The 57435-nt window shown below is 65.0% G+C and carries 48 protein-coding genes and 1 pseudogene; 24 read left to right on the top strand and 25 right to left on the bottom strand.

Annotated elements, in window-relative coordinates; all coding sequences use genetic code 11:
- The 7 genes and pseudogenes from ACTHN9_RS06715 to ACTHN9_RS06685 form a co-directional block, all read right to left on the bottom strand.
- Positions 1-260 (bottom strand): annotated as a pseudogene (locus ACTHN9_RS06715) (type VI secretion system tip protein VgrG); the annotation flags it as partial.
- Positions 261-576: 316 nt separating this feature from the next.
- Complete coding sequence (gene proC / locus ACTHN9_RS06710; RefSeq protein WP_440535973.1) at positions 577-1389, bottom strand: pyrroline-5-carboxylate reductase; 813 nt, start codon at positions 1387-1389, stop codon at positions 577-579.
- A gap of 165 nt (positions 1390-1554) precedes the next feature.
- Positions 1555-2253, bottom strand: coding sequence for a YggS family pyridoxal phosphate-dependent enzyme (locus ACTHN9_RS06705; RefSeq protein WP_440535972.1), 699 nt, complete (start codon positions 2251-2253; stop codon positions 1555-1557).
- 100 nt (positions 2254-2353) lie between these two features.
- Positions 2354-3619 (bottom strand): glycolate oxidase subunit GlcF, encoded by a 1266-nt coding sequence (gene glcF, locus ACTHN9_RS06700; protein ID WP_440535971.1) that lies wholly within the window; start codon positions 3617-3619, stop codon positions 2354-2356.
- Between the two features lie 82 nt (positions 3620-3701).
- Positions 3702-4790: a glycolate oxidase subunit GlcE gene (glcE, locus tag ACTHN9_RS06695; RefSeq protein ID WP_440535978.1), complete on the bottom strand. Its 1089-nt coding sequence runs from the start codon at positions 4788-4790 to the stop codon at positions 3702-3704.
- A gap of 180 nt (positions 4791-4970) precedes the next feature.
- Entirely contained in the window at positions 4971-6464 is a 1494-nt protein-coding gene (locus tag ACTHN9_RS06690) for an FAD-linked oxidase C-terminal domain-containing protein (protein ID WP_440535970.1), read from the bottom strand.
- Positions 6465-6485: 21 nt separating this feature from the next.
- Positions 6486-7907, bottom strand: coding sequence for an FAD-binding oxidoreductase (locus ACTHN9_RS06685; protein ID WP_440535969.1), 1422 nt, complete (start codon positions 7905-7907; stop codon positions 6486-6488).
- Between the two features lie 340 nt (positions 7908-8247).
- On the opposite strand from ACTHN9_RS06685, the gene ACTHN9_RS06680 reads away from it, so the two are divergent.
- Together ACTHN9_RS06680 and hmpA are read left to right on the top strand one after the other, a co-directional pair.
- On the top strand, positions 8248-8802 hold the full coding sequence (locus ACTHN9_RS06680) for a cob(I)yrinic acid a,c-diamide adenosyltransferase (RefSeq protein WP_440535968.1): 555 nt from the start codon (positions 8248-8250) through the stop codon (positions 8800-8802).
- A gap of 149 nt (positions 8803-8951) precedes the next feature.
- A complete protein-coding gene (gene hmpA, locus ACTHN9_RS06675; protein WP_440535967.1) occupies positions 8952-10160 on the top strand; it encodes an NO-inducible flavohemoprotein in 1209 nt (402 codons plus the stop codon).
- Positions 10161-10187: 27 nt separating this feature from the next.
- Here the strand turns inward: hmpA and aroG are convergent, their stop codons facing one another.
- From aroG to ACTHN9_RS06655, 4 genes are all read right to left on the bottom strand, one after another.
- On the bottom strand, positions 10188-11261 hold the full coding sequence (gene aroG / locus ACTHN9_RS06670) for a 3-deoxy-7-phosphoheptulonate synthase AroG (RefSeq protein WP_440535966.1): 1074 nt from the start codon (positions 11259-11261) through the stop codon (positions 10188-10190).
- Positions 11262-11591: 330 nt separating this feature from the next.
- The gene (gene tldD, locus ACTHN9_RS06665; protein WP_440535965.1) at positions 11592-13058 is read right to left on the bottom strand and encodes a metalloprotease TldD; all 1467 of its coding nucleotides are present in this window, start codon (positions 13056-13058) and stop codon (positions 11592-11594) included.
- A 31-nt stretch (positions 13059-13089) separates the two neighbouring features.
- Positions 13090-13926, bottom strand: coding sequence for a carbon-nitrogen hydrolase family protein (locus tag ACTHN9_RS06660; protein ID WP_440535964.1), 837 nt, complete (start codon positions 13924-13926; stop codon positions 13090-13092).
- Between the two features lie 73 nt (positions 13927-13999).
- The gene (locus ACTHN9_RS06655) at positions 14000-18250 is read right to left on the bottom strand and encodes a YhdP family protein (RefSeq protein WP_440535963.1); all 4251 of its coding nucleotides are present in this window, start codon (positions 18248-18250) and stop codon (positions 14000-14002) included.
- A gap of 215 nt (positions 18251-18465) precedes the next feature.
- Between ACTHN9_RS06655 and glnE the strand changes: the two genes are divergently transcribed.
- Positions 18466-21279: a bifunctional [glutamate--ammonia ligase]-adenylyl-L-tyrosine phosphorylase/[glutamate--ammonia-ligase] adenylyltransferase gene (gene glnE, locus ACTHN9_RS06650; protein ID WP_440535962.1), complete on the top strand. Its 2814-nt coding sequence runs from the start codon at positions 18466-18468 to the stop codon at positions 21277-21279.
- Between the two features lie 139 nt (positions 21280-21418).
- Here glnE and recN read toward each other — a convergent pair whose 3' ends face one another.
- Positions 21419-23089 (bottom strand): DNA repair protein RecN, encoded by a 1671-nt coding sequence (gene recN, locus ACTHN9_RS06645; RefSeq protein ID WP_440535961.1) that lies wholly within the window; start codon positions 23087-23089, stop codon positions 21419-21421.
- Between the two features lie 65 nt (positions 23090-23154).
- A complete protein-coding gene (locus ACTHN9_RS06640; protein ID WP_440535960.1) occupies positions 23155-24063 on the bottom strand; it encodes an NAD kinase in 909 nt (302 codons plus the stop codon).
- A gap of 260 nt (positions 24064-24323) precedes the next feature.
- Between ACTHN9_RS06640 and hrcA the strand changes: the two genes are divergently transcribed.
- The 7 genes from hrcA to pabB all read left to right on the top strand — a co-directional run bounded on the left by hrcA (position 24324) and on the right by pabB (position 33849).
- Entirely contained in the window at positions 24324-25343 is a 1020-nt protein-coding gene (hrcA, locus tag ACTHN9_RS06635) for a heat-inducible transcriptional repressor HrcA (protein WP_440535959.1), read from the top strand.
- A gap of 271 nt (positions 25344-25614) precedes the next feature.
- On the top strand, positions 25615-26682 hold the full coding sequence (gene hemH, locus ACTHN9_RS06630; protein ID WP_440535977.1) for a ferrochelatase: 1068 nt from the start codon (positions 25615-25617) through the stop codon (positions 26680-26682).
- Positions 26683-26785: 103 nt separating this feature from the next.
- Complete coding sequence (locus tag ACTHN9_RS06625) at positions 26786-27193, top strand: RNA-binding S4 domain-containing protein (protein ID WP_440535958.1); 408 nt, start codon at positions 26786-26788, stop codon at positions 27191-27193.
- 521 nt (positions 27194-27714) lie between these two features.
- Positions 27715-28299 (top strand): nucleotide exchange factor GrpE, encoded by a 585-nt coding sequence (gene grpE / locus ACTHN9_RS06620; protein WP_440535957.1) that lies wholly within the window; start codon positions 27715-27717, stop codon positions 28297-28299.
- 98 nt (positions 28300-28397) lie between these two features.
- Positions 28398-30380, top strand: a complete 1983-nt coding sequence (gene dnaK, locus ACTHN9_RS06615) for a molecular chaperone DnaK (protein WP_440535976.1) — start codon at positions 28398-28400, stop codon at positions 30378-30380.
- 236 nt (positions 30381-30616) lie between these two features.
- Positions 30617-31756: a molecular chaperone DnaJ gene (dnaJ, locus tag ACTHN9_RS06610; protein ID WP_440535956.1), complete on the top strand. Its 1140-nt coding sequence runs from the start codon at positions 30617-30619 to the stop codon at positions 31754-31756.
- A 71-nt stretch (positions 31757-31827) separates the two neighbouring features.
- A complete protein-coding gene (gene pabB, locus ACTHN9_RS06605) occupies positions 31828-33849 on the top strand; it encodes an aminodeoxychorismate synthase component I (RefSeq protein ID WP_440535955.1) in 2022 nt (673 codons plus the stop codon).
- Here pabB and panB read toward each other — a convergent pair.
- From panB to ACTHN9_RS06570, 7 genes are read right to left on the bottom strand one after another with little or no spacing between them, the layout of a single operon-like run.
- Positions 33846-34661: a 3-methyl-2-oxobutanoate hydroxymethyltransferase gene (gene panB, locus ACTHN9_RS06600; protein ID WP_440535954.1), complete on the bottom strand. Its 816-nt coding sequence runs from the start codon at positions 34659-34661 to the stop codon at positions 33846-33848. The genes pabB and panB overlap by 4 nt on opposite strands.
- A gap of 57 nt (positions 34662-34718) precedes the next feature.
- Positions 34719-35405, bottom strand: a complete 687-nt coding sequence (locus tag ACTHN9_RS06595; RefSeq protein WP_440535953.1) for a deoxynucleoside kinase — start codon at positions 35403-35405, stop codon at positions 34719-34721.
- Complete coding sequence (gene folK / locus ACTHN9_RS06590; RefSeq protein ID WP_440535952.1) at positions 35402-36019, bottom strand: 2-amino-4-hydroxy-6-hydroxymethyldihydropteridine diphosphokinase; 618 nt, start codon at positions 36017-36019, stop codon at positions 35402-35404. Before folK ends, ACTHN9_RS06595 begins: the two co-directional genes overlap by 4 nt.
- A 55-nt stretch (positions 36020-36074) precedes the next feature.
- Positions 36075-37634, bottom strand: coding sequence for a polynucleotide adenylyltransferase PcnB (pcnB, locus tag ACTHN9_RS06585; protein WP_440535951.1), 1560 nt, complete (start codon positions 37632-37634; stop codon positions 36075-36077).
- Positions 37631-38317 carry an HAD family hydrolase gene (locus tag ACTHN9_RS06580; protein WP_440535950.1) on the bottom strand — a complete coding sequence of 229 codons (687 nt, stop codon included), beginning with the start codon at positions 38315-38317 and terminating at the stop codon, positions 37631-37633. The genes pcnB and ACTHN9_RS06580 overlap by 4 nt, the downstream gene beginning before the upstream one ends.
- 11 nt (positions 38318-38328) lie before the next feature.
- Entirely contained in the window at positions 38329-39072 is a 744-nt protein-coding gene (gene hda / locus ACTHN9_RS06575) for a DnaA regulatory inactivator Hda (protein WP_440535949.1), read from the bottom strand.
- A 36-nt stretch (positions 39073-39108) separates the two neighbouring features.
- Positions 39109-40185 (bottom strand): AI-2E family transporter, encoded by a 1077-nt coding sequence (locus ACTHN9_RS06570; protein ID WP_440535948.1) that lies wholly within the window; start codon positions 40183-40185, stop codon positions 39109-39111.
- A gap of 60 nt (positions 40186-40245) precedes the next feature.
- Here ACTHN9_RS06570 and purM point away from each other — a divergent pair, with 60 nt between their 5' ends.
- From purM to ACTHN9_RS06555, 3 genes are all read left to right on the top strand, one after another.
- Entirely contained in the window at positions 40246-41313 is a 1068-nt protein-coding gene (gene purM / locus ACTHN9_RS06565) for a phosphoribosylformylglycinamidine cyclo-ligase (protein ID WP_440535947.1), read from the top strand.
- Between the two features lie 291 nt (positions 41314-41604).
- Positions 41605-41766: a hypothetical protein gene (locus tag ACTHN9_RS06560; protein ID WP_440535946.1), complete on the top strand. Its 162-nt coding sequence runs from the start codon at positions 41605-41607 to the stop codon at positions 41764-41766.
- Positions 41767-41826: 60 nt separating this feature from the next.
- Positions 41827-42081, top strand: a complete 255-nt coding sequence (locus ACTHN9_RS06555) for an AAA family ATPase (RefSeq protein WP_440535945.1) — start codon at positions 41827-41829, stop codon at positions 42079-42081.
- 68 nt (positions 42082-42149) lie between these two features.
- Here ACTHN9_RS06555 and miaA read toward each other — a convergent pair whose 3' ends face one another.
- Positions 42150-43130 carry a tRNA (adenosine(37)-N6)-dimethylallyltransferase MiaA gene (miaA, locus tag ACTHN9_RS06550; RefSeq protein ID WP_440535944.1) on the bottom strand — a complete coding sequence of 327 codons (981 nt, stop codon included), beginning with the start codon at positions 43128-43130 and terminating at the stop codon, positions 42150-42152.
- A 4-nt stretch (positions 43131-43134) separates the two neighbouring features.
- The gene (gene mutL / locus ACTHN9_RS06545; protein ID WP_440535943.1) at positions 43135-45177 is read right to left on the bottom strand and encodes a DNA mismatch repair endonuclease MutL; all 2043 of its coding nucleotides are present in this window, start codon (positions 45175-45177) and stop codon (positions 43135-43137) included.
- A 181-nt stretch (positions 45178-45358) separates the two neighbouring features.
- Between mutL and ACTHN9_RS06540 the strand changes: the two genes are divergently transcribed.
- The 5 genes from ACTHN9_RS06540 (at position 45359) to ACTHN9_RS06520 (ending at position 49990) form a co-directional block, all read left to right on the top strand.
- Positions 45359-46045 (top strand): DedA family protein, encoded by a 687-nt coding sequence (locus tag ACTHN9_RS06540; protein WP_440535942.1) that lies wholly within the window; start codon positions 45359-45361, stop codon positions 46043-46045.
- A gap of 48 nt (positions 46046-46093) precedes the next feature.
- On the top strand, positions 46094-46723 hold the full coding sequence (locus ACTHN9_RS06535) for a ParB-like protein (RefSeq protein WP_440535941.1): 630 nt from the start codon (positions 46094-46096) through the stop codon (positions 46721-46723).
- Between the two features lie 22 nt (positions 46724-46745).
- Positions 46746-48476 (top strand): SulP family inorganic anion transporter, encoded by a 1731-nt coding sequence (locus ACTHN9_RS06530; protein ID WP_440535940.1) that lies wholly within the window; start codon positions 46746-46748, stop codon positions 48474-48476.
- Positions 48477-48521: 45 nt separating this feature from the next.
- The gene (locus tag ACTHN9_RS06525; RefSeq protein WP_440535939.1) at positions 48522-48851 is read left to right on the top strand and encodes a DHCW motif cupin fold protein; all 330 of its coding nucleotides are present in this window, start codon (positions 48522-48524) and stop codon (positions 48849-48851) included.
- Between the two features lie 182 nt (positions 48852-49033).
- Complete coding sequence (locus ACTHN9_RS06520) at positions 49034-49990, top strand: c-type cytochrome (protein WP_440535938.1); 957 nt, start codon at positions 49034-49036, stop codon at positions 49988-49990.
- A 48-nt stretch (positions 49991-50038) separates the two neighbouring features.
- Here the strand turns inward: ACTHN9_RS06520 and icmH are convergent, their stop codons facing one another.
- The 3 genes from icmH to tssJ all read right to left on the bottom strand — a co-directional run bounded on the left by icmH (position 50039) and on the right by tssJ (position 52902).
- Positions 50039-50821 carry a type IVB secretion system protein IcmH/DotU gene (icmH, locus tag ACTHN9_RS06515; RefSeq protein WP_440535937.1) on the bottom strand — a complete coding sequence of 261 codons (783 nt, stop codon included), beginning with the start codon at positions 50819-50821 and terminating at the stop codon, positions 50039-50041.
- Positions 50818-52164, bottom strand: a complete 1347-nt coding sequence (gene tssK / locus ACTHN9_RS06510; protein WP_440535936.1) for a type VI secretion system baseplate subunit TssK — start codon at positions 52162-52164, stop codon at positions 50818-50820. Before tssK ends, icmH begins: the two co-directional genes overlap by 4 nt.
- Positions 52165-52242: 78 nt before the next feature.
- Positions 52243-52902 carry a type VI secretion system lipoprotein TssJ gene (gene tssJ, locus ACTHN9_RS06505; RefSeq protein ID WP_440535935.1) on the bottom strand — a complete coding sequence of 220 codons (660 nt, stop codon included), beginning with the start codon at positions 52900-52902 and terminating at the stop codon, positions 52243-52245.
- Positions 52903-53257: 355 nt separating this feature from the next.
- Here tssJ and ACTHN9_RS06500 point away from each other — a divergent pair, with 355 nt between their 5' ends.
- The 6 genes from ACTHN9_RS06500 to ACTHN9_RS06475 all read left to right on the top strand — a co-directional run.
- On the top strand, positions 53258-53947 hold the full coding sequence (locus ACTHN9_RS06500; RefSeq protein ID WP_440535975.1) for a tetratricopeptide repeat protein: 690 nt from the start codon (positions 53258-53260) through the stop codon (positions 53945-53947).
- Between the two features lie 37 nt (positions 53948-53984).
- Complete coding sequence (tssB, locus tag ACTHN9_RS06495; protein ID WP_440535934.1) at positions 53985-54515, top strand: type VI secretion system contractile sheath small subunit; 531 nt, start codon at positions 53985-53987, stop codon at positions 54513-54515.
- Positions 54516-54533: 18 nt separating this feature from the next.
- The gene (tssC, locus tag ACTHN9_RS06490) at positions 54534-56024 is read left to right on the top strand and encodes a type VI secretion system contractile sheath large subunit (protein WP_440535933.1); all 1491 of its coding nucleotides are present in this window, start codon (positions 54534-54536) and stop codon (positions 56022-56024) included.
- Between the two features lie 83 nt (positions 56025-56107).
- Complete coding sequence (locus ACTHN9_RS06485; protein WP_440535932.1) at positions 56108-56611, top strand: Hcp family type VI secretion system effector; 504 nt, start codon at positions 56108-56110, stop codon at positions 56609-56611.
- Between the two features lie 85 nt (positions 56612-56696).
- Positions 56697-57215 (top strand): type VI secretion system baseplate subunit TssE, encoded by a 519-nt coding sequence (tssE, locus tag ACTHN9_RS06480; RefSeq protein WP_440535931.1) that lies wholly within the window; start codon positions 56697-56699, stop codon positions 57213-57215.
- A gap of 66 nt (positions 57216-57281) precedes the next feature.
- Positions 57282-57435 (top strand): type VI secretion system baseplate subunit TssF (locus tag ACTHN9_RS06475; protein ID WP_440535974.1); only part of this gene is annotated, 154 nt, incomplete at its 3' end.

Genomic DNA, 57435 nt, shown 5'->3' with positions numbered 1-57435 from the left:
CCGTGATGCGGCAGATACGTGCCGTCCGCCTGGAGAATCCAAAGCGTCACGGCTTTGCCGATCAACGCCTTCAGCTTGATTTCCTTGCCGCGAGTGGATATCGCATCGATAACGAATTCGTAATCGCGGCCCAGACGCGCGCGGCCTTTCACGTACATCGGTAACAGCCAGTCCGAGCCCAGTGGCGTATCGAGCTTGACTATTCGTTTGCGCTGCGCGCCACCGTACGATATCGCGTCGTAAAGCGTCGTGGCCCTCATCTCGCTTTTTCCTTTTATTGGAAGCTTCTTCTTTTAATGCAAAGGCGAGATTCTAATCGATGGCGTGTCAAATGTAACGAGGCTGTCGGTCAGAGAATTTTCTGATAAGGCGGGATTGGCGCGAGGGCTGCATTCGGTAAAATGAACTAATGTGCGATCTCCAATCTACGATTGGGGAAATAGTTTCCGTCGCCATCGCACAATTCGCGACTTGTGGGTAGCGTAGATTGGCGTGCAGCGCGCACGCGACCGATGTTCGGCCCGACAGGCCAAGTTTGCTCGTGTCGGGCAACCCGCATAGAACGATGCCGACGCCTTATTGATTACCCAACTCGTCGCCCATTTCCTTGGCGCGCGCGTCCGCCGCGAGCACGCCTTTCACGATGGCTTCTTTCACATCCTGCGCATCGAACGCCGCGAGCGCGGCGGCCGTCGTACCGCCCTTCGACGTCACGCGCTCGCGCAGAACCGAAGCACTTTCATCCGATTGCACGGCCAATTGCGCCGCACCCGCGAACGTGCCGAGCGCGAGCGCACGGCCTTCCTCGTCGCCCAAGCCCAAGCGCCGCGCGGCCTCTTGCAAGGCCTCGATGAAATAGAACACGTACGCCGGGCCGCTTCCCGAGATCGCCGTGACGGCGTCGATCTTCGCTTCGTCGTCGAACCAAACCGTTGTGCCCACTGCACCTAATACGTCCGAGGCCAACCGGCGGCCCGCTTCGTCGACGCCCGCCAGCGCGGCGAGGCCCGTCACGCCTTGGCCGATCAAAGCCGGGGTATTCGGCATGGCGCGCACGACGCGCGTATAACCACCGAGCCAACGCGACAAATCGGCGCCGCGAATGCCGGCCGCGATGCTGACGACGAGCTGCGTCGACACATGCGGCGCAAGCGATGCCGATACGGCTTTCAGCACCTGCGGTTTGACGGCGAGGACAATGGCGTCGTAGCCGCGTAGCGATTCGTCGGGCGCTGCCGCCGTTGCGATGCCGAACTGCGCATGCGCGCGCGTACGCGCGTCCTCGTTGACGTCGATGGCGTAAAGGTCCGCGGGGGCAACGCCGCGCTTGATCAGGCCGCCGATCAATGCCGCGGCCATATTGCCGCCGCCGATGAATGCGATCTTCATAAGTAGTCGAAAGAGGTGGGAGCAGCGGTCGATTATAGACCGCTGGGTACGACGGGTCGGAGCGCTACGACCCGCACGGGTGCAACCGATCGACGGCGTTTAGCGAGCGGCCTGCCGGCGGGCGCCGCGCATATCGGGTCAATCAGATCAATCGGGTCAATCGACTCAATGCGAGTAATCGCGCTTGCCGAAGATGGCGGTGCCGATGCGCACGATCGTGGCACCTTCGAGCACGGCCGCCTCCAAATCGCCCGACATGCCCATCGACATCGTATCGAGCGCAATGCCATCCGCGCGTAGCGCGTCGAACAACGCCCGCAATAGGCGATGCGGCTCGCGCTGCGCTTGTAGATCGTCGGCGGGTTCCGGGATCGACATCAGCCCACGCAGGCGCAGCCGCGGCAATGCGGCGATGGCACGCGCAAGCGCCGGTGCTTCGGCAGGGGCCACGCCGCTTTTAGATGCTTCGCCGCTCACGTTCACCTGCAGACACACGTTCAAAGGCGGCAACGCATCGGGCCGCTGTTCGGACAAACGCTGGGCGATCTTGAGCCGATCGACGGAATGCACCCAATCGAAATGCTCGGCCACGGGGCGTGTCTTGTTCGATTGCAGCGGGCCGATAAAATGCCACTCGAGCTGCGTGCGCAGGTCGGCCAGCGCTTCGATCTTGGCCAGCGACTCTTGGACGTAGTTTTCACCGAAGGCACGTTGGCCCGCCGCGAAGGCCGCGCGGACATCTTCGGCCGGGAACGTCTTGGAGACGGCGAGCAAACGGATGGAATCGGGCGAACGCTGGGCCGCTTGGGCCGCGCGTTCGATGCGGGCGTGGACCGCCTGCAGGTTGTCGGCGATGTGGGACATAGGTTGATCGTGAGCGAGGGCCCGAAGTCAGTTGCGGATTATACGGGCCGGAGGCGAGGAGGGCGCCCCGAGCGCTTACCCGCCCGGGGCCGCGCCACGCTCACCCATAAATCAAATGCTCGACAAGCTCGACCCAATGCGCAACCGGCATCGACGTCCCGCTTTGCAGATGCGCGATACACCCGACATTGGCCGACACGACCATCTGCGGTTCCAGTGCTTCGAGATTCCGGACCTTCCTATCGCGCAGCGTATAGGACATCGCCGGCTGTGTGACCGAGTAAGTCCCGGCCGAGCCGCAACACAAATGACTATCGGCCGGCAGCCGCACTTCGACGCCGAGCATCGCCAGCAAATGCTCTACCGCACCGTGGATCTGCTGTCCATGCTGCAATGTACACGGCGGATGAAACGCGACCGTATGCACGCCGCGGCGGCGAGCGAGCGCTGCCAGCTCCGTCTCGAAGCCACCCAGCACCTCGACCACGTCGCGCGAAAGTTCGGCGATCTTCCGCGCCTTCTCGGCATAAGCCGGATCGTTGCGCAAAAGGTGGCCATATTCCTTGATCGTCGCGCCGCAACCCGACGCGTTGATGACAATCGCTTCGACGCCAGCCTCGACGTGCGGCCACCAGGCATCGATGTTTCGCCGAACGTCGTCGAGCGCCTCGTCGCGGTAGCCGAGATGCAACCGAATGGCGCCGCAGCAACCGGCCTCGGATGCGATCAGCGTCTCGATGCCGAGCGCATGCAGCACACGCGCCGTCGCGATGTTGATGTTCGGCAGCATCGCCGGTTGCACGCAGCCCGCGAGCATCAACATCCGGCGCGCACCGAGCGGGGGCGTGGCTTCAGTGGCGGCGTGAACGGGCTCGGATTGCGTCGGCCACTCGAGCAAGCGCTGGCGAGCCGGAATCTTGTCGCGCAGCCGGCGCGGCAGGAACGGCCGCACGAGCTGCCCGAGGCGCATCGCCGGCGCGAAGACGGCGCTGTTCGGCAGCACGCTGGCGAGCACCCGGCGCAGCACCTGCTGGCGCAGCGGCCGAGGCACCGTTTCTTCGACATGCTGACGTCCGATTTCGACGAGCCGCCCATATTGCACGCCCGACGGACAAGTCGTTTCGCAACTGCGGCAGGTGAGGCATCGATCGAGATGCAACTGCGTGCTGCGCGTGACGTGGCCGCCTTCGAGCATCTGCTTGATCAGATAGATGCGTCCGCGCGGACCGTCGAGTTCGTCGCCGAGCAGCTGGTAGGTCGGGCAGGTGGCCGTGCAAAAACCGCAATGCACGCATTTGCGCAAGATGGCATCGGCCTCTTCGCCGTCGGCCGTGTTGCGGATGAACTCTGCGAGTTGGGTTTGCATCGCGTCGCCTTTATCTCTTGCTCGACCGCGTGGTTCGTGAATGCACGGCGCTTCTTCGTCACGTTCGACGCAGCGTCAGCGATTAAAAATCCGGATACATGCGCGCGCGATTGAATATGCGCGCTGGATCGAAAGCCGTCTTTAAGCCGCGATGGATTTTCATCAACGGCATCGGCAACAGCGTGAACACGCCGACGCTGCGATCGAAAGAACGACCCGCGCGGAATACCGTCGCGTGTCCGCCGGCTTGCTTCGCACTGATCCGCACCGTTTGCGCATCGGTATCGGTGATCCACCAACGCTGGGCGCCGCCCCATTCCATTAGTTGGGCGCCGGGCAGTTGCAGCGGTTCGGTGATCGAGGGCAGGGCGAGGCGCCAGAGTGCCGCATCGGGCGGAATCGAGGCGAAGAACGGGTCGGTCTGCTCGCGTAGGCCCTCCCAAAAGCGCTCGGCCTCCACCGCATCGACGACTTCCCCGCCGATCGTGCTGCGCGCCGCCTTCACCGCGCTTTCGGCACCGGATAGACGAACGGCAAGCGTGCCGTTGCGCCACGCGCTGGCCGTGATCGGCAACGGGCGGCCGCCCCATTCGTTGAGCTTGCGCACGGCGTCGGTGCCGTTCGTATCGAACTTGAGCGTGGCTTCGACGGCAGGGCGGGGCATCACCTTGATCGAAAGATCGAGCATCAACCCGAGCGTGCCGAGCGAGCCCGCCATGAGCCGCGCGACGTCGTAGCCGGCGACGTTTTTGACGACCTGGCCGCCGAAACGCAGGATCTCGCCGGCACCGTTCATCAGCGTGACGCCCAAGACGAAATCGCGTGCCGCGCCCGCCTGCGCACGGCGAGGCCCTGAAATGCCGGCGGCGATGCAGCCGCCGAGCGTCGAGGCGCGGCCGAAGTGAGGGGGTTCGAACGCCAGCATTTGGCCGTGTTCGGCGAGCGCCGCTTCGATTTCCGCGAGCGGCGTTCCGCAGCGGGCGGTGATCACGAGTTCCGCCGGGTCGTAGGCGATGATGCCCCGATACGCACGCGTATCGAGTATTTCGCCTTGTAGCTGCTGGCCGTACCAATCTTTGGTGCCGGCGCCGCGCAAACGCAGCGGGCGCGCATCGGCCGAGGCCTGCCGGATCCGTTCGGACCAGTAGGCCACGATGTCCTCTTCCTGCATGGCTTCCCGCTTCGTGATGTCGTTCATCCGGTAAGAGCCGGTTTTAGCAAGTCATGCCTGGTGTGTATTCGCTACAGATTGTACTGGCCGAGCGCGGCGAGACAAGCGCGGCGAGCCGCGCCTAGGGGTAATTCCGCGTAACCCGCGGCAGGCGCGCGCATTGGCCGCCGGCGTTTTCGATCAAAAACGCGGCAACTCCGGGTGCGGCAGCAGACCGCCGCGCACGTGCATCCGCCCGTATTCGGCGCAGCGCGCTCGCGTAGGGATACCCTTCGTCGGGTTGAGCAGCTCGGCGGGATCGAACGCGCGCTTGACCGCGAAGAACGCCGCGCGCTCGGCCTCCGAAAACTGAACGCACATCGAATTGATCTTCTCGATGCCGACGCCATGTTCGCCCGTAATCGTCCCGCCGAATTCGACGCAGCTTTCGAGAATCTCGGCGCCGAATTCCTCGGCGCGGCGCAACTCGCCCGGTTCGTTGCAGTCGAATAGGATCAGCGGGTGCATATTGCCGTCGCCGGCATGGAAGACGTTGATGCAGCGCAGCCCGTACTTGCTTTCCATCGCTTCGATGCGCGCGAGCAGCGGACCGATGCTCCGGCGTGGGACGGTACCGTCCATGCAGTAGTAATCGGGCGAAATTCGGCCCGCGGCCGGAAAGGCGTTTTTGCGACCCGACCAGAAGCGCAGCCGCTCGGCCTCGGTGCGCGAAATTTGCAGACGTGTTGCACCGTGTTCGCGCAGCACCGCCGTGATGCGGACGATCTCGTCCGCCACTTCCTCGGGCGTGCCATCCGATTCGCATAGCAAGATGGCTGCGGCGTCGAGGTCGTAGCCGGCACCCACGAACGCTTCGACCGCGCGTGCCGCGGGCTTGTCCATCATCTCGAGGCCGGCCGGGATGATGCCGGCGGCGATGATCGCTGCCACGGCTTCGCCGCCTTTGACGACATCGTCGAAACTCGCCATGACGACCTGGGCCGTTTGCGGCTTGGGCACGAGTTTCACGGTCACTTCGGTCACGACGGCGAACATCCCTTCGCTGCCGATCATGACCGCGAGCAGATCGAGCCCCGGCGAATCGGGCGCGAGCGAGCCGAATTCGACGATCTCGCCGTCCATGGTGATCGCACGCACGCGCAAGACATTATGGACAGTGAGGCCGTACTTCAGGCAATGCACGCCGCCGGAGTTTTCGCTGACATTGCCGCCGATCGTGCAGGCGATCTGCGACGACGGGTCGGGCGCGTAATAGAGCCCGTAGGGCGCGGCGGCTTCGGAAACCGCGATGTTGCGCACGCCGGGCTGCACGGTGGCCGTGCGCGCATACGGATCGACGTCGACGATTTTGGTGAAGCGCGAGAGCGAAAGCACCACGCCGTGCGCGATCGGCGTGGCGCCGCCCGAGAGCCCGGTACCGGCGCCGCGCGGGACGATAGGCACGCCCAAGCGCCGGCAGATTTGCAAGACGCGTTGAACCTGCGCTTCGGTTTCGGGTAAGGCGACGGCAAGCGGCAATTGTCGATAGACGCTCAGGCCATCGCACTCGTAGGGCGCCGTGTCTTCATCGCGGTGGAGCAGACAATGCGCCGGCAGCGTGGCCATGAGCGCCTGCACGACTTCGCGCTGGCGTTCGGCGCGGATGTCGGCTGCCGGCAACGCAATGGCTTCCATAAAATACCCCCGTCGGCCGCTTTAGGCCGTGTACGAAAAGATCTTGCCCGGGTTCATGAGATTGCGCGGGTCGAACGCATGTTTGACCGCGCGCATCGCATCGACTGCGGCGAGCCCGTGTTCTTCGAGCAGGAAATCCATCTTGTGCAGTCCAACGCCGTGCTCGCCCGTGCAGGTGCCCCCCATCGCGAGCGCGCGTTGCACCACACGCCGGTTCAATCGTTCGGCCTCTTCGAGTTCTTCGGGCTTGTTGGGATCGATCAGCATGGCCACGTGGAAATTGCCGTCCCCGACATGGCCGACGATCGGGCACGGCAGCGGCGAGCCCAGCAGGTCCTGTTCGGTTTCGACGACGCAATCGGCCAATCGCGAGATCGGCACGCAGACATCGGTCGTCACGGCGCGGCAGCCCGGCTTCAAGTGCAGCATGGCGAAGTAGGCCGTATGGCGCGCGTTCCATAGGCGGCTGCGATCCTCGGGCCGCGTGGCCCAGGCGAAGCCGCTGCCGTTGTGTTCGGCGACGAGACTTTCGACGCGTTCGGCTTGTTCCTTGACACTGGCTTCGGTGCCGTGAAACTCGAAAAAGAGCGTCGGCGATTCGGCCAGCGAGAGATTCGAATGCCGGTTGATGGCGCGGATTGCGAGCGCGTCGACGAATTCCACGCGCGCGACGGGCACGCCGAGCTGGATCGTTTCGATGACGGCGCGCACGGCCTCGCCCATCGAAGGGAACGCGCACACGGCCGCCGAGACGGCCTCGGGCTGCGGATAGAGCCGCACCGTGACTTCGGTGATGACGCCGAGCGTGCCTTCGGAGCCGACGAACAGGCGGGTGAGGTCATAGCCGGCCGACGACTTGCGTGCGCGCGTGCCGGTGTTGATGACGCGCCCGTCGGCGAGCACGACGGTGAGCCCGAGCACGTTCTCGCGCATCGTGCCGTAGCGCACCGCGTTCGTGCCGGAGGCGCGCGTGGCCGACATGCCGCCTAAGCTAGCGTCGGCGCCCGGATCGATCGGGAAGAAGAGCCCGGTGTCGCGCAGCGCCTCGTTGAGCGTTTTGCGCGAGACGCCGGCTTGCACGGTGGCCGTCATGTCTTCGGGGGCGATCGAGACGATGCGGTTCATCCCCGTCAAGTCGATGCTCACGCCGCCTTCGACGGCCAGCAATTGCCCTTCGAGCGACGAGCCGTTGCCGTAGGGGATGATCGGCACGTCATAGCGAGCGCATAGTGCAACGGCCGCGCGCACGTCTTCCGTGCTTTGCGCGAACACGACGGCATCGGGCAATTGAGGATCGAAGGGGGACTCGTCGCGGCCATGGTGCGCGCGCACGGCTTCCGACGTCGATACGCGCTCGCCGAACTGCGTTTGCAGCGCAGCCAATAACTCGGCCGGGAACGGCCGGCGGGGGCGCAGTGCGGCCGGGGGCACAGGATGATTCACGGATGGCGTCTCCTGGCGCGAAGCGTCCATGCGAGCGTCGCGCATCGGTATCGGTCGATGTGTGGGTGTATCGGTGCAATCGAACAGCGGGAACGGCGACGATGGCACCGTGCAGCCGGCGATCGCCGCGGCAATCCCATGTTCCGTTCAAAGGCGGCTTCATTCTACGCCGAATGCCGGGCAGTCAGAACGGGCCGGCGAGGTGCCCGGAAAGCCCGCCCGGCGTGGCGCTTGGCGCGCCTATAATGGGTCGCTTCGCGTTGGGTCGCGGCATGACGTCGCTCGCACCGCGCGCAAGGCCGCGTTCGGCACGATGTCGACGAATCAAGGAGCAACGACGATGGGTCACCGATTGAGCAAGATCGCGACACGCACGGGCGATGACGGCACGACCGGCCTCGGGGACGGCCACCGCGTGCGCAAGGACGACGTGCGTATCGCCGCGATGGGCGACGTCGACGAACTGAACTCGCAGATCGGCGTGCTGCTCGCGGAAACGTTGCCCCCCGATGTCCATGAAGCCTTGACGGCCATCCAGCACGACTTGTTCGATTTGGGCGGCGAGATCTGCATCCCCGGCCATACGGTAATCGGAGATGCGCACCTGGCGCGGCTCGACGCCTGGCTCGCGCACTACAACGCCGATTTGCCGCCGCTCAAGGAGTTCATCCTGCCCGGCGGCACACGCGCTGCCGCGCTTGCTCACGTGTGCCGGACCGTTTGCCGGCGCGCCGAGCGCGCCATCGTGACGCTCGGCGCTGCGCAGGCGCTTGCCGATGCGCCGCGCCGTTACGTCAACCGTTTGTCCGACTTGCTATTCGTGCTCGCTCGCGTGCTCAATCGAGCGGGCGGCGGCAGCGACGTGCTTTGGCAGCCTGGGCGGCGCGTCGAATAGCGCAGCCGCAGCAGATTCCGAGGCCGCGATTGGGTAGACGCAGCGTGGCCGCACGTCGCGCGGCGTGCTGCCCTGCGACAAAATGCCGTATGGAGTGCGCGCTCCGTTAAAATGTATTCTTGATGCATCTTAACGAGGAACGCCAAAAGATGACCTCCGCCCTGACACCCGATCAAATTTCCCGCGTCAAAGCCACCGCCCCCGTCTTTGCTCAGCACGGCGCGACGATCACGAAACACTTCTACCGTCGCATGTTCGCGAATCGCCCCGAGCTGCGCAATTTGTTCAATCAGACACATCAGGAAAGCGGTAGCCAGGCCGACGTGCTGGCGCATGCCGTCTACGCCTATGCCGCCAACATCGACAATCTCGGCGCACTCGGCTCGGCCGTCGGTCGGATCACGCATAAGCACGCCAGTTTGAACATCCGTCCCGAACACTATCCGATCGTCGGTGAAAACTTGCTGGCGTCGGTGGTCGAAGTGCTCGGCGATGCCGTCGACGAGGCCACGCTCGAAGCATGGCGCGCGGCGTACGCGCAACTCGCGCAAATCATGATCGGCGCAGAGGCGAAGCTGTACGACCGCGCGGCGTGGAGCGGCTACCGTCCGTTCGTCGTTTCGCGCAAGGTGGTGGAAAGCGATGAAATCACCTCCTTCTACCTGACGCCGGCCGACGGCGCATCGGCTGCCAGCTTCGAGCCCGGTCAGTTCGTCACGGTCAAGCGTTATGTCGGCGAACTGGGGGTCGATCAGCCGCGGCAGTACAGCATGTCGGATGCGCCGCACGGCAAATGGCTGCGCATCTCGGTCAAGCGGGAAGGCGGCAATGAAGCGGTGCCGGCGGGCCGCCTCTCGACACAGATGCACGATGGAGTGGAAGAGGGCGCGATCGTCGAGGTGACGGCGCCGATGGGTGAGTTCCGTCTCGATCGGACGAAGTCGACGCCAGTCGTGCTGGTGTCGGGCGGCGTGGGCATTACGCCGATGATGTCGATGCTCTCGACGCTGACGGCCGAAGGCAGCACGCGCCGTGTCGCGTTCGTGCATGCCTGCCGCAACGGGCGCGTGCATGCGTTCAAGGAATGGCTCGCCGAAGCGATGGCGACGCACGCGAACGTGTCCCGGGCTGTCTTCTACGAAAACGTGGAATCGGCCGATCGGCAAGGGGTGGATTACGACTTCGAAGGCCGGATCGACTTCTCGCGTATTGCGGCGCAAGCGGTGCTGCCCGATGCCGATTACTACCTGTGCGGGCCGATGGCCTTCATGGAGGCGCAACGCGATTCGCTCGTCGCACTGGGCGTCGATCCGGCGCGCATCCACAGCGAAGTGTTCGGATCGGGCGCGTTGGCGTAAGGCCGGCGCCCGTGCGCGGCGCGGCGCTCAGTTGCCGCTGCCGCGCGCGATCCTGCGTTGCTTGACGCTATCGGCCAGTCCCTCGAGTACGCCGAGGGTCTCGTCCCAACCGATACAGGCGTCGGTCACGCTTTGGCCGTAAGTCAGCGCGCAGTCCGGCTGCAAATCCTGACGCCCGGCGACGAGATGCGACTCGACCATCACGCCGACGATCCGCTCGTCGCCGCCGGCCACTTGCCGACCGATGTCGGCACAGACCGGAATTTGGTTCTCGTGCTTCTTCGAGCTGTTGGCATGGCTCGCGTCGATCATGAGGCGTGCCGCGAGGCCGGCGCGTCCGATATCGGCGCAGGCCGCGTCGACGCTCGCCGCATCGTAGTTCGGCGTCTTGCCGCCGCGCAAAATCACATGGCAGTCTTCGTTGCCGGCCGTCGACACGATGGCCGAGTGGCCGCCCTTCGTGACCGAGAGGAAGTGGTGCGGTTGCGATGCGGCTTTGATCGCGTCGACGGCGATTTTGACGTTGCCGTCGGTCCCGTTCTTGAAGCCGACGGGGCAAGACAGTCCCGACGCCAGTTCGCGGTGCACTTGCGATTCGGTCGTGCGCGCACCGATCGCGCCCCACGACACCAGATCGGCGATGTACTGCGGGCTGATCATGTCGAGGTACTCGGTGCCGGCCGGCAGCCCTAGTTCGTTGATGCCGAGCAGCAACTCGCGCGCGATGCGCAGACCGTCGTTGATCTTGAAGCTGTTATCGAGGTACGGGTCGTTGATGAGCCCCTTCCAGCCTACCGTCGTGCGCGGTTTTTCGAAGTAGACGCGCATCACGATTTCGAGTTCGCCGGCGAAGCGCGCTCGCTCTTTCACGAGCCGTTGCGCATACTCGAGCGCGGCCTTCGGATCGTGGATCGAGCACGGTCCGACGATGACGATCAGGCGATCGTCCATGCCGTGCAAGATCCGATGCAGCGCGCGGCGCGTGCCGTAGATGAGGTCGGAGACGGCCTCGGTGCACGCGAACTCGCGAATCAAATGCGCGGGCGGCGTCAGTTCTTTCAACTCGCGGATACGGACATCGTCGGTGTTGTGCGGGGGCATGCTGCGCTTCTCCTCATCGGGTACGGGTCTCGCCGGCGATCGTTCATGCCGAGGCGAAAAAAAACCGCCAGGCTCGCTGGCGGTTTTTCGGGAATTCGGGTTTTGCGTTGAGCGCTAACACCCCTCTCGATCCGCCAGCGGACTGAGATGCCAAAAGAAGTAAAAGTAAAACTTCGTCGACATGATCGGGATGAAGCTCGTCGTCATTAAAAAGGTGCGTTTCACTTTATACGCCGCTCAAGCGCGCTCGGCAAGCCGCATGCCGTCATAATGCGGGAAATCCGCGCGCAATGAACGTTTTATGCAAGAAACGTTCATTGCCGCGGGAGGTCAGACCGTCCCGCCCACCGTCAAATTGTCGATGCGCAGCGTCGGCTGGCCCACGCCGACGGGCACGCTTTGGCCTTCCTTGCCGCACACGCCCACGCCCGTATCGAGCGCCATGTCGTTGCCGATCATGCTGACGTACTTGAGCGATTCCGGGCCGCTGCCGATCAGCGTGGCGCCCTTGACGGGGTAGGTGACCTTGCCGTTTTCGATCATGTAGGCTTCGGACGCCGAAAACACGAACTTACCGTTCGTGATGTCGACTTGGCCGCCGCCGAAGTTCACGGCGTAAAGGCCGTGCTTGACCGATTCGATGATTTCCTGCGGGGCTTTGTCGCCGGCGAGCATGTAGGTGTTCGTCATGCGCGGCATCGGCAGCGCCGCGTACGATTCGCGCCGGGCATTGCCCGTGACCGGCATTTTCATCAGCCGCGCGTTCAGCGTGTCTTGGATGTAGCCCTTGAGCACGCCGTCCTCGATCAGCGTCGTGCATTGGGTGGGATTGCCTTCGTCGTCGATATTCAACGAGCCGCGGCGGTTCGGCAGCGTGCCGTCGTCGACCACGGTGACGCCCTTGGCCGCGACGCGCTCGCCCATGCGGCCGGCGAACGCCGAGGATCCCTTGCGGTTGAAGTCGCCCTCGAGCCCGTGGCCGATCGCCTCGTGCAGCAGGACGCCGGGCCAGCCCGGCCCGAGCACGACTGTCATGGCGCCCGCGGGGGCGGGGCGCGCTTCGAGATTGACGAGCGCCGCCTTGACGGCATCGTCGACGTAGCGTGCCAGGACGTCATCGGTGAAATAGGCGTAATCGAACCGGCCGCCACCGCCGCCGCTGCCGATTTCGCGCCGGCCGTTTTGTTCGGCGATGACGGTAACCGAGACGCGCACGAGCGGGCGAACGTCGGCGGCCAGCACGCCGTCGCTGCGGGCGACGAGCACGACGTCGTATTCGCCCGCGAGGCCGGCCATGACTTGCGTGATGCGGGTATCCCGGCTGCGCGCCATCTGCTCGATTCGCTCGAGCAGTTTCACTTTTTCGGTGGCGTCGAGCGATGCCAGGGGATCGGCCGCCAGATAGAGATCGCGTCCCGCCACGCCTCGGAGCGCGCTGGCCACTTTGATCTTTTGCTTGCCGCCGCCCGCTTTCGCGATCGAACGCGTGGCTTGCGCGGCTTGCGCTAGCGCCTCCACGGACAGGTCGTCGGAATACGCGAAGGCCGTGCGGTCGCCGGCGACGGCGCGCACGCCGACGCCCTTGTCGATGCTGAAGCTGCCCGACTTTACGATGCCTTCCTCGAGGCTCCACGCTTCGCTGCGTGTGGCCTGGAAGTACAGATCCGCGTAGTCGACGCGATGCGTGAAGATGTCGGCGAGCGTGCGCGTTAGGCGCGCCTCGTCGAGGCCGTAAGGCGTGAGCAGGACGTCTTTCGCGGTCGCGAGATTGCGGATGCCAGGTTCGATCAGGTTCATGCGGTCGGTTCTTCGATGCGAAAAGAGGAGTTTAAGCCAGCACTCGGTGGCGCCAGGCCGGCAAGCTGCGCCTGACTTCGTCGATGCGCGTGCGATCGATGTCGCCCGCCACGACGCCGGGGCCTTCGTCCAGCACGGCGACGATTTCGCCCCAAGGGTCGATCAACATACTATGGCCCCACGTGCGGCGGCCGTTTTCATGCGTGCCGCCTTGCGCCGCGGCCAGCACATAACATTGGTTTTCGACGGCGCGCGCACGCAGCAGCATCTCCCAGTGCGCGCGGCCCGTGGTGTACGTGAACGCCGACGGCACCACGATCAACGCGCAATCGCCCATGCGCCGGTACAGCTCGGGAAAGCGAAAATCGTAGCAGACGGATAAGCCGACGCGGCCGAACGGGGCATCGAACGTGCGGACGTCGCGCCCGGCGCGGATCGTGCGGGCTTCGTCGAACGATTCGGCGTCCTTCTCGAAGTTAAATAGGTGGATCTTGTCGTAGCGTGCCGCCTCGCTGCCGTTCGGGTCGAACACGAGCGTTGTGTTCAGGACGCGCTGGGCGTCGAGCGGATCGGTTGCGGCGAGCGGCAGCGTGCCGCCGATCACCCAAACGCGGTGGCGACGCGCGGTGTCCGACAAAAAGCGCTGAATCGGGCCGTCGCCATAAGATTCGCGCACGCCGAGCTTGTCGGCGTCCTTGTATCCCATGAAGCAAAAGTATTCGGGCAGCACAACGAGCTGGGCGCCTTCGGCCGCGGCTTGCGCGATGAGCTGCTCGGCATCCGCGAGGTTGCGCTCGCGCTCGGGCGTGCTGACCATCTGGAGCGCGGCGACGCGAAACGGTGGCGTGTGGGCGGGACGATCGCTCATGAATTCGGTGTCGGATGCTGCCGAGGCCCGGCGCCGGACGCGCCGGCCGGAGCGTCTCGCCCCGCGCTGCGCATCACTGGCCCGTGGTCCCGGCCGGAGCAGCCATCTTACCCCGATCGGCCGAGACCCGCTCGACGAGCGGGTGCGACCACGATCCCGTGACCGAATAGTCGTGCGCGAAGGCGCGCGAGATCGATTGCGACAGCGCGACATTGGCGACGAGCGCCCCCAGACCCAGCAGCGGATTGACGACGGTTGCCGCGATCACGGCCGAACCCGCGCTCAGGGTTGGCGTGATCACGACTTGCAGATTCTGCGTCTCCTGGGCGAGATCGACCGTGCCCGACAAGTCGGCGCGCATCGGCGCCGTGACGACGCGGAAATCGTCGGTGCTGGCGATGCCGCCGCGCACGCGCGCGGTGCCCGTCACGCTTTTGAACGGCAGCCCCTCGCCGATGACATCGCGAAAATTCAGCGCCAGCACGCGCGTGATGCTCTGCAGGCTCAGTACGCCGAGCAGTTTGGCCACGGCCGGATCGACCTTCAGGATTTGGCCGTGGTGCAAATCGATCGTCGCGTGACCGTCGAGCGTCGGATAGTCGATCGCCGTGGGCCCGCCGCGCCAGACGGCCTTGCCCGTCAGCGAGCCGGAGCCGTTCTTGACCGTGCGTGGCAGGCCGAAGCGGTCCAGCAGCGCACCGGCATCGGCGACGTCGAGCTTGAAATCGACGATCGTGCGGCGCGGCGTGGCGGCATCGGCCGCGTCGCCTAGGCGTCGCGAGGTACGCCAATTGGCGGTCGCCACGAGGTGCGCAGCCGCGTTCGAAACGTCCAAGTTGTCGACTTGCCAGACGGGCACGCCGTTCTCGTCGAAATTGCGCGCGCTGATGGCGAGCCGGCCGATGTCGTGGCCGCGCACCGTCAAATCGTCGACGATCAGATCGATGGCAGGCATCGGCTGGTTCGAACTCGGTGTGAGCTGCCCGAGCAGATCGTGCCCGACCGTCACCGGAATCGCCGCTTTTGCGAGCCGCGCGCGCAGCGCGCCGCCAGGCTTGTCGGCCGTGGGAGGCTGCCACCATAGGTTGCCGGTCACTTCGTCAGAGGCTAGATTCGCTTGCCAGTTCGGCGCCGCATGCGTGGCATCGACGAGCACATTCGACCACTGGCGGTTCAGCAGCTTGAGCGTTTTGAAGCGGGCCGCGATGCGGCTCGGCATAAACTGCGCCGCGCGCGAGGGGCGAGGCGCAGCGGGGCGGGGCTGCGATTGCGCGAGTGCCTGTGCACTTTGCCGAGCCGGGCCCGCCGCTTCGGTATCGCGGCTCATTTCGCCGATGAACGCTCGCCAAGCGTCCGCGTCGAGCGAATCGGCCGACAAGTCGGCCGTGACGCCGGCGGGCGGCAGTTGCGCGGGTTCGTTCAAACCGATTGCGCCGCTCAGCACCGATAAGTCGGATGCGCCCGCGTCGCCGGTGCCGCGTTCGACGAGATACGCGGCTTGCAGCGGCCCGAGGCGCAAATCGGCGCGCGCACGCATGCCTGCGTTCAGTGTCGAAGCCGCTTGCTCGTCGGCGCCGAGCGGCCGCAGTTCGAACGAGAACGGCATCGGCGCGCCAAGCGGCTTGCCGAGCGGGGCGGGCAGATCGAGCGCCAAGCCGGTCAGATCGGAGGTGGCCGAGATGGTCGGCCAGGTGCCCTTTTTGCCGCGGACGCTGACCGAATACGGCGCCGCACCGTACAGGCGGCCGAGCGCCTTGGCGGCGGGGCCTTCCAGATCCAATTGGCGCGCGCTGTCGGCGGCGATGCGGCCGGCAACGTCGAACGCATAGCGGCCGTTTTCCTGCAACGCCCCGTCGGCGCGCACGTCCCCGCCGAGCCAACGCCCGGCCACGTGTTCGAGCGAGAGGGTTTGTTTCGTGAAATGCACCTGGCCGCTCAGGGCTTCCAGCGGCGGCAGTTCCGGGGTGGCCAGGGTATTGCCGTCCAGGACGACCGTGCCGGCTACCCCGACATGCGGCTCTTGTGTGCGCGGCACCGTCAGCGTGAGCGCCAGCCGAGCCGGGCCGTTCGCGCGAAGTTTATCCGTGGCGTGCCCGGTCATGCCCGCGATCGCGCTGCGATTGACGTAGTCGATCAGATCGGCCAGCGGGCCCCCGGCCTGGCCGTCGATGACGAGATCCGAGCGATGGCTGCCGAGATCGTCGATATGCCCTGCGACGCGGGTGATCGCGACGCGCCGGTAACGGGCGCGGTCGATGTCGAAGCGTAGGTCGTTTTCCTTGAGCTTGAACACGCCGTCGATGCCCTCGATCGCAGGCCAGACGTCGGGCGTGCCGTTCTTGAGCGTCTTGGGTGGATAGGGGGACGGATCGAAGGTGGCGCCCGTAAATGGCGCGACGATGCGGAAGATGCCGGCCTTCGGGTCGCGCGAGTAGGGGAACTGGTCGAGATTGCCATGCACCTCGATCGTCGCGTCGCGCGCGACGCCGTCCTGCAGACCGTGGCCGAGGTAATGACGTAAGTGCTCGCCGATGCTGGTGGGCAGATAGCGCGGAATCGTCGGTACCTTGGCGCGATGGATCGTCGCTTTGAGGTCGAGCGCGCCGCGACCGTGTCCCGGGTTCGTGTAGGTGGCCGCGACCGATCCCGCGGTGTCGGCGTTTTCGACGCTCAGTTCGGGCACGGTGACCGAATACGCCTTATGCGCCTCGCCCGGCGCGCGCGTCGGGCTCACGGTCCAGCTTCCCCGCATCCGCATCCGGTCGAACTTCAGCCGCGGATCGTCGAATTCGCCGGGGATCGTGACGGCTGCGTTGACGGTGTCGAGCGCGATCGTGCCCTGCCGCTCGTCGGCGTCGATACTACCCCATAGGTTTTCGAAGCCGGGCAGGCCGGCGCGCGGGTGGCCGGCTGGCGAGAGGCCCGGCGGCGGTTCCTGCGCGGCGAAACTAATGCCTTGCAAATCGGCCTTGAAGCGATAGCGCACGACGGGCGCCGTGCCGGCGACACGCTCCTCGCTGGCCGCGAGCGCGCTTGAAGGACGGGCGCGTTCGACCGCGATCGTGTAGTTCGCGACCATTCCGCGCGGGTCGAAGCGCACGAGTTCGTCGAGAAAGCGGCGCGGCACCGGCAACGCGCGAGTGAATTCGGCGAGGATGCCCAAATCGACCCGGTCGCCCGTCACGCTCATCAGCTGGCCGTGGTCGACGGTCGGAACGCGATAGCGACCCGTCAACGTTCTCAGGGCAAGCGTGCGCGAGACGGGCGTGCCGTCGTCCAGCGGCGGTTGGCCGAGTTCGGCCAGCAAGTTCGTGAGCCGCAGGCGGTAGTCGCGTTGCGCATCGATTTCCAGCGCCCAGCCGAAGCGAGCGACGGGCATGTCGAGCCGCGGCTGGGTCGGACGCACGCGCAACCCAATGTCCGAGCCTTCTAGCCGGCCGTGCGCCGAGCGGATATGACCGCCGGAAAAACGGGCCCAGATGGCATTGTCGACGCGGCCGGCATAGGTGGCGATCGGCAGCTTGACGTAACGCGCGACCATCGGCAATTCGACGGGACCGGTCGACAGATACGCCTCGCCGGTCCAGTTTTGCGGCTTGCCGACCGATTCGAGCGGCGTATGGCGGAAACGGGCACGAAAATCGAGCGGCCCCTCGAGCAGCGAGCCGTCGGCCGGCGCTTGCAAGGCGACGCGGTGGACGAGACCGTCGTTCAGTATCGCGAGGCGAACATTGTGCAAGGCGAGTTCCGGCGCGTCGCGTTGCGCATCGCGCCAGCGCAGCGTGCCCCCCCGCAAGACGATCGCTTGCTGCGACAGCAGCCAGGTCGAGAAGGTGTCGTTGCCCGTATGCGTCGTGGGCACTTGCACGCCGCCGACCCACAGCGTCCCATCCGCTTCGCGTGCCGCGAGCACATCGGGCCGCTCGATGACGAGGCTAGCGAGGGCCGGCTTGGCGCGCAGCAGCGAGACCCACGACAACGTGGCGGTGGCGTGCGGTACCGACAGGGCGCGATCGCCGCGGCGGTCGCGAATGGCAAGCCCGGTGACGTCGATGCCGGGCTGGAACGCCGACCAATAAGGGGCTAGTTTGCCGATGCGAACGTCGGCATGCAGCCGCTCGCTGACGAACGCTTCGATGCGTGGCCGGAAATCGTCGATCCGGGGCAGGATCAGATAACGCAGCCCGATAAACAGGGCGGCGACGACGAAGTAGACGAGGAACGCGAGGGCCAGCGCGAACTTGAGGATTCGGCGCAAGCGTCGATGATCGTGAGGCGCGTGTCCGGCAACGGCGGCTTCGGCGGATTCCTTGCTGTCGGACATACTGCGGCAAATCGGGGATGTGGTAGTTTGGCGTCTCGGACGACGAAATGTATCACAGCGGCTGGCCGTCCCCGCGCGCGAGAACGCACCGTCCCACCTTGCCCGCGGCCCCGCCGCGCCTCGTTCATGCACTGAACGAGAGGTGGGCGTTGCGTTGCAGCAAGGTTTCGTGCGCGGTTGCCGCTGACGTTGCAACAAGCGAGCCACGCCTATCCATGACTGCTAGCGCCCTGCTGAGTTCCGCTTATTCCTTATATACCGCGCGCGCGATCGCCGCTCGGCCCGAATTGTCCGAGCGCATCGCCGCTTTGGCCGAAGCGCCGATCACGCGTGCGCGCATCGATGCGAGGTTGAGCGAACTGATCGCCGAGCATCGCCACGTGCATGGCGCGAAGCAGGGGGCGCCGATCGGCGAGGACGCGCTGCGCTATGGGTTGCGCCGGTTGCGGACCGAGGTGTTCTGTGCGGTGATGGAACGCGATCTGGCCGGCCGTGCGGACGTGGCCGAGGTCACGGGCACGATGACGGATCTGGCTGAAGCGGCGATCCAGCGCGCGATCGAGGTGCTGTCTTGCGAGTTGGAGGCGCTTTACGGCGAGCCGCGCTCGGCCGACGGCAATCGACTCGCGCTCGGGGTGGTCGGCATGGGCAAGCTCGGCGGCCGCGAGCTGAACGTCTCGTCCGACATCGACCTCATCTTCGTCTATGAAGACGACGGTGAAACCGCGGGCGGCAGCCGCGCCGCGCTTTCGACGCAGGAGTTCTTCACTCGGCTCGGGCGCCGCCTGATCGGCGCGCTGGCCGAAGCCACGGCGGACGGCTACGTCTTTCGCGTGGACATGCGGCTGCGCCCGAACGGCGATTCCGGGCCGCTCGTTTGCAGCTTGGGCATGCTAGAGGAGTACTTCTATGTTCAGGGCCGCGAATGGGAGCGCTATGCCTGGATCAAAGGGCGCCTCGTGTCCGAGCCGGATAGCGATGCGGCCCGGCGCCTATCGGCGCAGCTCGAGGCGCTGGTCAAGCCCTTCGTCTATCGGCGATACCTCGATTTCGGCGTGATCGGCGCGATTCGCTCACTGCATCGGCAAATTCGCGAAGAGGCGCAGCGCCGGGCGACGATGCGGCCGGACAAAGCCGACGACATCAAGCTCGGCCGCGGCGGCATCCGGGAAATCGAGTTCAGCGCGCAAGTTTTTCAGTTGATTCGGGGCGGCCAGGATTCGGGCTTTCGGATCCGCCCGACGCTGGCCGTGCTTCGGCATGCGGCGGCGCGGGGCTTGATTGCGCCTTCCGTTTGCGCGGATTTGTCGAATGCCTATCGATTCCTGCGCGAGCTGGAGCATCGCCTGCAATACCGCAACGATGCGCAGACGCACGCGCTGCCCGTCGACGCCGACGAGCGCGCGAAGCTCGCCGCTTCGATGGGGTTCGCCGATTTCACGGCGCTCGCCATGGTGCTCGACGGCCATCGCATGCGGGTGGAAGCGCAGTTCGATCAGATCTTCGCCGACAAAGCCGGTTCGCACGTCTCGGCGGTTCGCGATGACGGCGCGCGTCCGTGGCGCGCGAGCGAGCTATGGAATAGCGCGCTCGAAGACGACACGGCCGATGAACAGGCCATCGCTCGCTTGCAGGAGGCCGGATTCGACGATGCGAGCCAAGTGCACGCGCGCTTGAGCGCGGCGCGGCGCTCGGCGCGCTACCAAGGCTTGCCCGAGCGCAATCGGGAGCGCTTCGACACGATCGCGGAGCGCGCGCTGGACACCGTGGCGGCGATGTCGCCGCCCGCCAAGCGCGCGGCGACGCTGGCTCGCATGATCGACCTGCTCGAAGCCGTCGGTCGGCGCGGCGCGTATTTGGCGCTGCTCAACGAATACCCGGCCGCGCTCGAGCGCGTGCTGGACGTGCTGGCGCAGTCGCGCTGGGCGGCCGGCTACTTGATTCGGCATCCGCAACTGCTCGACGAATTGCTCGACGACGAAGCGATCGGAAGCCCCTTCGACTGGCCCGAGTTCAAGACGCAACTGCGTGCGCGCCTGGCGGCGGCGGACGGCGTCGAGCAGCAGATGGACTTGCTGCGGCATGCGCACCAGGCCGAAGTGTTCCGAATTTTGCTGATCGACCTGGCGGGCCGGCTGACGGTGGAGCAGGTGAGCGATCGCTTGTCCGAGCTGGCCGATTCGGTGCTCGACGTCACGATCGAAGCCGTCTGGCGGCAATTGGCGAAACGCCATCGCGACGTGCCGCGATTCGCCGTGATCGCGTACGGCAAGCTAGGCGGAAAGGAACTCGGCTATGCGTCCGATCTCGACGTGATCTTTCTGTACGACGATCCGGACGAGGCGGCGGCCGATATCTACTCGACCTTCACGCGCCGGCTGATTACCTGGCTGACGACCTCGACCGGTGCCGGCACCTTGTTCGACCTCGATTTGCGGCTGAGGCCGAACGGCGAATCGGGGCTGCTCATTACCGATCTTGATGCATTCCGCCGGTATCAATTGCGCGAAGGGGACGCGACGAATACGGCTTGGGTTTGGGAGCACCAGGCGCTCACACGAGCCCGTTTTTGCGCGGGCGACGAGCAGATCGGGCGCGAATTCGAAGACATTCGTCACCGTGTGCTGACGACGCCTCGCGAGAGCGCGCCGCTCGCGGCCGAGATCGTGGCGATGCGCGAGCGCGTGGCGGCGGGCCATCCGAATCGCACCGAATTGTTCGATGTCAAACACGACCGGGGCGGCATGGTCGACATCGAGTTCATCGTGCAGTACTGGGTGCTGCTGCATGCGGCGCACGACCCGGAGCTCATCCGCAATACGGGCAACATCGCGCTGTTGCGCGAAGTTGCCCGCTTCGGGCTCATGTGCGCCGAGGAAGCGGAGACAGTGGGGGCGGCTTATCGGACTTATCGCAAGCTGCAGCATCAGTTGCGGCTAGACGGAATGGAGAAGGCATGCGTGCCGCACGAGCGGATCGAGCGGGAGCGCGAGGCCGTGCTGGGGCTGTGGCGGCGGGTGTTCGGCTAAACGAAATCAGCGCCCCGGGCGGCGGCTTGCGTGGGGCGGATGCTGGGCGGCGCCCGCTTGCCGCGTTGCCGATCGCTCGCGGCGCCCGGCGCCACGACGCGCGAACGGTCGATCGGTCGATCGGCCGATCACAAGCGCCCTACGCGGCCAGCATTTCCTTGGCATGCCGGCGGGTAGTGGCCGTGATTTCGAGCCCGCCGAGCATGCGGGCCACTTCTTCGATCCGGCTGGTGTGATCGAGCGCGACAACGGTCGAAAGTGTCGTTCCCCCGGTACCCGCGGCCTTCGCCACCTGAAAATGATGATCGCCGCGCGCCGCCACTTGCGGCAGGTGCGTGACGCAGAGCACTTGCCGGTCCCGCCCGAGCTGATGCAGCAACCGGCCGACGACTTCCGCGACGCCGCCGCCGATACCCGTATCGACTTCGTCGAAGATCAGCGTCGGCGTCGGGCTAGCCGTACTCGCAATCACGGCCAGCGCCAGGCTGATCCGGGCAAGTTCGCCGCCGGACGCGACTTTCGCGAGCGGCCGCAGCGGCACGCCGGCGTGGCCCGCGACGCGAAACTCGACCTGCTCGAGCCCATGCGCGCTGCCTTCCGCGAGCGGCACGAGCGCCACTTCGAAGCTGCCGCCCGCCATCGACAATTCCTGCATCCCAGCCGTGACCGCCGCGCCTAGCGCCTTCGCGGCCTTGGCGCGCGCTTTCGACAACTGTTTGGCCTCGGCCAAATAGGCTTGCCGTGCCTTGTCGACGGCGGCCGTCAACGCGTCGAGATCGGCCGCCGCATCCAGGGCGGCCAGTTGTGCGCGACGTGCCTCGTGCTCCTGCGGCAGCGTCTCCGGTTGCAGACGGAACTTGCGCGCGATCGAATGGAGCGCATCGAGACGCTGCTCCACCTGAGCGAGTCGATCGGGATCGAGATCGAGCCGCTGGGCATAGTGGCTCAGCGAGTACGCGCCTTCGCGCAATTGGATCTCGGCCGGTTCGAGCGCGGCGAGGGCATCGCCGAGTTCGGGATCGATCTCGGCCAAATCGCGCAGCTTCGAGACGATCGAGCCGAGTTGGCCGATCATCGCGCCATCCGATTCCGCGATGGCGTCGAGCGCACCGCGCACCCCTTCGATCAAGTTCGCCGAATGAGCGAGCCGTCGATGCTCGGCGCCGATTTCCTCCCATTCACCGGGCTGCGGGGCCAGCTTGTCGAGTTCCGCCAGTTGCCAGGCAAGCCGTTCGCGCTCGAGTTGCAGCTCCCGGTCTTTCGAGGTGGCGAGTTCGAGCGCCTGCTGGGCGTCGCGCCAAGCGCGGTGAGCCCGCGCGACGCTAGCGGCGCTCGCCGTGAGGCCGGCGTGCGTATCGAACAGCGTGCGCTGCGCGTCGGGTCGCATGAGCAACTGGTGCGCATGCTGGCCGTGAATGTCGACGAGCATTTCGCCCACCTCGCGCAGTTGCGTCAAGGTGGCGGGCGTGCCGTTGATGAAGGCCCGCGAGCGCCCGTTGGCATCGACGACGCGCCGCAGCAGGACGCGGCTTTCGCCGCCCGTGCCGGCCGTGTCGCCGTTTAGCGCATGTTCGTCGAGCCATTGCTCGACGCCCGCGCTGGCCTGAAACTCGGCCGTCAGGTCGGCGCGCGTTGCACCCGTGCGGACGACGTCGGCGTCGGCGCGGGCGCCGAGGGTCAAGGCGAGCGCGTCGATCAGAATCGATTTACCGGCGCCCGTTTCACCGGAGAAGACGGAAAAGCCGCGGTCGAATTCGAGATCGAGCGCGGCGACGATGACGAAGTCGCGTATCGAGAGGTGGCGGAGCATGGGTGTGGTATTAACGGCGTTCGGGGCAGGGCCGACGGAAATTCGAGCGAACCGGGCAGGGGATTTCAGCTCGCCTTGTCATCGCTTTGCTCGTCGGACGGATGCTCGTTCCAGTGAAGCTTTTGCCGCAGCGTCGCATAGTAGCTGTAGCCGACGGGATGCAGGAAGGGCACCGTATACCGCGAGCGGCGCACCTCGATCGTGTCGTTGAGCTTGACCGCGGTAAACGACTGCATATCGAAATTCACGTTCACGTCGCGCCCGCCGATGATCTGGATGCTGACGTTCGATTCGTCGGGCAGCACGATCGGCCGATTCGAGAGCGCATGCGGCGCGATCGGCACGAGCACGATCCCTTGCAACTGCGGATGCAGAATCGGGCCTTGCGAAGACAGGGCGTAGGCCGTCGAGCCCGTCGGCGTGGCGACGATGAGGCCGTCGGAGCGCTGGATGTACATGAAGCGGCCGTCCACCGATACGCGCAGTTCGGCCATTCCCGAAAAGCCGCTGCGGTTGACGACGACGTCGTTGAACGCCAGCGCATGGTAAATAGGCTCGCCCTCGCGCATGATGCGCGCCTCGAGCAACGTGCGCTCCTCGCGCTCGAAGCTGCCGGCCAGCATCTGGGAGATCCGCTGATTCATCTCCGAAATGGGGATATCGGTGATGAAGCCGAGGCGCCCCTGATTCACGCCGATCAGCGGCGTGCGGTAGGGGGCCAACTGCCGGCCGATGCCGAGCATCGTCCCGTCGCCGCCGAGCACGACGGCGACGTCGGCGCGTGCGCCGATCTGAGCGGGCGTGAGCGCGGGATAGCCCGACACGCCGATGTCGCGCGCGGTCTCGGCTTCGAACACGACTTCGAAGCCGCGCTGCTCGATGCAGGCGGCGAGCGCCGTCAGCGGCTCGCCGATGCCTGGCGTGTTGCTGCGCCCCACGAGCGCCACTGTCTTGAATTGGCTGCCAATTTCCATGCCGGCATTACACCATAGGTGGGTGTCGAAAAGAACCGTCGTCGTGGTTTGTCCTGGCTCCATTGCCAGGCACGCGTCGTCCCGGGCCTGCGATTTGTCGCTAGAATGGTGTTGTCCCGACAAGACGCCGGCGGCTAGGCGTGCCCGTCGCCGGCACAGCGTCTCATGTTGTCGGCCGCCCGATCCGCTGCCCAGCATGACCGCTTAAGCGCCGCTACGCGCTCACGGGCGGGCACGCCGTTCGGCTAAAATTTTGCGTCATGTTAGAACCCCGCGCACAAACTCTCCTCAAAACGCTGATCGAGCGCTATATCGCCGAAGGCCAGCCCGTCGGCTCGCGCACGCTGTCGCGCTACTCGGGGCTCGAACTGAGCCCCGCGACGATCCGCAACGTCATGTCGGATCTCGAGGAGCTGGGGCTGGTGGCGAGCCCTCACACCTCGGCCGGCCGCATCCCGACCCCGCGCGGATATCGCCTGTTCGTCGACACCATGCTGACCGTCGAGCCGATCCAGGACGACGAGGCCGTCGAGCGCGTGGTGCGCAAAACCCTGAAGCCGGGCGAGCCGCAGAAGGTGGTCGCGGCCGCGGCGAGCGTGCTCTCGAACCTCTCCCAATTCGCGGGCGTGGTCATGACGCCGCGCCGCAGTCACGTGTTCAAGCAGATCGAGTTCATGCGCCTGTCGGCCAAGCGCATCTTGCTCATCGTCGTGACGCCGGAGGGCGACGTTCAGAACCGCATGATGGCGACCCAGCGCGACTACTCGCCGTCGCAGCTCATCGAAGCGTCCAATTACATCAATGCGCATTTCGGCGGCCTCTCGTTCGACGAGGTGCGCCGGCGCCTGCGCGAGGAAATCGACCAATTGCGCGGCGACATGACGGCGCTCATGCACGCGGCCGTCACGGCCAGTACGGAGGAAAGCGACGACAGCGAGACCGTGCTGATTTCGGGCGAGCGCAACTTGCTCGAAGTGGCGGACTTGTCTTCGGATATGGCGCGCCTGCGCAAGTTGTTCGACGTGTTCGACCAAAAAACGAGCCTCCTTCAATTGCTCGATGTCTCGAGCCACGCGCAAGGCGTGCAGATCTTCATCGGCGGCGAATCGACGCTGGTGCCGATCGAGCAGATGAGCGTCGTGACGGCGCCGTACGAGGTGAACGGCAAGATCGTCGGTACCTTGGGGGTCATCGGGCCGACGCGGATGGCCTACAACCGCGTGATCCCGATCGTCGATATCACCGCGCGCCTGCTGTCCACCGCGCTGAGCCAGCCTTAAGGGGCTTACCGGGCTGCCCCGGCCGACGCACCCGCCCGCCGCCCCGGCCGCCCCGAAGCGGCGCCGGCCTGCCGTTCGTCGGCAAGCCGGTAGAAGGCGGCTTGTCCATCGTGCCTGGTTTGCCGTCCGCGCGCCATCGGCCGGACGGACGAGCGGCGGCCGCGAGAAGGGCGAGAAGGGCGCCGCTATAATGGCCCTCACGTCAACCCAAGCGGCGCGGCTATCGTGCGCGCCTCGCGCAAGTGTCGCCGTCCGGCGCTTCCTATTGCTCATGCGTTTCGATCTCGAGTTGCCGTCGCAGCCCGCTAGCGCCCATCGCGTGGCGGTACTGCTGATCAATCTCGGCACGCCCGACGCGCCGACGCCGCGCGCCGTGCGCCGCTATCTGGCCCAGTTCCTATCCGATCCGCGCGTGGTCGAAATTCCCGCGCTCGCTTGGCAGCCGCTGCTGCGCGGGCTCATCCTGCCGCTGCGGGGGCGTTCCTCGGCAAAGAAATACGCGTCGGTGTGGATGCCCGAAGGCTCGCCGCTGCGCGTGTATACCGAGAAGCAAACCGAAGCGCTGCGCCAGTTGCTGCATGCGAACGGGTACCGGGTGCTCGTCGATTACGCGATGCGCTACGGTACGCCCAGCATCGGCGCGATGCTCGGTCAGCTCAAGCTTGCGGGCGCCGAGCGCGTGCTGTTGATGCCGATGTACCCGCAATACTCGTCGTCCACCACGGCCACGGCCTTCGATGCCGCGTTCGCGGCGCTGGCGCGCATGCGCAACCAGCTCGAAGTGCGCACCGTCCGCCACTATGCCGACCACCCCGCCTATATCGCCGCGTTGGCCGAGCAAGTGCGGCGCTATTGGGCCGCGCACGGTCAGCCCGATTTCGCAGCCGGCGATAAGCTGGTGCTGAGTTTCCACGGCGTGCCCAAGCGCACGCTCGATCTGGGCGACCCTTACCACGATCAGTGCCGCACCACGGCCGCGCTCTTGATGTCGGCGCTCGGCCTGACCGCCACGGAGTGTCGCGTCACGTTCCAGTCGCGTTTCGGCCGTGCGGAGTGGCTGCAGCCGTATACGGCGCCCACGCTGCGCGAACTGGGCGCGGCCGGCGTGCGCCGGGCGGACGTCTTTTGCCCGGGGTTCACGGCGGACTGTCTCGAGACGATCGAGGAGATCGGGCTCGAGGTGCGCGATGAATTTCTGCATGCGGGGGGCAAGGCATTCCACCGCATTGCCTGCCTCAATGCGGCACAGGCCTGGATCGCGGCGCTCGGAGAAATCGTCGTCCAGCAGTTGCAAGGCTGGCCGGCGCTGGAAAGCGTGCCGGCGGGCGTGCCGGCATGAGCATCGATCTCGCGCGGCTTTCCATGGCCAGCCGCCAGGCGGGCAAGCTCGTTGCGGGCCCCATTGCGCGCGCTTGCGCTCCTTTCGTTTCGTTTTAGATCCGATGAACTACAAGATTTCGACCGAACCCGGCGCCCGAATGCGCATCGACAAATGGCTGTGGGCCGCGCGGTTCTTCAAGACGCGTTCGATGGCCGCCGATGCGGTCGAAAAGGGCCGTGTGCGGATCGGTGGCGCAACGGTGAAGCCGGCAAAAGAGGTCCGGGTCGGCGATCTTGTCGTGATCGAGATCGAGCGGATCGTCTGGGAAGTGCAAGTACTGGGGATCTGCGAAGTGCGCGGGCCGGCGAGCGTCGCGCAAACGCTTTACGGCGAGACGCCGGAGAGCCGGGTCAAACGCGAGGTGGAAGCCGAGCGGCGGCGCACGTACCGAGAACCGGCAGCCGCGCTGCAAGGGCGGCCGACCAAGCGCGATCGGCGCGTCATCGACAAGCTTTCGGGTGGGGACTGAACAGGGAGTCGATCGCGGCATGCGCGCCGCCGTACTCCGTCGTGCAATCGGTTACGGCGCCGGATAAACAGATGGTCGTGGTTCCCGCGACGAGTACCAGAGCGACCACCGCGATGGCCAAGGTCAGTTTCACGGTACTCCCTCACGCGGGGACAAGCGACACGGACGCAAACGCTTCGGATGGGTCAAGCCACGGCGCGTCGGTACGGGACACCGGACACGAAGCGCATAAAGGCAGTTTAGGGCAAACCAGGATGGCGCTCAACGCAGTTCTGGGGTTTTTGCCGTAATCGATGTTACCGTTCGTTTCCGGTCGACGCACATTGTGCAAAAAAGGGGCGAGCAGGGGCTTGAAACGCCGCGGGGCACCCCCATTTGCCCACGCGATGCCGCGACGGCACAGTCGTTTTTCGGCAACGGGTCGGCGGATACCCCGGATTCCCGTTGCGAGGACTGTCAAGGCGAGATGCCTCATCGCCGGCCGCCGCTTCGATTTCATTTTTTGGACGATTTTCAGCGACATGGACAATACGCAAGACAATCCGGCCAGCCAGCAACCGTCGTCAGTGGACGCCGCCGCACAGCAAGGCGTTGCCGAGAACGTCGCCGCGCAATCTGCCGCTGCGCAGGGACAGCCCGGTGGCGCCGACGCCGCACCCGATGCCGCGCTTGCCGAAGCACAGGCCAAGCTCGCGGAACTCAACGAGCATTTCTTGCGTGCGAAGGCCGAAACGGAGAACGTGCGCCGCCGCGCCGCGGAAGACGTAACCAAAGCGCGCAAATTCGCGATCGAAGGCTTCGCCGAGCATCTGCTGCCAGTGCTGGACAGCCTCGAAGCCGCGCTGGCCGATACCTCGGGCGACGCCGCCAAGCTACGCGAGGGCGTCGAGTTGACGCTGCGCCAGTTGACGAGCGCCATGGAAAAGGGGCGCGTGACGGTGGTGAATCCCGTTGGCGAGAAATTCGATCCCCATCGCCACCAGGCGATTTCGATGGTGCCGGCCGAGCAAGAGGCGAATACGGTCGTCTCCGTGCTGCAAAAGGGCTATGTGATCGCCGATCGCGTGCTGCGTCCGGCGCTCGTCACGGTTGCGGCTCCGAAGTAAGCGGGCCCCTTGAAAACGCTGCGTCGGCACACATCTTGGGTGCAAGGTTGAATTGAGCGGGCGGCCGCGCGAAGCGCCGTCCCGTCGAAGTGATCGGAATATCTCGGAGAGTACGAAAAATGGGCAAGATTATCGGTATTGACCTCGGCACCACGAACTCGTGCGTGGCGCTGATGGAAGGCAACCAAGTGAAGGTGATCGAGAACTCGGAGGGCGCGCGTACGACCCCGTCGATCATCGCTTACATGGACGACAACGAAGTGCTCGTCGGTGCGCCGGCCAAGCGTCAGTCGGTGACGAACCCGAGGAACACGCTGTTCGCGGTCAAGCGCTTGATCGGCCGTCGCTTCGAAGAAAAAGAAGTGCAAAAGGACATCGGCCTGATGCCCTACAAGATCATGAAGGCCGACAACGGCGACGCCTGGGTCGAAGCCCACGGCGAAAAGCTCGCGCCGCCGCAGATCTCGGCGGAAGTGCTGCGCAAGATGAAGAAGACGGCCGAAGACTACCTCGGCGAGCCGGTCACGGAAGCCGTGATTACGGTGCCGGCGTACTTCAACGACAGCCAGCGTCAAGCGACGAAGGATGCGGGCCGCATCGCGGGCCTCGAAGTCAAGCGGATCATCAACGAGCCGACGGCAGCGGCCCTCGCGTTCGGTCTGGACAAAGCGGAAAAGGGCGACCGCAAGATCGCCGTGTATGACCTCGGCGGCGGCACGTTCGACATCTCGATCATCGAGATCGCCGACGTCGACGGCGAAATGCAGTTCGAAGTGCTCTCGACGAACGGCGACACGTTCCTCGGCGGCGAAGACTTCGACCAGCGCATCATCGATTACATCATCGGCGAGTTCAAGAAGGAGCAGGGCGTCGACCTGTCGAAGGACGTGCTCGCGCTGCAACGCCTGAAGGAAGCCGCGGAAAAGGCGAAGATCGAACTCTCGTCGAGCCAGCAGACCGAAATCAACCTGCCGTACATCACGGCGGATGCCTCCGGTCCGAAGCACTTGAACCTGAAGATCACGCGCGCCAAGCTCGAGGCGCTCGTCGAGGAACTGATCACCCGGACGGTGGAGCCGTGCCGTATCGCGATCAAGGATGCCGGCGTGAAGGTCAGCGACATCGACGACGTGATCCTCGTCGGCGGGATGACGCGGATGCCGAAGGTGCAGGACACGGTGAAGGAATTCTTCGGCAAGGAGCCACGCCGCGACGTGAGCCCCGACGAAGCCGTGGCCGTGGGCGCCGCGATTCAAGGGCAGGTGCTCTCGGGCGAGCGCAAGGACGTGCTGCTGCTCGACGTGACGCCGCTTTCGCTCGGCATCGAAACGCTCGGCGGCGTGATGACGAAGATGATCAACAAGAACACCACGATCCCGACGAAGCACGCGCAAGTGTATTCGACGGCCGACGACAACCAATCGGCGGTGACGATCAAGGTGTTCCAGGGCGAGCGCGAGATGGCGGCGGGCAACAAGCTGCTCGGCGAGTTCAATCTCGAAGGGATTCCGCCCGCACCGCGCGGCGTGCCGCAGATCGAGGTGACGTTCGATATCGACGCCAACGGTATCTTGCACGTCGGCGCGAAGGACAAGGCGACCGGCAAGGAAAACAAGATCACCATCAAGGCGAACTCGGGCCTGTCCGAAGCCGAAATCGAAAAGATGGTGAAGGACGCCGAGGCGAACGCGGAGGAAGATCACCGTCTGCGCGAGCTGGCCGACGCCCGTAACCAAGGCGACGCGCTCGTGCACAGCACGAAAAAGGCGCTGAGCGAGTACGGCGACAAGATCGAAGCCTCCGAGAAGGAGAAGATCGAAGCGGCGCTGAAGGATCTGGAAGACACGCTGAAGGGCAATGCAGCCGACAAGGCGGCGCTCGAAGCGAAGATCGAGGCGGTCGCTACCGCGTCGCAAAAGCTCGGCGAGAAGATGTATGCCGACATGCAGGCGCAAGGCGCGGCGGGTGCGGCAGCCGACGGGGCGCAAGCGGGCGCGGCAGGTGCCAGCGCGGGCCAGGGCGCGAGCAAGCCCGAGGACGATGTCGTCGACGCCGAGTTCAAGGAAGTGAAGAAGGACTGATCGACGGTCGCGTTTTCGTGCCGTGAGACGGCCGGCGTTTTTTCTCGATGAGGAGAAACGGCCGGCCGAATCGACGCCTGGCGGGCCCTCGGGTTCTCCGGGCACATTTGTTTTATGGAGGGCGGGGCTGCCTGGCCGGACGAGATGGCCTGGCGACGCCTGTCTAACGAGTCGCAAGACTCCACAGTATGCGAAAGGAGCGGTCGCGCCCCAAAGCGCGAACCGGCGGTGAACCGATGGCGAAACGGGATTACTACGAGGTTCTGGGCGTTGCGAAGAACGCGAGCGACGACGAAATCAAGAAGGCGTATCGCAAGCTCGCGATGAAGTACCACCCCGACCGCAACCCGGACAGCAAGAACGCCGAAGAGCATTTCAAAGAGGTGAAGGAAGCCTATGAAATGCTTTCGGACGCGCAAAAGCGAGCGGCCTACGATCAGTACGGCCACGCCGGCGTCGATCCGAATATGGCCGGTGCGGCCGGTGCGCACGGATTCGGCGGCTTCGCCGATGCGTTCGGCGACATCTTCGGCGACATCTTCGGTCAAGCGGCCGGCGGTGCGGCCCGCGGCGGCCGTGCGGGTCCACAGGTCTACCGTGGCGCGGACCTGCGCTACAGCATGGAGATCACGCTCGAGCAAGCGGCGCACGGCTGCGAGACGCAGATTCGCGTGCCGAGCTGGGTTTCGTGCGAGATCTGTCACGGTTCGGGCGCCAAGCCGGGCACGAAGCCCGAAACTTGCCCGACCTGTAACGGTTCGGGCGCCGTGCGCATGTCGCAGGGCTTCTTCAGCATTCAGCAGACCTGTCCGAAATGCCATGGCACCGGCACCTATGTGCCCGATCCGTGCGCGAATTGCCACGGCGCGGGCAAGGTGAAAGAGACGAAGACGCTCGAAGTCAAGATTCCTGCCGGCATCGACGACGGCATGCGCATTCGCTCGTCGGGCAATGGCGAACCGGGTGTGAACGGCGGGCCTCCGGGCGATCTGTATGTCGAGATTCACATCAAGGCGCATACGGTATTCGAGCGCGACGGCGACGATCTTCACTGCCAGATGCCGATCCCGTTTACGACGGCGGCGCTCGGCGGCGAGATCGAAGTGCCGACGCTCGCGGGCCGCGCGACATTCCCCGTGCCCGAGGGCACGCAATCGGGCAAGACGTTCCGGCTGCGCGGCAAGGGCATCAAGGGTTTGCGCTCGAGCGTGCCCGGCGATCTGTACGTTCACGTACAGGTCGAAACGCCCGTGAAGCTGACCGATACGCAGCGCGACCTGCTCAAGCAGTTCGAGAAGTCGCTTGTCGAGGGCGGTCCGCGTCACAGCCCGCAAAGCAAGAGCTGGTTCGATCGCGTCAAGAGCTTTTTCGACTGATCGACTGATCTGAGCGCTGATCGCTCGTGCGCCCGCGAAACGGGGCGCGCGAGCGCACCGACGGATAGTAGATGAAGGCAGAACCTTGCGGCGCCGTGTTCGCGCTGCTCGACGATTGCGACGCGAGCGCCGCGATGCCCACCAGCCGGCTTTTTACCGGCTTCGTGCGCGAGCATGTCTGCACCGATGCGTCGGCGCTCGATGCCCTTTACGCCGAGGTCGAGCGCGACATGCGCGCCGGGTTGCATGCGGTCGTGCTCGGCGATTACGAATTCGGCCGCGATCTCGAATTCGGCCAGTGCGCTTCCGGCGCTTTTCCGATCGCGCAGCGTGGCGACGCCTCGCTGCGTTTTTTGTTGTTCGAGCGATGCGACACGCGCTCGTGCGAGCAGATCGACGCGTGGCTGGCCCAACTCGACGCCGATACGCCGCATGAAGCCGGCGAGCCGCCGCCCGCTGGCCAGGGGGCGGGCGAGGCTCTGCCGCGGCCGTCTGCCGCCGGTGCGGCGAACGTCGTCGAAAGTGTGACGCGCGAGGCTTTCGCGCAAGCAATTGCGGCCGTGCACGAAGCGCTGCGCGCCGGCGAGTCCTACCAGATCAACTACACCTATCGGCTCTCGTTCGACGCGTTCGGCTCGCCCGTCGGGTTGTATCGGCGTTTGCGCGCGCGTCAGCCCGTGCGTTACGGCGCGTTGATCGCGTTGCCCGGCGACGAGTGGGTGCTCTCATGCTCGCCTGAACTGTTCGTCGAAAAGCGAGGGGAGCGGCTGCGCACGCGGCCCATGAAGGGGACGACCTCGCGCGGCGCATCGCCTGAGGACGACGCGTGCGCCCGCGAATTCTTGCGTACCGATCCGAAGAATCGGGCCGAGAACCTGATGATCGTCGATCTGCTGCGCAACGACCTATCGCGCGTGGCGAAGACGGGCACGGTAGGTGTCCCCGCGCTGTTTTCGGTCGAGCCGTATCCGTCGATCTGGGCGATGACGTCGACGGTCGAGGCCGATTTGCGCGAGGGCACGTCGTTCCCCGATCTACTGCGTGCCCTGTTCCCGTGCGGCTCGATTACCGGTGCGCCCAAGCATCGGACGATGCAGCTGATCGACGAAATCGAAACGACACCGCGCGGGCTCTACACGGGGACGATCGGCTGGATCGAGCCGCCGCTCGCGACGGGGGGCGACTCGGAGCTGGCGGGCTGCGGCGATTTCTGTCTATCGGTTGCGATCCGTACGCTGACGCTCGATGCCCCTGCCGCCACCGGCGGCACGCGACGCGGCGTCATGGGCGTCGGCGGGGGGATCGTGCTCGACAGCGTGGCGGACGACGAATATGCCGAATGCCGCCTCAAGGCAAAGTTTTTGACGGGGGCGGACCCCGGTCTGCAATTGTTCGAGACGATGCACGCGACGCGCGAGCAAGGGGTGCGCTATCTCGAGCGGCATCTGGCTCGCCTCGGCCGGAGTGCGGCCGAACTCGGCTTCTCATTCGATGAAGCGGCGCTGCGCGCAAGGATCGACATGCATTGCGCGGGACTGCCGGCCGGTACGCCTCACCGTTTGCGGCTCGCGCTCGACAAGGCCGGCCGCGCCAATATGACCGGTGGCCCGCTCGGCGCGCTTGCGCGCCTCGTCCATGCGAGTTCGGCGGCCGTGGAGACGGGGCCGTCCAATAGTCCATCCAATATGCCTGGCGACAGCGCCCCCGTCGGCGTGCTGCTGGCCGACGAGCATGGCTTTGCGCCGATTCCCTCGGATCGATTTCTGCTGCGCCACAAGAGTACGTCGCGAGCCGAATACGACCGCGCGTGGCGCCTGGCCGAGGCCCAAGGCGCCTTCGACATGCTGTTCTTCAACGAGCGTGGGGAATTGACCGAGGGCGGACGTTCGAACGTCTTCGTCAAGCTGGAGGGACGCTGGTACACGCCGCCGCTATCGGCCGGGTTGTTGCCGGGCGTCATGCGCGAGGTCTTGCTGGACGATCCGGCGATGCAGGCGAGCGAGCGCACACTGACGCGAGCCGATTTGCGGCGTGCGCAAGCGCTCGTCATCTGCAACGCGCTGCGCGGGGTTTTGCCCGCGCGCCTCGTTTAGAAAACGTGCTCGGGCCCAGGGAACGCGCTGTCTTTCACCGCTTTCACGTACGCTTCGATGGCCGCGCCGATGCTGGGCTCGCCGGCCATGAAATCCTTCACGAACCGGGCCGGCTTGCCGGGGAAAATCCCGAGCATGTCGTGCAAGACGAGCACTTGACCCGAACAGTCCACGCCTGCGCCGATGCCGATCGTCGGGACGCGCAGCGCCTGGGTAATATTGGCGCCGACGGCGGGGGGCACCGCCTCCATCAAGACCATTTGCGCACCGGCATCTTGCAAGGCGAGGGCGTCGCGCAGCAACTGGTTCGCGCCTTCGTCCGTCTTGCCTTGCACTTTGAAGCCGCCGAATGCATGCACCGATTGCGGTGTTAGGCCCACGTGCGCGCAGACGGGCACCGACCGCTCGACGAGAAAACGGACCGTCTCGGCCAGCCATTCGCCCCCTTCGATCTTGACCATCTGCGCACCGGCGCGCATCGCTTGAACCGAACTCGCGAACGCTTCGGCCGGCGTGCCGAACGTGCCGAACGGCAGATCGGCCATGATGAGCGCGCGCGGCTGCGCGCGCGCCACACAAGCGGTGTGATAGGCGATGTCGGCGAGCGTCACGGGCAGGGTCGTCGTTTGCCCTTGCACGACGTTGCCGAGCGAGTCGCCGATCAGCAGCACATCGACCCCCGAGCGATCGAGAAGCGAGGCGAAACTGGCGTCGTAGCAGGTCAGCATCGCGATTTTCTCGCCCGCCTCGCGCATGGTTTGCAGCTTCGGCACGGTGATCTTCGGCCGGTTGGATTCCTGCAAATAGGTCATCGAAAGTCTCGTATTCGGAAAGAATGAGTGAGCGCCAGCGCGCCGCCGGACCGGATATTAAAGCGCTTTGGCAAAACTTGCCTTGCGCCCGCGCATCGTTTCGATGTGCTCGATCAGCAGGGCGAAATCCGTATCGGATTCCAGCAAGTTCAAGTGCTCGGTGTTGACGGTCAGCACGGGGCTGTCGTCGTAGTGGTAGAAGAACTGGTCGTACGCTTCGCTCAACTGGCGCAGGTACGATTCGGAGATCCGTGCTTCTTCGGCGCGCGCGCGCTTCGCGATGCGCGCGAGCAAGGTCGCCGGACTCGCTTGCAAATGGATGACGAGATCGGGCACGGGCGCATCGGCGCATGCGATGCCCTCGGCTAGCCGCTGGTAGAGACGCCATTCGTCGTCGCCGAGCGTCAGGCGCGCGAAGATACCGCTCTTTTGCGCAATGAAATCGGTGACGAGCGTGCCGCCTCGCGCCAGCAACTGCGCACTGAGCTCGGCTTCCTGCGCGCGCTGTACCGCGAATTGCAATTCGGTGGGCAGCGCGTAGCGCGGCATGTCGCCGTAAAAGCGCTCGAGAAAGGGATTCGCTTCTGGCCGCTCGAGGAGCGTGCGCATCGGCCAGCGTTCGGCCAGCCGGTGCGCCAGCGAGGTTTTGCCCGCACCGATCGCCCCTTCGATCGCAATATAACGGTACGGCGCGCGCAAATCGGGCGCCGTGACCGTCACGGGCGGGGCATTCGTCGGCCTCAAAGCTTGCCGCCGTGCACGGCTTTGGCGCCTTCGGGCGCCGCCGTCTCGCTCGAACCGCCGTGGGCGCCGGCTTGCGCACCGCCGCCGCAGAGTTTGCTCGCTGCCTTCTCGAGTGCATCGGCCACCGCGCAGCGGCACATCTTGACCTTTTCGATGCGCTGATGGGCGACGCTCGGCAATAGCGCATCGGCGCGGCCATGGCCGGGAATCGAGATGTCGGGGTCGATTTCGACGAGCGGCACGAGCACGAAGGCGCGCTCGAATGCACGCGGATGAGGGATCACGAGGTCCGGTTCGTCGACGCGCGTGTCGCCGTACAGGACGATGTCGAGATCGAGCGTACGGGGCGCGTTGCGGAACGGCCGCTCGCGGCCGAAGTGGTGCTCGACGCGATGGCACAGCGCGAGCAAGGCCGGCGCGCTCATCGACGTCTCGAGCTTGACGACGAGATTGTAGTAATCGTCGCCGCTCGCATCGATCGGCGCGGTGCGGTAAAGGCTCGATTTCGCGAGTACGGTGATGGCGTGCTGCTGGGCGAGGCAGACGACCGCATCCTTCAGGGATTGGCGAGCATCCCCGAGGTTCGCGCCTAGACCGAGATAAGCAACCGTCATGGCATGGCTTCCTACGACTTCTTGACTTGGCGATCGGCGGCGCACCGCCGCCCGTTCAGTCCTCTTGCGCGTGTTGCGCGTCGGCCGCGTCGGCCGGCTGCGCTTCATCGCCCTTGCGGCCGCGGCCGCCGCGGCGGCGCCGCTTGCGCGGTGCGCTCGCGCGGCCGCCTTGCGACAGCAGCGTCTCGCGTTCGGCGGGGCTGCCGTCTAGGAAGGACGCCCACCATGCGCCGATCGCGGGATCGAGTTCGCCCGATTCGCACCGTAACAGGAGGAAATCATAACCCGCTCTAAATCTTTGGTGTTCGACGAGCTTCAAGGGGCTGCGGCCCGAGCGTTTTTCGAGGCGCGACTGCAAGCCCCAAATCTCGCGCATATCGGCCGAGAAACGCTTGTGGATCGCCAGCTTTTCCGTTTGCATGTCGAGCACGTCGTCCATCGCATGATGGAGCGCCGGGACCGGGAATTCGCCGTTCGCCTCGTATTGCTGCGCACGCTGTTGCACGTCGTGCCATAGCAGCGTCGCGAACAGAAAGCCGGGCGACACGCTCTTGCCGGCTTTCACGCGCGCATCGGTGCTGTTCAGCGCGAGCGTGATGAACGATTCCCCGTGCGGCTGCTCGAGCACGACGTCGAGCAGCGGCAGCAGGCCGTGATGCAGGCCTTGTTTGCGAAGCTGCTTCAGGCACGCCAGCGCGTGGCCCGAGAGCAGCAGCTTGAGCATTTCGTCGAACAGGCGCGCGGCCGGCACGTTGTTGACCAGATCGGCGAGCGGCTTGATCGGCTCGCGCGTGGCATCCTCGATCTCGAAGCCGAGCTTGGCCGCGAAACGCACGACGCGCAGCATCCGCACCGGATCTTCTCGGTAGCGCGTGGCCGGATCGCCGATCATGCGCAACAGCCGGGCGCGGATGTCGCCCATGCCGTTGTGGTAATCGAGCACCGTCTGCGTGGCCGGGTCGTAATACATCGCATTGATCGTGAAGTCGCGCCGCGTCGCGTCTTCATGCTGCTCGCCCCAGACGTTGTCGCGCAACACGCGGCCGCTCGCGTCGACCGCATGGGTGCGCCGATCGAGTTCGTCGCGGCGCAGGCGCTTGGGCGGCGCCTCGGCCGGCGCGGCGGCGGGAGCATCGACGAGCGCACGGAACGTCGACACCTCGATGATCTCCTGCCCGAACTGCACGTGGACGATCTGAAAGCGCCGCCCGATCAGGCGTGCCCGGCGGAACAGGCGCTGTACCTGTTCGGGGGTCGCGTCGGTGGCGACGTCGAAATCCTTGGGCGCGATCCCGAGCAGCAAATCGCGCACGGCTCCGCCGACGATGAACGCGCGGAAACCGGCCTGTTGCAAGGTATCGGTGACCCGCACGGCGTTGCGCGAGATCAGCGAGGGGTCGATGCCATGGATGTCGGACGACAGAATCACGGGCGCGTCGGGCCCGGCCGCGCTCGCGCGCTTGCCGGATGCGGCCTTTTTCCGGCGCGGTTTGGCCGCGGATTCGTCCGCGACCGCATCGGCCCAAGTGGCGTCTTCGGCGAGGGAATCGTCCCCGGTCGGGGCGGCCGTGTCCGTATCTTGGCCGAGTAGCTTGCGGATGAGTTTCTTGATCACGACGGTTGGAAAAGATCGAGGATGCGCCAGCCCTTCGCTTGCGCATGCGCACGCAGCGTGGCGTCGGGGTTGGTGGCGATCGGATCGGTGACTTTCTCGAGCAGCGGAATGTCGTTGTGCGAATCGCTATAGAAGTAGCTGTGCTCGAAGTCGCTCCAGCTCTTGCCGAGCGAGGCGAGCCACGCCTGCACGCGCACGATCTTGCCTTCGCGATAGCTGGGCGTGCCCGTGCCGCGTCCCGTGAACGGCGAATGCGGCTGGCCGTCGGTGGTTTCCACCTCGCAGGCGATCAGCATCGGGACACCGAACGCATCGGCGATCGGGCGTGTGATGAATTCGTTCGTCGCCGTGACGATGCAGCACAGATCGCCTTTTTCTTGGTGCTCTCGTACGAGTTCGAGCGCGACGGGCGTGAGCGCGGGCTTGATCACCTCGTGCATGAACTGCTCGTGCCACGCGGCGAGTTCCGCGCGCGAGCGGTGAGCGAGCGGTTTGAGGATCGTCTCGAGATACGCGTGGATATCGAGCTGGCCGCGTTTGTAGTCCGCGTAGAAGCGGTCGATGTCACGCAAGTACGACTCGGCATCGACAATGCCGAGCTTCACGATGAAGCGGCCCCATTCGTGGTCGCTGTCGGTCGGGATGAGCGTGTGATCGAGGTCGAAGAGTGCGAGGTTCGTCATGAGTGCGCATTTTACTTGAAGAGGCTCGCTTGAGCGGGAGAGCCTTCCGAGGCGGCGTCGTCGGCGGGCAAAGCGAGCATGGTGCGCAGCAGCGGTAGCGTGATCGCGCGCTTTTGCTCGAGCGAAAAACGATCGAGCGCATCGAGCAGTGCCATGAGGCTCGGCATGTCGCGCCGAAAGTGCGTGAGCAGGTAGGCGGGGACGTCGTCGGCCAGCGCGATGCCGCGTTCTTTCGCAGCGTGCTTGAGCACGGCGCTCTTGCGCTCGTCGGGCAGCGGCGCCAGGTGGAACACGAGGCCCCAGCCTAGGCGCGTGCGCAGATCCTCGCGCACGTCGAGCCCGAGCGGCGCCGCGTTACCCGTGGCGACGAGCGCGCTCGTCGGATGCGCGCGCACCTCGTTGAACAGGTTGAACAGCGCGATTTGCTGCGCGCCGGAGAGCTTATCGCAATCGTCCACGGCGTAGATCGCCACGTTCGGCTCGAACGCGAACGCGGTGAGGGCGCTTTGCGGCCCGAGGAACGACGCCCGCCCCGGCGCCGCGCTGTGCACGAGGGCCGAGAGCAGGTGGCTGCGGCCGCTGCCGGGCTCGCCCCAGACGTAGAACGTGCGGTCGGCGAGCGGGCAGGCCGCCAGCGCGGTGTCGAGTTCGGCGAGCCGCGCGACGAGTTCCGCGTTGGCGCCGGCGAAGAAATTATCGAACGTCGACGGCGGCGGCGTGCCGAGGTCGAGCGTCAATTGGCGGTGCACAGTCACGATGTGGGGGACGCAAACAATCGAACAATCGAACAATCAATTCTTGTAGAGCGTGCTCGCGAGGTAGCCGCGCCGCACTTCCCGTAGCGCGGTGGACAAAATCGCACTGACGGGCAGCGCGAGCAAGATCCCGAAGAAGCCGAACAACTGGCCGAACGCGAGCAAGGCGAAGATGACGGCGAGCGGGTGCAGCCCAATGCGTTCGCCGACGAGACGCGGTGTCAGGAACATGCTTTCGAGAATCTGCCCGATGCCGTAGACGATCGCCACGGCGACGAAGCCGTAGACGCTGCCGAACTGTAGCAAGGCGGCGAGCAGCGCGAGCGCCAGACCCGTTGCGAAGCCGACGTAGGGAATGAACACGGCTAGCCCCGTGAAGATGCCCACCGGCAACGCGATCTCGAAGCCCGCGATCGTGAGCGCAATGCCGTAGAAGGCGGCCAGCACCCCCATCACGAGCAATTGGCCGCGCAGATACTGCGACAGCGTACGGTCCATCTCGACGGCGAGTTCGAGGGTCTTGGGCAGCCAGCGCCGCGGCACGATCGACGCCAGGCGTGCGAGCATCGTGTTCCAATCGTAGAGCAGGTAATACAGCACCAGCGGCACCATGACGACGTCGCCGATCACGGTGATCATGACGTTGCCGCTCGTGCGCAGCGATTTCCATGCGGCGAGCGCGACCGTTTGCGCGCTGCCCTCGAGCTGGGTGCTCAGCATGTCGCGCAGGCTCGAGAAATCGAAGACGTCGCCGTAGCCGAGCAAGGCGAGCTTGGGCTGCAGCCAATCGTGCAAATGCGCGATCAGGCCGGGAATTTGTGCCTTGAGTTCGGGGCCTTCCTTTTGGACGACCGCGAACACGAGCAGCGCGAGCAGCGAAACGAGCAGCGCGAAGACGAGCATCATGACCAGCGCCGCGATGCCGCGCGGGATCTTATGGCGCACGAGCCACGCGACCCCCGGCTGGAGGATGTAGGCCAGGATCGCGCCGAGCAGGAACGGCGTCAGCACGGGGCTCAGCAGCCACAGCAAGATTCCGAGGCCGAGCGCGACGGCGCTCCAGAACAGTGCCTGGCGTTGGTAGGGCGTAAGAATCGGTGAATTCTGCGACAAAGGCGTATCCCGGTCGGCATCGGTTAAAATCGCATTTTACCGACCTTCTCGCCCTACCCCATGAATCAACCGAAATCCGCGCCGGACGCCAAGGCTGGCGCCCAGGGTCTGTCGTATCGCGACGCCGGTGTCGACATCGACGCCGGCGATGCACTCGTCGACGCCATCAAGCCCTTTGCGAAGAAGACGCTGCGCGAAGGCGTCCTCGCCGGCATCGGCGGGTTCGGCGCGCTGTTCGAAGTGCCGAAGAAGTATAACGAGCCCGTGCTCGTGTCCGGCACCGACGGCGTCGGCACGAAGCTGAAGCTGGCCTTTCATCTGAACAAACACGATACGGTCGGCCAGGATCTCGTCGCGATGAGCGTGAACGATATCCTCGTGCAAGGTGCCGAGCCGTTGTTCTTTCTCGATTACTTCGCCTGCGGCAAGCTCGATGTGGGCACGGCCGCGACGGTCGTGCAAGGTATCGCGCAGGGCTGCGAGTTGGCCGGCTGCGCGCTGATCGGCGGCGAGACGGCCGAGATGCCGGGCATGTACCCGGACGGCGAATACGACCTCGCGGGTTTTGCGGTCGGCGCCGTCGAAAAGAGCAAGATCATCGACGGCAGCACGATCGTGCCCGGCGATATCGTGCTGGGCTTGGCTTCGAGCGGCATCCATTCGAACGGCTTCTCGCTCGTGCGCAAGATCATCGAGCGGGCGAACCCCGATTTGTCGGCCGATTTCCACGGCCGTTCGCTGGCCGACACGCTGATGGCGCCCACGCGCATCTACGTGAAGCCGCTGCTCGCGCTGATGCAGAAGATCGCCGTGAAGGGCATGGCGCATATCACCGGCGGCGGGCTTGTCGAGAACATTCCGCGCGTGCTGCGCGAAGGGCTCACGGCCGAACTGCAGGCCGGCGCTTGGCCGATGCCGCCGCTGTTCACGTGGCTGCAGCAGCACGGCGGCGTTGCCGACGCGGAAATGCACCGCGTCTTCAACTGCGGGATCGGGATGGCGGTCATCGTCGCGGCGGACGACGCCGACGATGCGCTGCGCGAATTGACGGCGGCCGGCGAGCAGGTGTGGAAGATCGGCACCGTGCGTGCGAGCCGGGACGGCGAGGCGCAGACGGTGGTGGTTTGAATGCGAGCTAGGTGCTCATAAGAACGACGGATGCGCCATTGCGCGGCTGCTGCCGACCTAAAAAAACCGCTTGGTCTTTTTTCGCCAAGCGGTTTTTTTCATCGTGCATTTGCGCAAATGCAGGCGTCGATGGTCATCTGCTTCGGTCCTTTGCTTCTTTGTGAGACGTTTCTACAATGGGTACGCATTTGGACCGAGCATATGAATCATAAGCAACCAACGCGGCGCAAGTGCCCCCCATTGCGGATTGCGGCATTGTTTTGGGCGCGAATTCGCGGTTCCGGGAGCCGTTTGGCGAACGCTCGTGCAGGCAGCGGGGCGCAGCCGCATACGCCGGCTCGGCGCAAGCATTTGCTCGATCACCTCATCGGGCTGTGCGATACGAGCGTTCCGCTGTCTGTCGATATCGCTGTCGAGGACGCCGGAAGCCGGGTGGGACGCGAGGTGTGGTAGGGCAGTCGACGGCTGCTGGAACGGATGGCGAACGCTGCATAGCCGGAACGTGAGCTAAACATGATAAACAGCATCACACTGACCAACTTTCTTAGCTATGGGCCCGCGGCGCGCCCGGTCGAGCTTCGCGCGTTGAACGTCATTATTGGCCCTAACGGTTCCGGTAAGTCCAATCTGATTGAGGCGTTCGAACTGTTGCGAGCCACGCCAAGGGATCTTCTCACCCCCGCGAAAGTCGCACCGGAGCCGGTGATGCTTGCGTCCCCATGGGCGAAGCGTTTCGTCGACGAACTGAGGAAGAAGATGGACGTGTGAACGCTTCGCGACAGGCAATAGGCCCATTTCGTCGCGTTCGTGAGACGAGCCCCGCGCAGGGGCGCGCATTATGTTCGCGAGCGCCTCGCATTTTCGTCGACCACGGCTTCAACCGCTCGCAGGGCATCGTCCGTCGCACTCGGTGCGCAGCAATCGATAATTGTGCGATCGGGCATCGATCGCAGCCAAGTCAGTTGGCGCTTGCAGAGCTGGCGCGTGGCGAAAATGCCTTTGTCGCGCATCGTCGCGTAGTCGATTTCGCCGTCTAGGTATTCCCACGCTTGCCGATAGCCGACGCAGCGCATCGATGGCAGGCTTGGGTCGAGATCCCCACGCGCGCGCAGCTTCTTCACCTCGTCGATAAAGCCCGCCTCCAGCATGGTGTCGAACCGCTGTGCGATGCGCGCGTGCAGCACTGCGCGATCGCTCGGTTCGAGCGCGATCGGCACGAAGCGGTACGGCGTATCGTCGTTTCGTTCCGACGCCGCCAGCACGGCGGACATCGGGTGCCCCGTCAACATGAACACTTCCAGCGCGCGTTGAATACGCTGCGCATCGTTCGGCGCCAACCGCGCCGCGGTGACCGGGTCGACACCCGCAAGCCGGGTATGCAGCGCGGGCCAACCCTCGCGTGCCGCCTCGGCTTCCAACGATGCCCGCACGTCGGGATCGGCGCTCGGCAAGTCGTTCAGGCCCCGCGTCAGCGCCTGGTAGTAGAGCATCGTCCCGCCGACAAGCAACGGCACCCCGCCACGAGCCAGAATGTCGCCGATCGCTTTCAACGCATCGGCCCGGAAATCCGCGGCCGAGTAGGCCTGCGTCGGCTCCCGGATGTCGATCAGATGATGCGGCACGCGTGCGCGCTCGTCAGGCGTCGGCTTTGCCGTTCCGATATCCATCTCGCGATAGACGAGCGCCGAATCGACGCTGACGATTTCGGTCGCGTGCATGGCCGCGTGCTTGGCCGCGAAGGCGAGGGCGGCCGCCGTCTTGCCCGACGCCGTCGGGCCCAGCAGGCAAGCCACTACAATGCGATGAGGCTCGTTCACGCGCTTATTGTCCGCGCAAGAAAAGACGGTCGAGGTCGGCGAGCGTCAGTTGGTACCACGTTGGCCGGCCGTGGTTGCATTGGTCGGCGCGCTCGGTGGCTTCCATCTGGCGCAGCAACGCATTCATTTCATCGAGCGTCAGGCGGCGATTGGCCCGCACCGCATGGTGGCAGGCCAGCGTGCCGAGCATTTCGTGCTGGCGCTCGGTGAGGACGCGCGAGCCGCCATAGGCGTGCAAATCGGCCAGCACGGCGCGCGCGAGCGCGGGGAGATCGGCATCCTTGAGCAGCGCCGGCACGGCGCGGATCGCGAGCGTCGTCGGCGAAAGCGGGGCGAGGTCGAAGCCGAGCGCGTCGAGCGCGTCGCGTTCCTCCTCGGCCGTGCCGATTTCAACGGGGTCGGCCGTCATCGAGACCGGAATCAATAGCGGCTGCACCGCGACTGTCCGCTCGGCGAGCGCACGCTTGAACTGCTCGTACAAGATGCGCTCGTGCGCGGCGTGCATATCGACGATGACCATGCCGCGCGCGTTCTGCGCCAGCACGTACACGCCATGGATCTGACCGATCGCGAAGCCCAGAGGATGATCGAGATCGGCCGGCATCGGCCCATGCGCCATGCCGAACGCGGAGCCCGATCCGTCGGTTGCGCTATCGCGCACTTCCAACGAGGCGGCCGTTGGCGTAGCCAGCCACGGGGCGTCCCCGCCAGGGGTTCCGCCGTTATCGGCGCGGACGGCGTCTTTGCGCCCGAACAGCGCATCATAAAGCGCAAGCGGTTGCGCCACGGGCAGCGTGCCTTGCGTCATGCGCGAATCGCGCATCCACGTCGAACCGCTGCGGCCGGCCGCCGAGATCGATGCCCCGCCGCCCGTTGCGCCCGCGGCACCGATGCCGATTCCCGGTGTCGTGCCGTCGCCTAGCCCCGTTGCCGATCCCGGTCCTAATCCTACTTGCGGCGCGATCTGCGCGGCATGGCCGAGCGCCGTGGTATCGGGCGATGCGCCGGCATGCCGTGCGAGCGCGCGCTGCAGCGCGTGGAACACGAACTGGTGGACAGCGCGCGAGTCGCGGAAGCGTACCTCGATCTTGGACGGATGCACGTTCACGTCGACCGCCTCGGGCGGCAGATCGAGAAAGAGCACGTACGACGGATAGCGATCGCCGTGCAGCACGTCTTCATAGGCGGCGCGCACTGCGTGGGTGAGCAGCTTGTCGCGCACGAAGCGACCGTTGACGAAGAAGTATTGCTGATCGGCGCGGCCCCGGCTGGCGGTAGGCAAGCCCGCGCAGCCGTAGAGCGCGATTTCGCCGGCCACTTCCTCGAGCGGCAAATGCGCGCTCGCAAAGGCCTCGCCGAGAATCTTCGAAACGCGTGCGGGCGGCTCGCTCGCGTTCCAATGCTCGAGCGCGCGGCCGTTGTGCATGACGGAAATCGCTACGTCGGGCCGCGCGAGTGCGGCGCGCCGGATCATCTCGACGCAATGGCCGAGTTCCGTTTGTTCGCTTTTGAGGAACTTTCGGCGCGCCGGCGTGTTGAAGTAAAGCTCGCGCACTTCGATCGTCGTACCGACACCGCCGGCAGCGGGTGTCATCGCGCCCGTTTGCGCGTCGATGCGCGTCGCGTGCGCGCAACTGGCCGTACGGCTCGTAATGAACATTTCGGCCACGGACGCAATCGAAGCGAGTGCTTCGCCGCGGAACCCGAGCGTCGCAACCGCTTCGAGTTCCGCAAGCGAGCGGATTTTGCTCGTGGCGTGCCGCAGCAGGGCGAGCGGCAATTCCGCGGGGGGAATGCCGCAGCCGTCGTCGGCGATCGAAATGCGTTTGACGCCGCCCGCGTCGAGTAGGATGCGCAGGGTCTTGGCCCCGGCGTCGAGCGCGTTTTCGAGCAGTTCCTTGACGACGGAGGCCGGACGTTCGACCACCTCGCCGGCGGCGATTTGGCTGATCAGCTGATCGGGCAGCGGGGCGATCGTGCGGCGCGACGGTGCCGCCGCCGGCACGGCGCGCTCGGCGTCGGCCGGCGATTCTGGGAATTCGGACATGCCGCGATTATAGCGATTTGCCGTCGGCCCATTTCCCGGGCCGGCGGGCCCGACCGGGCCGTTTCGAGATCGGTCGGGCGGTTTCGGTATCATGGCGCGATGAGATCGGCCCTATGTGCGCTTGCCACGGCGCCAAGCCGCCTCACGCTTCGCTCGTTTCGACTTTTAGGAAGGAAAGCCTTTGGACACGCTGCTTCATTTCGTCGCCTTGATTCTGCATATCGACAAATTTCTCGGCGATTTCGTCCATCAATATGGGGCGTGGGTCTATGCCGTGCTGTTTCTGATCGTCTTTTGCGAGACGGGGCTGGTCGTGCTGCCCTTCTTGCCCGGCGATTCGCTGCTGTTCATCGGCGGAGCGTTCTGCGCGGCGGGGGAAATGAATCTCGCCTCGCTGATCGTGCTGCTGCTCGTCGCGTCGGTCGGCGGCAACAGCTTGAACTATCTCATCGGCCGCGCGATCGGGCCCAAAGTGTTCAACACGCACATTCCGCTGCTCGAGCGGTTCCTCGATCGTGCCGCGCTGCAAAAGACGCACAATTTCTACGAGCGGCACGGCGGCAAGACGATCGTGCTGGCGCGCTTCATTCCCGTCGTGCGCACGTTCGCGCCGTTCGTGGCGGGCGTGTCCGACATGCGCATGGGCCGTTTCCAGTTCTTCAACGTGACCGGCGCCGTACTGTGGGTCTTGTTGCTTGTGCTGGCCGGCTACTTCTTCGGCAATATTCCGTTCATTCGTCAGTACCTGAACTTGATCGTGCTCGTGGGTGTCGGTGCGGCGATCGTGCCTGTCGCGCTGGCCGCGCTTTACAAGCTCATGCGAAGGAAGTCGTCGGCCCCTATCGCGCCGAACAACGGCGGCCGGTGAGAGAGGGATGCAAGACACACCTATCGCAAGAAGAAAGGGGAAATCGCCATGCACGGTCCGACCGCCGATGTTCGGCTAATACCGGTCAAGCTCGACGCGCTGCGGCCCACGCAAGTCACCGTGGGTTACCACGAGGTCGGCGCGAAGCGCGAGCATTGGAAGTCGCTCGACAAGAAGGCACGTGCGCAGGCAATCTCGACACACTGGTTTCCCGCGGTGCTCGGCCCTGAGCAGCAATACTTCATCGTCGATCACCATCACCTCGGGCTCGCCCTGATCGAAGAGGGCGTGAGCCAGGCTCAAGCGATGGTGCTGCGCGATCTTTCGTGGCTCGATCCCGTCATTTTTTGGCGCATGATGGAGCACTTCCAGTGGGTGCATCCGTTCGGGGCCGACGGATCCCGGTGCGACTACGACGCCCTGCCCAAATCGTTGAGCGGGCTCGTCGACGATCCCTATCGGAGCCTGGCAGGCGCGCTGCGCCACGTCGGCGGCTATGCGAAAGACATGGCGCCGTTCAGCGAATTTCTCTGGGCCGACTATTTGCGGCCGAGGATCCCCGAAAAGCGCGTGCGCAAGAATTTCGACAAGGCGCTCCAAGCCGCGCTCGCGTGCGCACACGATCAAGCCGCGCGCTACTTGCCGGGCTGGTCCGGCACCATATCGCCCGCCCGTTGACGCCGGCTCGGCGCTCGATGCTATGACGATCGATACGGGACACGCGGCCGCCGCGCATCTGCAAGATCCGTCTCAGTACGCGCAACCCGGCGTACCGAAGCCGCCGGCGCAGCGTGCCGTCAAGGACACGCTCGCCGGGATGTCGATCGCCGGTTTGCTGCTGCCCGAAGCCGTGGCCTACGCGAGCATCGCCAATATGCCGCCGCAAGCGGGTCTCGTCGCGCTGCTCGCGGGGCTGACCGTCTATGCGCTACTGGGGCGCAGCCGCTTTGCGATCGTCTCGTCCACGTCGTCCTCGGCGGCCGTGCTCGCCGCGACCGTCAGCGCGCAAGCGGGCGGCGGTGCGGCGGCGCACCTCGCCTACGCCGCCGCGCTCGTCGCCGCAACCGGCATCTTGTTCGTGCTCGCGGGCTGCGCGCGGCTGGGCGGCATGTCCGATTTCGTCGCTAAGCCCGTGCTGCGCGGCTTCGCGTTCGGGCTTGCGCTGACGATCGCCGTCAAGCAGCTGCCGAGCATTCTCGGCGTCTCGTCGCATTTCGGCGATGTACCGCGCATGGCGTTCGATCTCGCGCGCCAGTTCCTCGCCTGGAACCGGCACAGCGTTGCGGTCGGCGGCATCGCGCTTGCGATCTTGTTCGCGCTCGGCCGCAGCGCGCGCATTCCGGCGACGCTCGTCGTCATCGTGCTCGGCATCGGCGCCGGGTATTTCATCGATTGGCACAGCTGGGGCATTGCCGTCGTCGGTACGATCGACATACAGGACCTGCGCCTCGGGCTGCCCACGTTCGCGCGGACGCAATGGCTTCAGACGCTGGAACTCGGCTTCGCGCTGATGCTGATTCTCTATGCGGAATCGTATGGCTCCATTCGGAGCTTTGCGCTCAAACATGGCGACGCGCTCTCGGCCAACCGCGATCTCGTTGCGCTCGGCGGCGCGAATGTCGTTTCGGCGCTGCTGCAGGGGATGCCTGTCGGCGCGGGGTACTCGGCCACGTCGGCTAACGAAGCGGCCGGTGCGCAGACGCGTTGGGCGGGGCTCGTCGCCGCTGTCGTCGTCGGCTTGATCGTCGTGTTCCTGCGGCCGCAGCTTGCCCGCATTCCCGAGCCGGTGCTCGCGGCCATCGTCATCTACGCGGTCAGTCATTCGCTGCACCCCGATGTGTTTCGCCCCTACTTGAAGTGGCGCCGGGATCGGCTTTTGACGGCTGCGGCGCTCGTGGGCGTGCTTTTGCTCGGCGTGCTGCATGGCCTGCTTGTGGCGATCGGCGTGAGCCTGCTGCTGACGCTGCGCAACTTCTCCGTCCCGATGGTGAGCGTACTCGGCCGCTTGAGAGACAGTCATGATTTTGTCGATATATCGATGCATGCCGATGCGCGGCCGGTCGATGGCGCCATGATCATGCGGCCCGAGGAGCCGCTGTTTTTCGCGAACGCCGATCGCGTTCTGAGCGAGGCGCGCAAGCTCATTGCCGGACAAGCGAGCGCGCCCGAGACCGTCATGCTGAGCTTAGAGGAGACGCCCGACGTCGACAGCACGGCGATCGAGGCGCTGCGTATCTTCGCCGCCGAATTGCGCGCGCACGGGCAGCGGCTCATGCTCGTGCGCCTGAAGCCGCGCGTGCTCGATGTGCTGGGTCGCGCCGCCGACGAAACGCTGCCGCGCGATGCGTTGCACGAACTGAGCGTGGACGAATGCGTACAATCGGTGCTTGCGCAAGGGCCGCATGCGCAAGCGTCGGCGAGGCGAAGCTGACACCTTCGCCTCGCCTATTTCTCTTCCAATAAAAGAACGATTCCGATGAAGATGAGCGACATCCCCTTCGGCGTGACCGATTGGTCCGACGTCGAGCCCGAAATGCACCCCGGCGATTGCGGCTTGGCGCTTTGGCGCACGCGCAAGTTCGGCGACATCCGCGTCCGTCAAGTCGAGTACTCGGCCGGCTACCTCGCCGATCATTGGTGCGTGAAAGGGCACGTGCTGTATGTGCTCGAAGGCGAGTTGCATACCGAACTCGAAGACGGCCGCCGATACGTGCTGAAGGCGGGGCAAAGCTATCAGGTGGCCGATGGCGCGGAGGCCCACCGTTCGAGCACGCCCGTGGGCGCGAAGTTGTTTATCGTCGATTGACGCGCGCCACGCCGCGCCACGCCGCGCCACGCAGAGCGGCGCTCGCGAACGACGCAAGCGCTGCCCGGCGTCGATCGAGCAAGAGGGAACCGTCGAGCGCCACTCTCCACAACGGGCCTTCAGGCCGGGGTCCCGGCTCACTGCCCTGAAGGGCAGGGTTTCAAACCGGAGTCCGTTTTACGATGAAGCATCGGTCGACCGAAGTTCGGACGCATTGCCTTTCGTTAGCGCGGTTTCGCCGCGCGTTAGCCACGCACGGCACGGTACGGTCGCGTGTGTCGGTCTGCGTGCTGGGAATGGCGTTCGCCGTCTCGGCGCAGGTCGTACGAGCCGCACAGGGGACGCCGCCAAGCACGCGCGGGGCGCAAGCCGTGGAGGGCGGCGGCATCGTCGCGGCCGATACGCTCGACGCGCGGCTGGCTGCGCTGCCGGCCGGACCCGACAAGGAGGCCATCATGCTCGGGTACCGGCTGGCGATCGACACGCCCGCTTACGCGCCGGGCCATGTACCGGGCGGCGCGATGTCGTGCGCCAGTTGCCACATCGGCGCCGGCACGACGCCGAATGCGTCGCCGTGGTACGGCATGACCGGTGTGACGCCGACTTACCAGGCGCGCAGCGCGAAGGTCGAATCGCTCGCTCAGCGCATCAATAACTGTTTCTTGCGATCGGAGAACGGCGTGCCGCTCGCACTCGACTCCGCCGAGATGAACGCGCTGCTCGCCTACATGACGTTCGTATCGAAAGGGGTGCCAAGCGGCGAATTCGGGCCGGGGCGTGGCATGGGTGCGATGCCGGACATGGCGAAGATGACGCCCGACCCGGTTCGCGGCAAGGCGCTCTTCGCCGAACGCTGCGCGTCGTGTCACGGCGCCGACGGGCAAGGCACGCAAAGCGGCGGCCGTTACGTGTTTCCGCCGCTGTGGGGCGAGGCATCGTTCAACATCGGTGCGAGCATGGCGCGTATCGGCCCCGCGGCGGCATTCATCAAGCACAACATGCCGCTCGGCAATGCGTCGCTCAGCGATCAAGAGGCGCTCGACGTTGCCGCCTATGTGACGCACCAGCCGCGCCCCGACTTTCCGGGCAAAGCCGGCGATTGGCCTAAAGGCGGCAAGCCGGCGGACGCGCGATACTGATCCGCACGACGGCGGCCGCGCGAGCGATCGCGCGTGCGCCGCGCGTGGCTAGGGCAGCGAAATGGTGAGATTGGCCGATTCGGCCTCGGGCCGAACGAGCTGCGAGTAAGGCGCGAGCGTGCGCATCGTTGCGTTGCGCAAGTAGGTATTCAAGCCGAAGTAGGCCCCGAGCCCGACGAGCGCGAAGACTGCGCCGATCGTCCAGAGCGGCAACTCGTGCTTGAGCCGGTGCGCGATTTGATCGGGCAGCGGCCAATGCGGCGCGAACGCGGCGCGCTTGCCCTTCATCTGCGCGATTTCATCGCCGAGCCGGCCTGTCAGATACGCCAGCTTCTCGGGCCCCTCGAGCAGATACTTCCCTTGAAAGCCGACCAGTAGACACAGGTGGAAGACCTCGAGCGATGGCAGCCGCACAACCCCTTGCGCGCGGCACGATTCGAGCAATTCGAAGAACTTTTCTCCCGCCAGTTGCTCGCCGAAGAGGACGAGTTGCAACGGCCGGCGTTCCCATTCGGTCCGAATCTTGAACGACGAGGAGAGCACGGCTTCGTCGATGGCCGCGCAAAACGCGAACTTCGACATATAGACGTCCTCGGCGGGCGCATTGAGCTTTTTCGCCCCGCGTTCGAACTCGGCGAGAAACGCTTGCACGCGGGCGCCGAACTCGTCGGCATCGCCGGGCTCCCGGCCCTGCTTGAGCAAGAACACCATGAAAAACCCGTCGTAGAGCAAGTCGCGCAGCGAACGGGCTTGGAAGCTGCCTTCGGTCGAGGCCGAGGGCGTCGTGGACTGCGGCGCGTTGGCACCGAACAGCGAAGGCATTTGAGTCATGACGTGACCGCGATGAGTTCGAGTTTGAGATCGTTGATGCCGGTGGGCGCGTAGATCATCGCCGATTGGGCTTGCAGCATCCGGTCATACAGGCCGCTGCGCGATTCGAACGCGAAGTAGCAGGCACCCGGCCGTACGGGCACGGCCGGCGGCACCTGCGGCGTGTAGACGAGGCGTACTCCGGGCATGGCCGACAGCACGAGCTTGTCGACGTCGTCCGGTGCGCCGACCTTGAAGCGCGCGGGCACGGCCTCGACGAGTTCGACGGCGGGCATATCGGCCGAGACGGCGAGGAAGAAGGTTGTTTTCTCGTCGATCTTGCCCGAATCGAGCCGCCCCGCATGGAACGAGGGGCGCACTTCCTCGAGTGCGATCGCGAAGTAGCGCGTCGAAATCACCGTTTCGAGCAGATCGCGCACGATCGTGTCGAGCAGCGCGAAACCCGCGCCCGGATCGTCGTGCCGGTAAGTGGGCAAATCCGCCAGTGCGTAGCGCTTCGAGAATGTCATCAACTGACCGGCGAGCCGGAGCAGCTCTTGGAATAGGCGCTCCGGGTGCAGCGTCGGCTGCTGCAGCAAATGCACGAGCGAGGCGACGGCACCGTTGGCTGTATGCAAGAGCCAGAACGAGGCGATGTCGCCCGAGCGGAATTCGATGATGTTCTTCGTGGGTTCTCGGTGAAAGCCGTAAAGCGCGCTGACTTTCGCTTGAAGCGCATCGATGAGCTGGCGCAGGCGCTGATGGAGAATCGGCGACGCCTCGACAGCCAGGCACGGCGGGACGAACGACTCGTCGAACTCGAACCCCGACGTGGCCGTGCGCCGCAAACGCGCGAGCGGCACGGCCAGCAATTGCGCGCGCGGCTCGGTATGGCTGATCAGCTTCACGCGCGCCTTGAGGAACGTCAGGTTCGCGACGGCCGCATCGGTGAATTGATCGGCGACGCTCGCTTGCTTGGACGCGTAACGCGAGGAAAACGCATCCGATTCGTCGTCCGCGCAATTGCCGCCCGCCTCGCGCAGCGGATGCAGCGCGAGATAGAACATGAACTCGGACACGCCCTCGGGCAGCGTATCGAGCGCGATCGGCTGCGGCAGTTCGTCGGCCAGCGGGCCCGCGTAGAGCGTGCCGTCGGGAAAGACGAGCGAGAGTTCCGAGAGCCGCAGCAGATTGTTGGCGAGCGCGTCGGCGTCGAAGCGTACGCTGCGCACGCCCCAGTTGAACGGCTGCATCGCGCGTATCGATTCGAACAGGCGCGCCTCATGATAGGCGTCTTGTTGTTGGAAATGCTGGGGCCGCAGAAAGAGCCCCTCGCCCCAAAGCAATTTCGCCGAATAACTCATCTCTATTTCACTATCAGGTTTGGTATGGCGCACACGTGGCCATCGGACAGCGCGCGCGACGGATCAAGGTTCGATGCGCTAACCGCAAGTCACTGAGGACAGCAGATTGAGCCCTTTCATCGGCAATTGCGGATCGGGCGAGATGACGGAGCCGTTGACCACGGTCATCGCGCAGTTATGAAGGCCGATCATTATGCCGGATTTTTCTGATTTAGCCGGATCGAAGGCGAATTTCCAGCGCGCGAGCGCCGGATCGCGAAACAACGCGACGACGCCGAACGCTTGCGCCTCGCGCGTGACCTTCTCCGTCATTTGGTAATGCTGGCCGGGAATCAAGGTCACTTCTCGCACACTGAGCAAATCGGCGCCGAGCGCGCTCTTTTCCTTGGCCGGATCGGTGAAGGTATCGAACGGCGCTTGCTCGAACGAGGTCGGGTCCTTCAATGCATACAGACGCACCACGAGCGCGAGCGGATGGTTGTCCGTGGCCGCATTCAGATTGGCCGCGGCCGCGAGCGTGAGCGGGATGTCGCGCGGCGGCTTTTGCGAATCGGGCACGGGCGGCTTGCCGAGCCCGGCCGCTTGCAGCGCCGTGGACGCCGCGGCGCCGATCACCGAGATGCCGGCGGCGCAGCCGCCTAAAGACATGCACATGGCGAGCGGCCATGCGAGACGCAACCAAAACCGATAACCGTCCGCTTTACGACTCACGCCTGTTCCCCGTACAAGTTGAAGCATTGCCCTTCATTCCGTTGAAAACGATTTTTCGTTGTCGGTTCCGTTGCGGCTTCGCTCGGCGATGAAGACTACACCGATACGCCGCCCGACGGACAAGTTCGTCCAGAAGTTCTTAGCTGGCAGGAAATTTTTTCCGCTACCTAATTCATCGCGCATTCTCGTCGGAAATTATTTCAGCATCGCTATCCGACCGTATGGAAAAGTACGCGGTTTTGAATGTGAACGAATCTCAAACGACGCGCTAGAGTTGAATTATCCAAAATTGGCCGGTACTATACGCGCGCACTCGCCGCAAAGCAAAGTTGCGGTTTCCCTCCAGCGAAATTAATAAGCCGCCTGGCAGTAAGTAAGAATGATGAAACGACGACTTTTCCAATTGTCCGCGGTGGTGCTCGTATGCGCCGCGATGGTCGGCTGCGCGACGCAAAACGGTGGTGCGGCCAGCCCCGAGGCGTTCAACAAGGCGCTGTCCGATGCCGATGCCGTCGCGAAGGGCGGCGATCAAGCGCGCGCGCTGAGCCTGTACGATCAACTGACGAAGATGGATCCGACGCGCGAAGAGCCGTGGGCCCGCATCGCGCAGATCCAATTCCAGCAATCTCACTACGGCCAGGCCATCGTCGCGGCGCAAGAAGCGCTGTCGCGCGATCAGTCCGATCGCGACGCGAAGAGCGTGCTGGCCGTGAGCGGCCTGCGCGTGGCAACCGAATCGCTCGGTCAGTTGCGTCAAGATTCGGCGCTCGCGGGCGACGCCAAATCCGATGCCCAAGTGCTCGCGCACCAGCTGCGCGAAACGCTCGGCGAGAACACGTTGTTCCCGGAAGAAGTCGAGAAGAAGCCGGTTGCGAAAAAGCGCCGCTACGTCCGTCGCCCCGTTGCCGCCGCGCAAAAGCCGGCGGAAAAGGTGGCCGAGGGCGAGGCCGCACCGGCGGCACCGAGCGCGCCCGCTAAAAGCGCCGCGCCGGCGCCCGCGCCCGCGCCCGCCCAAAGCGCCCAGCCCGCGAAGAGCGGCGGCGCTTCCGATCCCTTCAGTGCGCTTCGCTGATCGGTCCATTTGACCTAGTCGTTTCGGGGAGCCATCGATGGCGAAGAAAGAAAGTATTCAAAAACGCTTGCAGAAAGTGCGGCCGCCGCGCGTTCAGTTGACCTATGAAGTCGAGCGCGGCGACGCGATCGAAGTCAAGGAGCTGCCGTTCGTCGTAGGCGTGGTCGCCGATCTCGGCGGTCAGTCGGAGATCGAGCAGCCGAAGCTGCGCGATCGCAAGTTCGTCAGCATCGATCGAGACAATTTCGACGATGTCATGAAGGGCGTCGAGCCGCGCGCCGCGTTCCAAGTCAAGAACCAACTGACGGAAGGCGGCGGCACGTTCGGCGTGGATCTGCGCTTCCGCTCGATGGAAGATTTCGGGCCCGACGCGGTGGTCGAGCAGATCGAACCGCTGAAGCGCTTGCTCGACGCGCGCTCGAAGCTGGCCGATCTGCGCAACAAGCTGGCCGGCAACGACAAGCTCGAAAGTCTGCTCAGCGAAGTGCTCGCGAATACGCAGCAGCTGCAAACGCTGGCCGGCGAGGCCGGCGTGCGCGGCGATGGTGAAGACAAGCAAGGCGAATAACTGGAGCGGGGTGTCAGGATGAATCAACAAACGGCCACGGCCCCCGTCGGCGCCGCTCAAGCGAGCGCGTCCACGTCGCTGCTCGACGAGATCGTCGAAAAAAGCAAGGTCGCCAAATCCGATTCCGAGCATGCGCGTGCGAAGGATCTGATCGGCGAACTCGTTCACCAGGTCATGGACGGCACGGTCGTCGTGTCGGACAACCTCGCGGCGACGATCGATGCGCGTATCGCCGAACTCGATCGTCTGCTGTCGGCGCAACTGAGCGAAGTGATGCATGCGCCGGAGTTTCAGCGCATGGAAAGCACCTGGACCGGGCTCAACTATCTGTGCAAAGAGAGCAACACCGGCGCGACGATCAAGATCCGGGTGCTCAATGCGAACAAGCGCGAAATCGTTCGCGACTTCAAGGCGGCCTCCGAGTTCGATCAGAGCGCGCTGTTCAAGAAGGTCTACGAAGAAGAGTTCGGCACGTTCGGCGGTGCGCCGTTCGGGACGCTGATCGGCGATTTCGAGTTGACGCGGCAGCCCGAGGACATGTACTTCATCGAACAGATGTCGCACGTGGCCGCGGCAGCGCACGCGCCGTTCATCACGTCGGCCTCGCCGGAAATTCTCGGCCTCGAATCGTTCTCCGATCTGGGCAAGCCGCGCGATCTCGGCAAGATTTTCGATACGGTCGAATACGCGAAGTGGAAGTCGTTCCGCGAATCGGAAGATTCGCGCTACGTCGGCCTGACGCTGCCGCGTTATCTGGGGCGCCTGCCGTTCCACCCGAAGGACGGGCTCATCGCCGAAAAATTCAACTTCGTCGAAAGCGTCGACGGCTCCGATCACAGCAAGTACCTCTGGTGCAACGCGGCGTGGGCCTTTGCGACGCGATTGACGGCGGCGTTCGACGATTTCGGCTGGTGCGCGGCGATCCGCGGCGTGGAAGGCGGCGGGCTCGTCGAAGATTTGCCGACCCACACGTTCAAGACCGACGACGGCGAAATCGCGCTCAAGTGCCCGACCGAAATCGCGATTACCGATCGGCGCGAGAAGGAACTGAGCGATCTCGGCTTCATCCCGCTCGTGCACTGCAAGAACTCCGACTACGCGGCGTTCTTCGCGGCGCAGTCGGTGCAGCGGCCGAAGAAGTACAACACCGACAGCGCGAATGCGAATGCGGTGTTGTCGGCTCAGCTGCAGTACATCTTCTCGGTTTCGCGCGTCGCGCACTATCTGAAGGCGATGATGCGCGACAAGATCGGCAGCTTCGCTTCGGCGCAGAACGTCGAGCAGTTTCTCAATCGTTGGGTGGCGCAGTACGTGTTGCTCGACGATAACGCCACGCAGGAACAAAAAGCGCAGTTTCCGCTGCGCGAAGCGTCGATCCAAGTGTCCGAGATTCCCGGCAAGCCGGGCTCGTACCGATCGGTCGCATTTTTGCGTCCGCATTTCCAGCTCGACGAGTTGTCCATCTCGTTGCGGCTGGTGGCCGACCTGCCGAAGGCGGCCGGCGCTTAACCCAAGAATCCATTCCGAGTGCGGCCCGGGCTTGTCTTCGGCCCGCGGCCGCGTATATACCGCTACCTGGGAGTTAAGAAGTCATGAAAGACGTATATCTGAAGTTTGGCAATCCCGCCATCAAGGGCGAATCCGCTGACAAAGATCACAAGGACTGGATCGAAATCAGCTCGTGGAACCACTCGATCGTTCAGCCGCGTTCGGCGACGGCTTCGACGGCCGGCGGTGCAACGGCCGAGCGTTGCGAACATGGCGACATGGTCTTCACGAAGGACATCGACGTCGTGAGCCCGCTGCTCTATCAACACGCTTCGGGCGGTACGACGTTCGACGAAGTGACGGTCGATTTCATGCGTTCGGACGGCGAAGGCAACCGCGTCAAGTACCTCGAAATCAAGATGAAGTACGTCATCATTTCGAGCGTGACGCCGCAAGTGGTCGGTGAGGGCCTCCCCACGGAGCAGTTCTCGCTCAAGTACGCTGCCGTGCAATGGAAGTACACGCAGCAGAAGGTGGGCGGTGGCCAAGGCGGTAACGCGCAAGGCGCGTGGAGCCTGACGAAGAACGACAAGACCTACGCGGTCTAAGTTCGTCGTAATCGATACGCCGCGCGCTTCCCTTGCGGAGCGCGCGGCGTATTGTCCTGTGTAATCCGTTCGAATACCTTGCCCGATGAAGCGCTTCGAACCGAGCCTGCTCGATAAGCTCTTCGACGACGATCCTCGTTCGCCCGCGCCCGCGGCGATGCGCCAGTGGTCGCTCGAGGAACTGAAAGGCCGCGTGGCGCGCGATGTCGAGGCGCTGCTCAATACGCGTATCGTGATGACCGAGGCGGAGCTGGCGAAGTTGCCCGAGTGTCAGCGCTCCGTGCTGACTTACGGGTTGAACGATTTCGCGGGATTGAGCTTGGCGAGCCATTACGACAGAACGTTCATCTGCGAATCCATCGAACAGGCGATCGCGCGGCACGAGCCGCGGCTGCGCGAGGTGCGCGTGGCGCTCGAGGTGAACGAGCAATCGACCAACGCGTTGAACTTTGTCATCCGCGCGAAGCTCGTCGTTCATCCGGCCGAAGAGCCGGTCAGCTTCGACGCCATGCTGCAAGCGTCCACATTGCAGTATTCGGTTACGCGGTCGCGCCGCGGCACGGACGCAGCGCGTTCCCGGGTGCGCGAAATGGGACTCGGCTAATCGAGAAGAGCGCACACACGCGTCCTAAAGCAAGGCATGGCCGGCTTAGGGCGCCGGGGATCAAAGATGGAAGCGTTGCTGCCTTACTACGAGCGCGAACTGGCGTTTTTGCGCCGGTACTCGCGCGATTTCGCCGACCGGTACCCGAAGATCGCGTCGCGACTTGCTCAAACCGGCGAGCAGGGGGACGACCCGCACGTCGAACGCATGATCGAAGCGT

This window comes from Trinickia sp., assembly GCF_051953405.1.
Classification (GTDB): Bacteria; Pseudomonadota; Gammaproteobacteria; order Burkholderiales; family Burkholderiaceae; genus Trinickia.
This window is presented reverse-complemented; position numbering and strand designations above follow the sequence as displayed.

Coding starts and splice junctions, on each gene's coding strand:
- proC (WP_440535973.1), bottom strand. CDS start 1,389: ATGAAGATCGCATTCATCGGCGGCGGCAATATGGCCGCGGCATTGATC.
- ACTHN9_RS06625 (WP_440535958.1), top strand. CDS start 26,786: ATGAACTACAAGATTTCGACCGAACCCGGCGCCCGAATGCGCATCGAC.
- folK (WP_440535952.1), bottom strand. CDS start 36,019: ATGACGGTTGCTTATCTCGGTCTAGGCGCGAACCTCGGGGATGCTCGC.
- tssK (WP_440535936.1), bottom strand. CDS start 52,164: ATGAGTTATTCGGCGAAATTGCTTTGGGGCGAGGGGCTCTTTCTGCGG.
- dnaJ (WP_440535956.1), top strand. CDS start 30,617: ATGGCGAAACGGGATTACTACGAGGTTCTGGGCGTTGCGAAGAACGCG.
- ACTHN9_RS06655 (WP_440535963.1), bottom strand. CDS start 18,250: ATGTCCGACAGCAAGGAATCCGCCGAAGCCGCCGTTGCCGGACACGCG.
- ACTHN9_RS06705 (WP_440535972.1), bottom strand. CDS start 2,253: ATGTCCCACATCGCCGACAACCTGCAGGCGGTCCACGCCCGCATCGAA.
- ACTHN9_RS06525 (WP_440535939.1), top strand. CDS start 48,522: ATGAAGATGAGCGACATCCCCTTCGGCGTGACCGATTGGTCCGACGTC.
- hmpA (WP_440535967.1), top strand. CDS start 8,952: ATGACCTCCGCCCTGACACCCGATCAAATTTCCCGCGTCAAAGCCACC.
- mutL (WP_440535943.1), bottom strand. CDS start 45,177: ATGTCCGAATTCCCAGAATCGCCGGCCGACGCCGAGCGCGCCGTGCCG.
- hemH (WP_440535977.1), top strand. CDS start 25,615: ATGCGTTTCGATCTCGAGTTGCCGTCGCAGCCCGCTAGCGCCCATCGC.
- tssJ (WP_440535935.1), bottom strand. CDS start 52,902: ATGCTTCAACTTGTACGGGGAACAGGCGTGAGTCGTAAAGCGGACGGT.
- glcF (WP_440535971.1), bottom strand. CDS start 3,619: ATGCAAACCCAACTCGCAGAGTTCATCCGCAACACGGCCGACGGCGAA.
- ACTHN9_RS06690 (WP_440535970.1), bottom strand. CDS start 6,464: ATGGAAGCCATTGCGTTGCCGGCAGCCGACATCCGCGCCGAACGCCAG.
- panB (WP_440535954.1), bottom strand. CDS start 34,661: ATGACCTATTTGCAGGAATCCAACCGGCCGAAGATCACCGTGCCGAAG.
- ACTHN9_RS06535 (WP_440535941.1), top strand. CDS start 46,094: ATGCACGGTCCGACCGCCGATGTTCGGCTAATACCGGTCAAGCTCGAC.
- ACTHN9_RS06520 (WP_440535938.1), top strand. CDS start 49,034: ATGAAGCATCGGTCGACCGAAGTTCGGACGCATTGCCTTTCGTTAGCG.
- ACTHN9_RS06640 (WP_440535960.1), bottom strand. CDS start 24,063: ATGGAAATTGGCAGCCAATTCAAGACAGTGGCGCTCGTGGGGCGCAGC.
- grpE (WP_440535957.1), top strand. CDS start 27,715: ATGGACAATACGCAAGACAATCCGGCCAGCCAGCAACCGTCGTCAGTG.
- glcE (WP_440535978.1), bottom strand. CDS start 4,790: ATGCAGGAAGAGGACATCGTGGCCTACTGGTCCGAACGGATCCGGCAG.
- recN (WP_440535961.1), bottom strand. CDS start 23,089: ATGCTCCGCCACCTCTCGATACGCGACTTCGTCATCGTCGCCGCGCTC.
- ACTHN9_RS06555 (WP_440535945.1), top strand. CDS start 41,827: ATGATAAACAGCATCACACTGACCAACTTTCTTAGCTATGGGCCCGCG.
- aroG (WP_440535966.1), bottom strand. CDS start 11,261: ATGCCCCCGCACAACACCGACGATGTCCGTATCCGCGAGTTGAAAGAA.
- tssB (WP_440535934.1), top strand. CDS start 53,985: ATGGCGAAGAAAGAAAGTATTCAAAAACGCTTGCAGAAAGTGCGGCCG.
- tssE (WP_440535931.1), top strand. CDS start 56,697: ATGAAGCGCTTCGAACCGAGCCTGCTCGATAAGCTCTTCGACGACGAT.
- glnE (WP_440535962.1), top strand. CDS start 18,466: ATGACTGCTAGCGCCCTGCTGAGTTCCGCTTATTCCTTATATACCGCG.
- tldD (WP_440535965.1), bottom strand. CDS start 13,058: ATGAACCTGATCGAACCTGGCATCCGCAATCTCGCGACCGCGAAAGAC.
- hrcA (WP_440535959.1), top strand. CDS start 24,324: ATGTTAGAACCCCGCGCACAAACTCTCCTCAAAACGCTGATCGAGCGC.
- tssC (WP_440535933.1), top strand. CDS start 54,534: ATGAATCAACAAACGGCCACGGCCCCCGTCGGCGCCGCTCAAGCGAGC.
- ACTHN9_RS06580 (WP_440535950.1), bottom strand. CDS start 38,317: ATGACGAACCTCGCACTCTTCGACCTCGATCACACGCTCATCCCGACC.
- ACTHN9_RS06680 (WP_440535968.1), top strand. CDS start 8,248: ATGGGTCACCGATTGAGCAAGATCGCGACACGCACGGGCGATGACGGC.
- purM (WP_440535947.1), top strand. CDS start 40,246: ATGAATCAACCGAAATCCGCGCCGGACGCCAAGGCTGGCGCCCAGGGT.
- ACTHN9_RS06500 (WP_440535975.1), top strand. CDS start 53,258: ATGAAACGACGACTTTTCCAATTGTCCGCGGTGGTGCTCGTATGCGCC.
- ACTHN9_RS06530 (WP_440535940.1), top strand. CDS start 46,746: ATGACGATCGATACGGGACACGCGGCCGCCGCGCATCTGCAAGATCCG.
- icmH (WP_440535937.1), bottom strand. CDS start 50,821: ATGACTCAAATGCCTTCGCTGTTCGGTGCCAACGCGCCGCAGTCCACG.
- ACTHN9_RS06660 (WP_440535964.1), bottom strand. CDS start 13,926: ATGAGCGATCGTCCCGCCCACACGCCACCGTTTCGCGTCGCCGCGCTC.
- ACTHN9_RS06485 (WP_440535932.1), top strand. CDS start 56,108: ATGAAAGACGTATATCTGAAGTTTGGCAATCCCGCCATCAAGGGCGAA.
- pabB (WP_440535955.1), top strand. CDS start 31,828: ATGAAGGCAGAACCTTGCGGCGCCGTGTTCGCGCTGCTCGACGATTGC.